43 protein-coding genes and 1 rRNA gene are annotated in these 54,840 nt (G+C 73.6%); 38 read left to right on the top strand and 6 right to left on the bottom strand.

Translation table 11 applies throughout. The annotated features are described in order from the left end of the window. Positions 1–146: 146 nt before the first annotated feature. Complete coding sequence (locus ACIRPH_RS21580) at positions 147–1,379, bottom strand: DUF349 domain-containing protein (RefSeq protein ID WP_402917007.1); 1,233 nt, start codon at positions 1,377–1,379, stop codon at positions 147–149. Positions 1,380–1,830: 451 nt separating this feature from the next. Between ACIRPH_RS21580 and ACIRPH_RS21575 the strand changes: the two genes are divergently transcribed. Both ACIRPH_RS21575 and aspS read left to right on the top strand, forming a co-directional pair. Further along, positions 1,831–2,508, top strand: a complete 678-nt coding sequence (locus ACIRPH_RS21575) for an MBL fold metallo-hydrolase (protein WP_402917005.1) — start codon at positions 1,831–1,833, stop codon at positions 2,506–2,508. Between the two features lie 269 nt (positions 2,509–2,777). Then, positions 2,778–4,538, top strand: a complete 1,761-nt coding sequence (aspS, locus tag ACIRPH_RS21570) for an aspartate--tRNA ligase (protein WP_402917003.1) — start codon at positions 2,778–2,780, stop codon at positions 4,536–4,538. Between the two features lie 104 nt (positions 4,539–4,642). Here the strand turns inward: aspS and ACIRPH_RS21565 are convergent, their stop codons facing one another. After that, a complete protein-coding gene (locus ACIRPH_RS21565; protein ID WP_267948924.1) occupies positions 4,643–4,786 on the bottom strand; it encodes a hypothetical protein in 144 nt (47 codons plus the stop codon). 582 nt (positions 4,787–5,368) lie between these two features. Here ACIRPH_RS21565 and ACIRPH_RS21560 point away from each other — a divergent pair. Continuing rightward, entirely contained in the window at positions 5,369–7,423 is a 2,055-nt protein-coding gene (locus ACIRPH_RS21560; protein ID WP_402917001.1) for a SpoIIE family protein phosphatase, read from the top strand. Positions 7,424–7,500: 77 nt separating this feature from the next. Continuing rightward, positions 7,501–8,904 (top strand): replication-associated recombination protein A, encoded by a 1,404-nt coding sequence (locus tag ACIRPH_RS21555; RefSeq protein ID WP_402916999.1) that lies wholly within the window; start codon positions 7,501–7,503, stop codon positions 8,902–8,904. A gap of 240 nt (positions 8,905–9,144) precedes the next feature. Here ACIRPH_RS21555 and ACIRPH_RS21550 read toward each other — a convergent pair whose 3' ends face one another. Continuing rightward, positions 9,145–10,707: a serine/threonine-protein kinase gene (locus ACIRPH_RS21550; protein ID WP_402916997.1), complete on the bottom strand. Its 1,563-nt coding sequence runs from the start codon at positions 10,705–10,707 to the stop codon at positions 9,145–9,147. Positions 10,708–11,094: 387 nt separating this feature from the next. On the opposite strand from ACIRPH_RS21550, the gene ACIRPH_RS21545 reads away from it, so the two are divergent. The 32 genes from ACIRPH_RS21545 (at position 11,095) to ACIRPH_RS21390 (ending at position 50,352) form a co-directional block, all read left to right on the top strand. Then, complete coding sequence (locus tag ACIRPH_RS21545) at positions 11,095–11,487, top strand: DUF948 domain-containing protein (RefSeq protein ID WP_402916995.1); 393 nt, start codon at positions 11,095–11,097, stop codon at positions 11,485–11,487. Beyond that, on the top strand, positions 11,484–11,774 hold the full coding sequence (locus ACIRPH_RS21540; protein WP_402916993.1) for a hypothetical protein: 291 nt from the start codon (positions 11,484–11,486) through the stop codon (positions 11,772–11,774). Before ACIRPH_RS21545 ends, ACIRPH_RS21540 begins: the two co-directional genes overlap by 4 nt. 325 nt (positions 11,775–12,099) lie before the next feature. Then, positions 12,100–14,769, top strand: a complete 2,670-nt coding sequence (alaS, locus tag ACIRPH_RS21535) for an alanine--tRNA ligase (protein WP_402916992.1) — start codon at positions 12,100–12,102, stop codon at positions 14,767–14,769. 1,133 nt (positions 14,770–15,902) lie between these two features. Beyond that, the gene (gene ruvX / locus ACIRPH_RS21530; protein WP_267948931.1) at positions 15,903–16,388 is read left to right on the top strand and encodes a Holliday junction resolvase RuvX; all 486 of its coding nucleotides are present in this window, start codon (positions 15,903–15,905) and stop codon (positions 16,386–16,388) included. After that, positions 16,388–19,099 (top strand): endolytic transglycosylase MltG, encoded by a 2,712-nt coding sequence (gene mltG / locus ACIRPH_RS21525; protein ID WP_402916989.1) that lies wholly within the window; start codon positions 16,388–16,390, stop codon positions 19,097–19,099. Before ruvX ends, mltG begins: the two co-directional genes overlap by 1 nt. Further along, a complete protein-coding gene (locus tag ACIRPH_RS21520; protein ID WP_402916987.1) occupies positions 19,099–19,920 on the top strand; it encodes a shikimate dehydrogenase in 822 nt (273 codons plus the stop codon). Before mltG ends, ACIRPH_RS21520 begins: the two co-directional genes overlap by 1 nt. Positions 19,921–20,325: 405 nt before the next feature. Further along, a complete protein-coding gene (infC, locus tag ACIRPH_RS21515) occupies positions 20,326–20,910 on the top strand; it encodes a translation initiation factor IF-3 (protein ID WP_330094244.1) in 585 nt (194 codons plus the stop codon). Positions 20,911–21,093: 183 nt separating this feature from the next. Further along, the gene (rpmI, locus tag ACIRPH_RS21510) at positions 21,094–21,288 is read left to right on the top strand and encodes a 50S ribosomal protein L35 (RefSeq protein WP_267948934.1); all 195 of its coding nucleotides are present in this window, start codon (positions 21,094–21,096) and stop codon (positions 21,286–21,288) included. Between the two features lie 168 nt (positions 21,289–21,456). Next, positions 21,457–21,828 carry a 50S ribosomal protein L20 gene (rplT, locus tag ACIRPH_RS21505; RefSeq protein ID WP_378779806.1) on the top strand — a complete coding sequence of 124 codons (372 nt, stop codon included), beginning with the start codon at positions 21,457–21,459 and terminating at the stop codon, positions 21,826–21,828. A gap of 28 nt (positions 21,829–21,856) precedes the next feature. Further along, complete coding sequence (locus tag ACIRPH_RS21500; protein WP_402916984.1) at positions 21,857–22,699, top strand: TrmH family RNA methyltransferase; 843 nt, start codon at positions 21,857–21,859, stop codon at positions 22,697–22,699. 532 nt (positions 22,700–23,231) lie between these two features. Then, complete coding sequence (locus tag ACIRPH_RS21495; RefSeq protein WP_402916982.1) at positions 23,232–24,470, top strand: ATP-binding protein; 1,239 nt, start codon at positions 23,232–23,234, stop codon at positions 24,468–24,470. A gap of 178 nt (positions 24,471–24,648) precedes the next feature. Then, positions 24,649–25,767, top strand: a complete 1,119-nt coding sequence (gene pheS / locus ACIRPH_RS21490) for a phenylalanine--tRNA ligase subunit alpha (protein WP_402916980.1) — start codon at positions 24,649–24,651, stop codon at positions 25,765–25,767. Beyond that, complete coding sequence (gene pheT / locus ACIRPH_RS21485; RefSeq protein ID WP_402916978.1) at positions 25,767–28,256, top strand: phenylalanine--tRNA ligase subunit beta; 2,490 nt, start codon at positions 25,767–25,769, stop codon at positions 28,254–28,256. Before pheS ends, pheT begins: the two co-directional genes overlap by 1 nt. A gap of 480 nt (positions 28,257–28,736) precedes the next feature. Beyond that, on the top strand, positions 28,737–29,963 hold the full coding sequence (locus ACIRPH_RS21480) for an aspartate aminotransferase family protein (RefSeq protein ID WP_402917761.1): 1,227 nt from the start codon (positions 28,737–28,739) through the stop codon (positions 29,961–29,963). A 240-nt stretch (positions 29,964–30,203) separates the two neighbouring features. After that, a complete protein-coding gene (locus tag ACIRPH_RS21475; RefSeq protein WP_402916976.1) occupies positions 30,204–30,698 on the top strand; it encodes a MarR family winged helix-turn-helix transcriptional regulator in 495 nt (164 codons plus the stop codon). 195 nt (positions 30,699–30,893) lie between these two features. Next, a complete protein-coding gene (locus tag ACIRPH_RS21470; RefSeq protein WP_402916974.1) occupies positions 30,894–32,309 on the top strand; it encodes an NAD(P)/FAD-dependent oxidoreductase in 1,416 nt (471 codons plus the stop codon). A gap of 139 nt (positions 32,310–32,448) precedes the next feature. Continuing rightward, complete coding sequence (gene argC / locus ACIRPH_RS21465; RefSeq protein WP_402917758.1) at positions 32,449–33,477, top strand: N-acetyl-gamma-glutamyl-phosphate reductase; 1,029 nt, start codon at positions 32,449–32,451, stop codon at positions 33,475–33,477. Positions 33,478–33,495: 18 nt separating this feature from the next. Then, positions 33,496–34,272 (top strand): bifunctional ornithine acetyltransferase/N-acetylglutamate synthase, encoded by a 777-nt coding sequence (locus ACIRPH_RS21460; RefSeq protein WP_402916972.1) that lies wholly within the window; start codon positions 33,496–33,498, stop codon positions 34,270–34,272. Further along, a complete protein-coding gene (argB, locus tag ACIRPH_RS21455; RefSeq protein WP_402916970.1) occupies positions 34,269–35,273 on the top strand; it encodes an acetylglutamate kinase in 1,005 nt (334 codons plus the stop codon). Before ACIRPH_RS21460 ends, argB begins: the two co-directional genes overlap by 4 nt. Next, positions 35,270–36,478: an acetylornithine transaminase gene (locus ACIRPH_RS21450; RefSeq protein ID WP_402916968.1), complete on the top strand. Its 1,209-nt coding sequence runs from the start codon at positions 35,270–35,272 to the stop codon at positions 36,476–36,478. The genes argB and ACIRPH_RS21450 overlap by 4 nt, the downstream gene beginning before the upstream one ends. Further along, positions 36,475–37,422: an ornithine carbamoyltransferase gene (gene argF, locus ACIRPH_RS21445; protein ID WP_402916966.1), complete on the top strand. Its 948-nt coding sequence runs from the start codon at positions 36,475–36,477 to the stop codon at positions 37,420–37,422. The genes ACIRPH_RS21450 and argF overlap by 4 nt, the downstream gene beginning before the upstream one ends. Further along, positions 37,419–37,952: an arginine repressor gene (locus ACIRPH_RS21440; RefSeq protein ID WP_402916965.1), complete on the top strand. Its 534-nt coding sequence runs from the start codon at positions 37,419–37,421 to the stop codon at positions 37,950–37,952. Before argF ends, ACIRPH_RS21440 begins: the two co-directional genes overlap by 4 nt. Positions 37,953–38,052: 100 nt before the next feature. Beyond that, entirely contained in the window at positions 38,053–39,471 is a 1,419-nt protein-coding gene (gene argH, locus ACIRPH_RS21435; protein ID WP_402916963.1) for an argininosuccinate lyase, read from the top strand. Between the two features lie 412 nt (positions 39,472–39,883). Next, positions 39,884–42,412, top strand: a complete 2,529-nt coding sequence (locus tag ACIRPH_RS21430) for a nitrate- and nitrite sensing domain-containing protein (RefSeq protein WP_402916961.1) — start codon at positions 39,884–39,886, stop codon at positions 42,410–42,412. A gap of 1 nt (position 42,413) precedes the next feature. After that, positions 42,414–42,848, top strand: a complete 435-nt coding sequence (locus tag ACIRPH_RS21425) for a roadblock/LC7 domain-containing protein (protein ID WP_267948948.1) — start codon at positions 42,414–42,416, stop codon at positions 42,846–42,848. Next, positions 42,845–43,339, top strand: a complete 495-nt coding sequence (locus tag ACIRPH_RS21420) for a DUF742 domain-containing protein (protein ID WP_402916958.1) — start codon at positions 42,845–42,847, stop codon at positions 43,337–43,339. Before ACIRPH_RS21425 ends, ACIRPH_RS21420 begins: the two co-directional genes overlap by 4 nt. Further along, entirely contained in the window at positions 43,320–43,916 is a 597-nt protein-coding gene (locus tag ACIRPH_RS21415; protein WP_402916956.1) for a GTP-binding protein, read from the top strand. Before ACIRPH_RS21420 ends, ACIRPH_RS21415 begins: the two co-directional genes overlap by 20 nt. Before the next feature lie 156 nt (positions 43,917–44,072). After that, positions 44,073–44,990 carry a sirohydrochlorin chelatase gene (locus ACIRPH_RS21410; protein ID WP_402916955.1) on the top strand — a complete coding sequence of 306 codons (918 nt, stop codon included), beginning with the start codon at positions 44,073–44,075 and terminating at the stop codon, positions 44,988–44,990. Positions 44,991–45,262: 272 nt separating this feature from the next. After that, entirely contained in the window at positions 45,263–47,905 is a 2,643-nt protein-coding gene (locus tag ACIRPH_RS21405; protein ID WP_402916953.1) for a nitrate- and nitrite sensing domain-containing protein, read from the top strand. Continuing rightward, positions 47,895–48,350: a DUF742 domain-containing protein gene (locus ACIRPH_RS21400; RefSeq protein ID WP_402916951.1), complete on the top strand. Its 456-nt coding sequence runs from the start codon at positions 47,895–47,897 to the stop codon at positions 48,348–48,350. The genes ACIRPH_RS21405 and ACIRPH_RS21400 overlap by 11 nt, the downstream gene beginning before the upstream one ends. A gap of 123 nt (positions 48,351–48,473) precedes the next feature. Further along, positions 48,474–49,697 (top strand): L-2-hydroxyglutarate oxidase, encoded by a 1,224-nt coding sequence (gene lhgO / locus ACIRPH_RS21395; RefSeq protein WP_402916949.1) that lies wholly within the window; start codon positions 48,474–48,476, stop codon positions 49,695–49,697. A gap of 244 nt (positions 49,698–49,941) precedes the next feature. Continuing rightward, positions 49,942–50,352 carry a hypothetical protein gene (locus ACIRPH_RS21390; RefSeq protein ID WP_402917755.1) on the top strand — a complete coding sequence of 137 codons (411 nt, stop codon included), beginning with the start codon at positions 49,942–49,944 and terminating at the stop codon, positions 50,350–50,352. Between the two features lie 49 nt (positions 50,353–50,401). Here ACIRPH_RS21390 and ACIRPH_RS21385 read toward each other — a convergent pair whose 3' ends face one another. The 3 genes from ACIRPH_RS21385 to ACIRPH_RS21375 form a co-directional block, all read right to left on the bottom strand. Next, positions 50,402–51,091 (bottom strand): DUF1524 domain-containing protein, encoded by a 690-nt coding sequence (locus ACIRPH_RS21385; protein WP_402916947.1) that lies wholly within the window; start codon positions 51,089–51,091, stop codon positions 50,402–50,404. A gap of 338 nt (positions 51,092–51,429) precedes the next feature. Beyond that, on the bottom strand, positions 51,430–52,038 hold the full coding sequence (locus ACIRPH_RS21380) for a TetR/AcrR family transcriptional regulator (protein ID WP_402916945.1): 609 nt from the start codon (positions 52,036–52,038) through the stop codon (positions 51,430–51,432). Then, positions 52,031–52,315: a hypothetical protein gene (locus tag ACIRPH_RS21375; RefSeq protein WP_402916943.1), complete on the bottom strand. Its 285-nt coding sequence runs from the start codon at positions 52,313–52,315 to the stop codon at positions 52,031–52,033. Before ACIRPH_RS21375 ends, ACIRPH_RS21380 begins: the two co-directional genes overlap by 8 nt. 229 nt (positions 52,316–52,544) lie before the next feature. Between ACIRPH_RS21375 and tyrS the strand changes: the two genes are divergently transcribed. Next, positions 52,545–53,843, top strand: a complete 1,299-nt coding sequence (tyrS, locus tag ACIRPH_RS21370) for a tyrosine--tRNA ligase (protein ID WP_402916941.1) — start codon at positions 52,545–52,547, stop codon at positions 53,841–53,843. A gap of 928 nt (positions 53,844–54,771) precedes the next feature. Further along, a 16S ribosomal RNA gene (locus ACIRPH_RS21365) occupies positions 54,772–54,840 on the top strand; the annotation flags it as partial.

Below are 54,840 nucleotides of genomic sequence, written 5' to 3'. Positions count from 1 at the left end.
TCCTTATCCGCGCGGGCCCCCCCCCGCGGCCCCCCCCGGCCCGGGGGGCCCCCCCCCGGGGGGGCCGGGGGGGGCCGGGGCCCCCCCCCCGCCCCGCCCCCCCCCGGGGGGGGCGCGCCCCTCCCCCACGCTCGTGACCCGGTCCCTCAGCTCAGCTCGTCGAGGGCCTTCTCCGCCTCGGCCAGCCACGAACGGCGCGCCTCCAGGGCGTCCTCGTGCTCCTTGACGCGGCGGGCGTCGCCCCGCTCCCTGGCCTTCTCCAGCTTGGCCTCCAGGTCGGTGATCGCCGCCGCCAGCTGGGACACCGTGTCCCTGGCCCGGGCGATCGCCTCCGGGTTGCTCCGCTCCCACTCGGCGTCCTCGGCCCGGCGCACACCGTCCTCGATCCGGCGGAAGGCGCCCTCGAGCTGGTCGCGCACGTCGCGGGGCAGCTCACCGGCCTCCTCCCACGCCTCCTGGAAGTCGCGCAGGCGGGCACGGGCCCGGCGCGGGTCGGAGATCCCCGGGATCTCCGCCTCGGCCTCGGCCAGGATCCGCTCCTTGGCTTCGGCGTTGACCCGCAGCTCCGCGTCGCGCTCGGCGAAGGTCGCGTTGCGCGCGTCGAAGAAGCGGTCCTGGGCGGCCTTGAAGCGCGTCCACAGCTTGTCCTCGCTCGCTCTGTCCGCGCGCCCGGTCCTCTTCCACTGCTGCATGAGGTCGCGGTAGGCGCGGGCCGTGGGCCCCCAATCGTCGGAGCCCGACAGCGCCTCGGCCTCGGCGACGATGCGCTCCTTCTCCACGCGCACGGAGTCGCGCTCCTGGTCCAGGTTCGCGAAGTACGTCTTGCGGCGCTTGGAGAAGGAGTTGCGCGCGGCGGACATCCGCTTCCACAGCGCCTGCTCGGTGGGGCGGTCGGCCCGGGGGGCCTTCTTCCACTCCTCGATGAGCTGCAGCATCCGCTCGCCGCCGGACTTCCAGTGCGTCGTCTCGGCCGCGACCCGCTCGGCCTCGGCGACGATGCGCTCCTTGGTCTCCCGGGCCTGCCCGCGGGCCTGCTCCTGCGCCTGCTTCTGCTCGACCTTGCGCTCCTCGGCGCGGCCGGAGAGGGCGTCCAGCCGCCTGCCCAGCGACTCCAGGTCGCCGACGGCGTTCGCATCGGTGACGGCGGCGCGCAGCTTGTCGATGTTCGACATCGCGGCGGCGGCGGACAGGTCCGTGCTGCGGAGCCGCTTCTCCAGCAGCTCCACCTCGGTGACCAGGGCGTCGTACTTGCGTCGGAAGAACGCCAGAGCCTCCTCCGGCGCCCCCGCCTGCCACGATCCGACGACCCGCTCACCTTCGCTCGTGCGGACGTAGACCGTGCCGTCGTCGTCTACGCGGCCCCAAGGGTCCGTGGTCACCGTGTCCTCCTGCTGTCATGAGCCCCGCCGTGGGGCGGGCTCGGGTCGTCGCGCCGCTCGCGCGCCGCGTCGTGATGGGAACCACCGTGCTCAGCACGATATCCATACGATTCGACGGGCGGCGACGCGCCGTGATTCACATCGGCGCAGATCATGCGTGTCCGCGCGTCCCCGTGTGTCCCTCCGGGCCGCGCCCCCGCCCCGAAGAGGCGCAGGTCGGGGCCTCGGCGCACACGACGACGGTGACCAATATGGCATTACCACGCGGTTTGGCAAAGAGGCGAGCCGCGCGCGGTGATCGAATGGTGATCAAACGCTTTCGCCGAGGTGCCCGACGGGTCGCCCCTCCTCCCGTGCCTCGGTAGGCTCTGCACCTGAGGGTTCGCGCGTCCGAACCGCGGGCCCGTCCCTCCGATCCGCGCACCCGACCGAGGACAGGACGACATCCGCCGTGCTCATCGCCGCACTTCCCACCGGGCCCCTCGCCGCGAACTGCTACGTGCTGGCACCGGCCCCCGGCGGCGACTGCATCGTCGTCGATCCCGGGCAGGAGGCGGCCGAACAGGTCGAGAAGGTGCTGTCGGAGCACGGCCTGACGCCCGTCGCGATCCTGCTCACGCACGGGCACTTCGACCACGTGTGGTCGGCCGCGGAACTCGGCGGGCGCCACGGCGTGCCGGTCCACGTGCACGCCCGGGACCGCCACCTGCTCACCGACCCCGCCGCCGGGGTCGACCCCGGCTTCGCCGCCCGGCTGTCCTCCCTGCTGGGGGAGGGGCCCCACACCGAGCCCTCGGACCTGGTCGAGGTGGCCGGGGGCGACACCCTGTCCCTCGCCGGGCTGGAGGTCGGGGTGGAGCACACCCCCGGCCACACCCCCGGCTCGGTCGTCTACACGGTCACCACGGAGGACGGGGTCCCCGTCATGTTCGCGGGCGACCTCGTCTTCGCCGGGTCCATCGGGCGCACCGACTTCCCCGGCGGCGACCACGAGGCCATGCTGCGCAGCCTCGCCGACGCGGTCCTGGCCCGGCCCGACGGCACCCAGGTCCTGCCCGGCCACGGCCCCGCCACCACGGTCGAGCGGGAGCGCGCCACCAATCCGTACCTGCGCGACATCGCCGGCTGAGCCCGCTCCGGACGACCCACCCCGCAGGGACGACGTGATGACCACCGAACACCGCCGAGGGCTCGACGCCCCGAGCGCCGCCCCCCGGCCCCGCGACGGACGAGATATCCGCACCGGCCCCGCCCGAGGCGGGTCCCGGTGGTTTCCACACCGCCCTTCCCGGTCCCTCCGGGCCCGGGTGCGCGCTGGCGGTGTGCACAGGACTGGCCCGTACCAAAGCGCAGGTCGGGCACACTTGACACGAACCAAGACGCTGAAGGAGAAGTCCGTTGATACGCACGCATGAGGCAGGTGCGTTGCGCGCCGAGCACGCCGGCGCGACCGTTGTCCTCGCCGGCTGGGTGGCACGCCGCCGCGACCACGGCGGAGTGGTCTTCCTCGACCTGCGCGAAGCCTCCGGAGTGGCCCAGGTCGTCGTCCGCGAGGACGACCTGGCCCACGACCTCCGCGCGGAGTACTGCATCAAGGTCACCGGCACGGTCCGGGTCCGGCCCGAGGGCAACGAGAACCCCGAGATCCCCACCGGCGCGATCGAGGTCGCCGCCGACGAGATCGAGGTGCTCAGCGAGTCCGCCCCGCTGCCCTTCCAGCTGGACAGCGCCGCGGACGTGGCGGAGGAGACCCGCCTGCGCTACCGCTACCTGGACATCCGGCGCCAGGAGATGGCGGAGAACCTGCGCCTGCGCTCCAAGGCCACCTACGTCGCCCACGACGTCATGCGCGACCTCGGCTTCGTGTACGTCGAGACGCCCTACATGACCCGCTCCACCCCCGAGGGCGCCCGCGACTTCCTGGTCCCCGTCCGCCTCCAGCCGGGCCACTGGTACGCCCTGCCGCAGTCCCCGCAGCTGTTCAAGCAGCTGCTCATGGTCGGCGGCATGGAGCGCTACTACCAGCTCACCCGCTGCTTCCGCGACGAGGACCTGCGCGCCGACCGGCAGCCGGAGTTCACCCAGATCGACCTGGAGATGAGCTTCGTCGACGAGGAGGACATCTTCGCCGTCGGCGAGAAGCTGTTCACCCGCCTCCTGCGCGAGGTGCGCGGCGTCGAGCTGCCCGAGCGGTTCCCCCGGATGCGCTTCGCCGAGGCCATGGACCGGTTCGGCTCCGACAAGCCGGACCTGCGCTTCGGCCAGGAGCTGGTCGAGGTCACCGAGTACTTCGCGGACACCCCGTTCCGGGTCTTCAAGGCCCCCTACGTGGGCGCCGTGGTCATGCCGGGCGGCGGGTCCCAGACCCGCAAGGAGCTGGACGCCTGGCAGGAGTGGGCCCGCTCGCGCGGCGCCAAGGGCCTGGCCTACGTGCTCGTCCAGGAGGACGGCTCCCTGGGGGGCCCGGTCGCCAAGAACCTGTCCGAGGCCGAGCGCGAGGGCCTGGCCGCCGAGGTCGGCGCGGCGCCCGGCGACGCCGTCTTCTTCGCGGCCGGCAAGCGCTCCGAGAGCCAGGAGCTGCTCGGCGCCGCGCGCCTGGAGATCGGCAAGCGGTGCGACCTGATCGACACCTCCCTCTGGGAGATCCTGTGGATCACCGACATGCCGCTGTTCGAGGAGGCCGACGAGGAGGGCTCCTGGAAGCCTGTTCACCACCCCTTCACGGCTCCGGCCGTCGAGGACGAGGACGACTTCCAGGAGCACCCGGGCACCACCAACTCCCGGGCCTTCGACCTGGTGCTCAACGGCTACGAGCTCGTCTCGGGGTCCATCCGTATCCACCGCGCCGAGATGCAGCAGCGCGTCTTCGACACGATCGGCCTGAGCAAGGCCGAGGCGGAGTCCAAGTTCGGGTTCCTGCTCGAGGCGTTCAAGTTCGGCCCGCCCCCGCACGGCGGCCTGGCCGTGGGCTGGGACCGGATCATCATGCTCCTGGCCGGCCAGCCGACCATCCGCGAGGTCATCGCGTTCCCGAAGACCGCTTCGGGCGGCGACCCGCTGACCGGGGCGCCCACCCCGATCACCGGGGCCCAGCGGGCCGAGGCCGGGGTTGACGCGGACCCGGAGGCCGAGGCGCAGGCCAGGGCCGGCCGGAAGTAGGTCCGGAGGGGTCCTGAGGACCCTGTGCCGGGGGCGGTGCGCGGTGGACGCGCACCGCCCCCGACGCGGTTCCGGGAGTGTGCCGGCCCCCGGGGACGGAGCGGCTACGGCTTCCTGCCCCCGCAGCTCCAGCAGGAGTGGTCGCCGTCGGAGTTGCTGCTGCCGCACAGTCGGCAGTCCCAGTCCCAGACGGTGCCGCTGATCCTGAACGTCGCCACGGCACGCTTGAGCACCAGGTACATGGGCATGTCCTCAGGGGGTCGGAGAATTTCACACTTCATGTTCGGTGCCCGGATTAGGCCTACTTTGAACCTTCCTAAACGGTCACACGGAGATATTCGTCGACTATCGGGCGTAGCCGTTCGGCCCGAAGACGGCCGAACCCGGCCCCGCCGCCCGGGCCCGGATGCGCCGGGGGCCGCCATCCCCTACCGTTGGGTGCGAATCACCTTTCCCGTACCGCGATCCACACGTGTCCTGGAGTGAACACGATGTGCCAGTGGGGATGTCCCCTTTCGCGTACGGAGTGGTGGCGGAGTGCATTCTGCGCCATTGAGTCACACGAGCGTAACGATTCACGCCCCGTGTCCGGACGAATGCGGTCACGGGCGTGGAACCCCGCGCCCTCCCCCCTCCGCTGGTGGACCATGGTGGTCCGTGCCCGACCGGGTCCCGTCGGTGCCCCGCGGTGCGGGCCGTGCCGCCCGCCCCGCTCCACCACCGGAACAGACCCCGGCACGGCCACTAGAATGAGCCGATCGGAACGTTCCCGGGGTGACCGCGCCTGAACGCGGGTGTGACGTCCGAAACGACATGAGGATGAGTCATACGTGAACGGAAAACGCGCTTCAGGCGACGGCTCCGAGAGCGCGCTCGCGGGGGCGTTCTCCCACGCCCCGGAGCCCATGGTGCTGGCCACGGCCGACGGCGCGATCCTGCACGCCAACCACGCCTTCACCGAGCTGTTCGGGCGTGGTGAGTCCGACCTCGCAGGACTGGTGTGGCACGACCTCCTCGACGGCGACGACGTCCGGCGCGGCGCCCTCGCCCACGCCGAGGCGGCCGCCGGGAACCGGGGCCGCCGCTCCCGCCTGCACCTGGGCGTCACGGACAAGGGATCGCGCCTGGTCGAGGTCGAGCTGCGGCCCCTCCCCGGGCCGGCCGAGGACGGTTCCGCGGGGGAGGGCCGCCGCGTCGTCGTCCTGATGCACGTGCTCTCCACCGAGGAGGCCGACCTGCGGGTCGTCGGCGAACTCCGCACCGACAACTCCGACTCCGTGCTGTGGAGCCTGGAACTGGGCACCGGCCGCCTGCGCGAACTCTTCGGCCCGACCCCGCTCGGCGCCCTCCTGGCCGGGAACGACCGGGAGCTCGAACGCATCCTCGAACGGGTCCACCCCGACGACATCGCCCGCGTCCGCGACGCCATGTCCGCCTCCTTCACCGGACGCGACTACGAGCAGCGCTTCCGCGTCTTCGACCGGCTCGGGGACGAGCGCTCCCTGCACGTGCGCGCCCGCTACGTCCCCGGCGACCCCGACCGGCTCGTCGGCATCGTCGACGACGTCACCGAGCACGTCCAGCTGGTCCGCCGCCTCGCCGACCGCCGCCGCACCGAGGCCGAGCACGGACGCCTCGTCACCGAGCTGTCCTCCAAGCTCGTCTCGGCCACCACGGTCGACAAGGTCATGGACCTGCTCAGCGAGGAGTTCCTGCCGATCTTCGGCGGGATCCAGGCCATCGCCCTGTACGTCGAGGGCGGTGTGCTGCGCGGGTCGCCCGGCGCGCGCACCCGGGGCGGCAACATCGACCAGATAGACGGCCGCCGCGCCGACGACACCGACTTCCCCATGGGCGCGGTCATCCAGGACCGCCAGCCCCGCTTCTTCGAGAGCCGCGCGGAGATCATCAGCCGTTTCCCCGCGGCGGTCGAGCTCATGCGCCAGGTGCGCGGCCAGGCCTGGGCGACCGTGCCCATCTTCGGGGACGGCAAGGTCGCCCTCGGCGTCTGGCAGATGGTCTGGGACCGCCCCCACCACGCCAGCCGCGACGAGCGCGCGCTCATGCTCACCTTCGCCGGGCTCGCCGGCCAGGCACTCCAGCGCATCAAGGCCCAGCAGGCCGAACTGGAGCTGGCCGACGCCGTCCAGCGCCGTATGCTGCCCCGCCAGGTGGCGAGCTTCCCCGACATGGACATCGCCACCAAGTACCTGCCCTCCCGGGCGGACTGGCGCATCTGCGGCGACTTCTACGACGTCATCGAACTCCCCGACAACAAGGTCGGGCTGCTCGTCGGCGACGTGCAGGGACACGGGGTCGAGGCCGCCGCGGCCATGGGCCAGATCCGCGTGGCCTTCCGCGCCTACGCCACCAACCAGTCCGACCCCGGCGTCGTCCTCGGGGAGACCAACCGGCTCCTCACCGAGACCGGCGAGATCGTCTTCGCCACCTGCGGCTACCTGGTGGTCGACCGCGAGAGCGGCGTCATGCAGGCGGCCTGGGCCGGGCAGCCGCCCGTCGTCCTGGCCTCCGGGAGCGGCTACGAGCTGTGGGAGCCCGAGACCGGCCCGCCCCTGGGGGTGCTCGCCGACACCGAGTACGCCGTCACCACCCGCATGCTCCCGCCCGGGAGCACGCTGCTGCTGTGCTCGGACGGCCTGGTGGAGAGCTCGGAACTCCCCATGGGCGACGGCCTCGCCCAGGTCGGCGAAGCCCTCGCCGCCCACTACGAGAACCCGGGGGAGGCCGCGCACGTCATCGCCGAGATGGCCCCGGCCGGTCGCGGCGACGACATCGCCCTGCTCATCACCCGGATGACCCCCGTCCCCGCGGAACCCGCGCCGGACGCTCCCGCGCCGACCACCTCCGCGACGCCCGCGCCCTGAGCGCCGGGGAGCGGCCACCGGGTGCACGGCTCCGCCCGCCGGACCGAACGGTCCCCGGCCAGCCCTACCCTGGGCAGGTGTCCGAAACACTGTTCGACGATGCCGGGGCAGAAGCCGCCAAGGGGCAGGAACCGCTCGCCGTGCGCATGCGGCCCCGCACCCTCGACGAGGTCGTGGGCCAGCGCCACCTCCTGGGCGAGGGCAGTCCGCTGCGCCGCCTGGTCGAGGACGACGCGCCCATGTCCGTCTTCCTGTGGGGCCCGCCGGGAACCGGCAAGACCACCCTGGCCACGGTCGTCAGCAGGGTCACCAAGCGGCGGTTCGTGGAATTGTCGGCGGTCAACGCCGGGGTGAAGGACGTCCGCGCGGTGGTGGACGAGGCCAAGCGCCGGATGGGCATGCACGGCACGCGCACCCTCCTGTTCGTCGACGAGGTCCACCGGTTCAACAAGACGCAGCAGGACGCGCTCCTCCCCGCCGTGGAGAACCGGTGGGTGAGCTTCATCGGGGCGACCACCGAGAACCCGTTCTTCTCCGTGGTCAGCCCGCTGCTGTCCCGCTCCCTCCTGCTCTCCCTGGAATCGCTGGACGACGACGACATCCGCGCCCTGGTGGACCGGGCGCTGACGGACGGGCGCGGCCTGGGCGGCCGGTACGCCATGTCCGACGAGGCCACCGACCACCTCGTCCGCCTGGCCGGCGGTGACGGGCGCCGCTCCCTGACCTATTTGGAGGCGGCCGCCCTGGTGGCCGGGCCCGCCCCGGCCGGCGCGCCCCCGGCCGGGGCGGGGGCTCCCTCCCCGGAGGACGGCCCCGACGCGGAGGGGTCCGGCGCCGGACCGGTGACCATCACCGCCGAGGACGTCGAGCGGGCCGTCGACCGGCACGCCGTGCGCTACGACCGCTCCGGCGACCAGCACTACGACGTCATCAGCGCGTTCATCAAGAGCATGCGCGGCTCGGACCCCGACGCCGCCCTGCACTACCTCGCCCGGATGATCGAGGCGGGGGAGGACCCGCGGTTCCTCGCGCGCAGGATCGTCGTGCACGCCAGCGAGGACGTCGGCATGGCCGATCCCACCGCGCTCCAGACGGCCGTGGCGGCGGCCCAGGCGGTGGAGCTCATCGGGATGCCCGAGGCGCGCATCAACCTCGCCCAGGCCGTCATCCACATCAGCCTGGCGCCCAAGTCCAACGCCGTCGTCAGCGCGATCGACGCGGCCATGGCCGACGTGCGGGCGGGCCGCGCCGGGCCGGTGCCCCCGCACCTGCGGGACGGGCACTACAAGGGCGCGGCCGAACTCGGCCACGGCAAGGGCTACCGCTACGCCCACGACTTCCCCGGCGGGGTGGCCCCCCAGCAGCACGCCCCCGAGGGGCTCACGGAGCGCGAGTACTACAGGCCCACCCGGCACGGGGCGGAGCGCAGGTTCTCCGAGGTGCTCGAACGCATCAAGGGGGTGCTCAAGAGCGGGGGGTAGAGGGGGCGGACCCGGCCCCGCGTCCGGCCCCGGGCGGCAGGCCGGGCACGGGGGCCGCGACGGTCGGCGCCCGGCCGTCGGCGGGGACGAGCGCCGGCACCGCCCCCGCCCCGCCGGAGGGCCGGCGCCCGCGCCCCGGGCGGCAGGAGGCGCCCGCGGGGCGGTCGCACCGCGACGGCCCCACCGGTTCCCCGGCGCGCCGCGGCCCGCCCGCGCCCCCGGCCTCCCGGGCCGGCACGCCTAGTCGGTGTACAGCTCCGTGATCTGCACGATCTCCCGGGGACCCGCGTCCGACCCCCCGTCGGCGAAGGTCACCTCCACGATCACGACCGGGCCCCACGACAGGTAGTCGACGAAGTCGCTCCCGGTCAGCTCCCAGGTGCCGCGCCCCTCCTCGTCGAGGAACACGTGGTCGGGGGCGGCGCAGAACTTCGCGCACAGCACCTCGGCGTCGGGCGCGATCGTCGCCCGCCCGGGGTCGCCGGCCTCGTCCCACTGCTCCGCCCACGCCGAGTGGCTGGGCACGCCCTGGCCGCGGACCGGCTCGTCGTCCCGGTCCACCGGGGTGTAGACCCACGGCCCCTCCGCCAGGTCCTCCTGCTCGGCCGGGTCGAACCGCACCACCAGGGTCCGCGGCTCCTCCTCGGCCGCCGGGCTCTCCGCCGCCGGATCCTCCTCCGAGGCGTCCGCGACCAGGGCCTCCCCGTCCGAGGGGCCCAACAGGCGGGACACCCCCCACACGCCGGCGCCGACCAGCGCGAGCGCGATCACCGCGCTCCCGGCGACCAGCAGTGCCTTCGTGGGGCGCCGGTTGGACATCCGCCCCTCCAGGCGGATCACCTCCGGCACCCGCGCGGGCGGTTCCACGGCGTGCCACTCGCGCTCCAGGATGCGCGCCAGCTCGTCACGGCCGGCCGGGGCGCCGCCCGAGGGGGACGCCTCGCCGCCGTGCTCGGACTGCCACACCGCGATGACCGCTCCGATGACCTCGCGCAGGACGGGGCGCCCGTCGGGGTCGGGGGACAGGGCCCTGCCCACCACGGGCCGGAGGCCCCGGGCGAGCCCGCTCAGGTCGAAGTCCCCGTTCGCGGCGCGCCCGGCGATCTCCTCGGGCTCCCCGGGGCCGAAGGGCAGCCGCCCCGTCCCGGCGAACGCCACGACCGCACCCCAGGCGAACACGTCGGACGCGGGCGTGGCCTCCCCGCCCCGGAACCGCTCGGGGCTCAGCCAGGTCGCGCCCAGCCCGCGCATCCGGTCGGCGGAGGCGGCGACGGCGCACTCCATGATGTGCGGACCGTGCGACTCCAGCAGGACCTCGCTGGGGCGCAGCGACCCGTGCGCCACCCCCCGCGCGTGCAGGACGGACAGGCCCTCGGCCAGACCGGTGGCCAGCGCGATGAGCTTGCCCGTGCCGAGCCCGCCGCGCTTGGTGACGTAGTGCGACAGCCGCTCGCCCGCCAGGTAGGGCATGGCCAGCCACGGCGGGTTGGCGTCGGTGTCGAAGGCCGAGGGCACGACGACGCGCTTGGAATTCACGTTGGACAGGGCGCGCAGGCGGCGCTCCAGGGCCGGATAGGCGTCCGGCGAGTCCAGCTCGGGGGATCTGAGCACCTTCACGGCGACCAGCCGGTCGCCTGCGGTGGACGACGACACGTCGACGGCCGCGTAGACGGTCCCGGTGGCCCCCTGTCCCAGTCGCCCGAGGACGAGGTAGGGGCCGATCCGCGAGGGGTCGTCCGGATAGAGGGGGGCCAGGTCCGGCGGTACCAGTACGGAGATCTCTCGGGGAGAACGAGGGCTCATGGGTGTCCTGTCGACGCTTCAGGGGCAGGGCGGGAAGCCGAGTGTCCGGACATCGTAGTGAAGTTCCCGCCCCCGGGTGATTCTCCGGCAGAGCCGCCCCCCGCGTCGATCCCGCGTCCCGCACCGGCCACCGCGGGAGGGCGGCGGAGCGGCAAGTGACCCCTGACACCCCGTACGACACGGGGGCGCGCCCGCGCACCCGCCTCCGTGACGCGATAGGGTCGGCCGAAACCGGCCCGGCCCGTCCGCGGAGGCCCGGTTCACCACTCGGGAGGCCCGACCCGGCGCAGTCACCGGCTCCCCCGCACACCGGCCCCCAGCCCCGACGCGCGAGCGAGGGGGCCGCCGCACACTTGAAGTACACCTCTATCTGCTCACGGAGCCCGCATGCTTACCGGAGGAGAGGTCGCCGCGCTCGTCGCCGCGGTGGTCTGGGCGGTGCTGGCCACGTTCATGTGCGTGGCGCTCGTCAAACTGATCAAGCTCATCAACGAGGCGACCAAGGTCGTCTCGGACCTGGGGGAGCGCACCCCGCCGCTCCTGGACGACGTCGCGTCCACCGTGGAGCGCACCAACACCTCGCTCGAACGGGTCGAGGAGATCACCGCCAACGTACAGGCGTCCTCGGAGGACGTCTCCACCATGACGGCGCTGACCCGCTCGGTGGTCACCGGCCCCCTGGTGCGGGTCGCCTCGCTCTCCTACGGGGTGCGCCGCGTGCTCGGCCGGCGCCGGGCGCTGGCCGTGGTCCGGGGCCGCAGGAGGAAGGCGAACCGGTGATCGGCAAGCTGTTCTACCTCGCCGCGGGCGCCGCCATCGGCGGCTACGCGGTCCACCGCCTCAACCGCGCCAGGCGCTCGCTCACCCCCGGCGGGATCGCCGAGCGGGTGGAGGGCCACGTCACCGAGTACCGGGGCGCCCTCCGCGAGTTCAACGACGACCTCGCGGACGCCGTCCGCGAACAGGAGGAGGAACTCCTCCGCCGCTACGCCCCCGCCCCCGGGCGGGACCTGCCCGCGTCCCGCCGCCGCTCGGCGCGGGAGCTCCCCGGGGAACCCGGGGACTAGGGCCGGGGCCGCGGTCCACCCCGCGCCCCCGGAGCGGCCCGGACCCGCGCGACCGCCGTCCGCGGCGCCCGGCCCGACCGCCGCGCGCTCCGCCCCGCACGCGGGGAAGCACGGGGCCCGGCGGTGGTCAGCGGCGATAGCCTTGGAACAACCAGGCCGCCGCCGTTGTCGTCACCAGGACGGGTCCCCGGCGGCCACCCGTAAACCACGCGCGCCGGCCGGCGGTTCCCCCCTAGCATGGGCCACCACCGACCACGCGTCAGACGGTCCCGCGCAGGGACGACCCGTCGCCCACGGCGGCGGAGCCGAGCACAGGAGGGCATCAATGGAGACGGCAGAGATCGCGCGCCGCTTCCTCAGTTTCTTCGAGAAGAACGGACACACCGTGGTGCCCTCGGCAAGCCTCATCGCCGAAGACCCCACGCTGCTGCTGGTCCCCGCAGGCATGGTCCCGTTCAAGCCCTTCTTCCTGGGTCAGCGCACGCCCCCCTACGCCACGGCCACCAGCGTCCAGAAGTGCATCCGCACCAAGGACATCGAGGAGGTCGGCAAGACCTCCCGGCACGCGACCTTCTTCCAGATGCTCGGGAACTTCTCCTTCGGGGCCTACTTCAAGGAGCAGGCGATCCCGCTGGCGTGGGAGCTCGTCACCACCCCGGTGGAGGACGGCGGCTTCGGCATCGACCCGGAGAAGCTGTGGGTGACCGTCTACCTCGACGACGACGAGGCCGAGGAGATCTGGCGCGAGAAGGTCGGGGTGCGCCCCGAGCGCATCCAGCGCATGGGGATGGAGGAGAACTACTGGTCGATGGGCGTCCCCGGACCCTGCGGCCCGTGCTCCGAGATCTTCTACGACCGGGGGCCCGAGTTCGGCTCCGAGGGCGGCCCCGAGGCGGACGAGAACCGCTACATCGAGATCTGGAACCTCGTCTTCATGCAGTACGAGCGGGGTGAGGGCGGCGACAAGAGCGGCTTCCCGATCCTCGGCGAACTGCCCAAGAAGAACATCGACACCGGCCTGGGCCTCGAGCGCCTCGCGGCGGTCCTCCAGGGCGTCGACAACATCTACGAGACCGACATCATCGGCCGCGTCCTGCACCGGGCGGCGGAGCTGACCGGCACCCGCTACGGCGACGACCACGACCAGGACGTCATGCTCCGCGTGGTCGCCGACCACGTGCGCAGCGCCGTCATGCTCGTCGCCGACGGCGTCAAGCCCGGCAACGAGAAGGCCGGGTACGTCCTGCGCCGCATCCTGCGCCGCTCCATCCGCAACCTGCGCCTGCTGTCGGGCGACGACGCCTTCCTCCTGCACGAGCTGACCGAGGTCAGCATCGACGCGATGAAGGACATCTACCCCGACCTCCTCGACAAGGCCGACGTCGTCCACGGTGTGATCGACAACGAGGAGAGGAACTTCGCCGACACCCTGCGCGCGGGCACCGCGCTGTTCGGCCGCGCGGCCGAACGCACCCGCCAGGCGGGCGGCACCACCTTCTCGGGGTCGGACGCCTTCCAGCTCCACGACACCTACGGCTTCCCGATCGACCTCACGCTGGAGATGGCCGGCGAGCAGGGCCTGACGGTGGACGAGGCCTCCTTCCGCGAGCTGATGCAGAAGCAGAAGGACACCGCCAAGGCGGACGCGAAGGCGAAGAAGCTCGGCAACGCCGACATCTCCCTGTACGCGCAGCTCCTGGAGGGGGCCGGGTCCACCGACTTCCTCGGCTACTCCGACGCCGAGAGCGAGTCGCACGTCAAGGGCATCGTCGTCGGCGGCGTCTCGGCGCCCGCGGCCCGCGCGGGGGACAAGGTCGAGATCGTCCTGGACCGCACCCCGTTCTACGCCGAGAGCGGCGGCCAGCTCGCCGACACGGGCACGCTGACGGTGGACGGCCGCGGCGTCGTGGACGTCGAGGACGTGCAGAAGCCGATCCCGGGCCTGTTCGTGCACCGCGGCACCGTCCGCTCCGGCGAGGTCGTCCTGGACGACGTGGTGCACGCGACCATCGACACGGGCCGCCGCCACGCGATCGAGCGCTCCCACTCGGCGACCCACCTCATCCACTCCGCGCTGCGCAACGCCCTCGGCCCGTCGGCGGGCCAGGCCGGTTCGGAGAACCGGCCCGGCCAGCTGCGGTTCGACTTCACCTCCGACACCGCCCTGGGCGGCGACCGTCTGGCCGAGGTCGAGGAGGAGGTCAACACGGTCCTGGCCGGCGACATCGCGGTGCGGACCGAGGAGAAGAGCCTGGAGGAGGCGCTGAAGATGGGCGCGCTCGCCATGTTCGGCGAGAAGTACGGCGACCGCGTGCGGGTCGTGGAGATGAGCGACTACTCCGTCGAGCTGTGCGGCGGCACCCACGTCCCCTCCACGGCCCGGCTCGGCATCGTGAAGCTCCTCGGCGAGTCCTCGATCGGCTCCGGTGTGCGCCGCGTCGAGGCGGCGGTGGGCGTGGACGCGTTCAAGCGCCTGTCCAAGGAGTCGGCGCTGGTCGGCCAGCTGTCCGAGCAGCTCAAGACGCCGCGGGAGCAGCTGCCCGAGCGCATCGACTCGATGGTCTCCCGCCTGCGCGTCGCCGAGAAGGAGATCGAGAAGCTCCGGGCCGCCCAGGTGCTCCAGGCGGCCGGGTCGATCGCCGAGGGCGCCCGCCGCCACGGGGCGGCGCTGGTCGTCGCGGCCTCCGCCCCCGAGGGCGCGAGCGGTGACGACCTGCGCACGCTGGTCCTGGACGTGCGCGGCCGCCTGGGCGAGGAGGAGCCGGTGGTCGTGGCCATGACCGCCGTGCCCAAGGACCGACCGGTCGTGGTGATCGCGACCAACAAGGCCGCGCAGAAGGCGGGTATCAAGGCGGGCGACCTGGTGGGCGTCGCGGCACGCGCGCTCGGCGGCGGTGGCGGCGGCAAGCCGGACATCGCGCAGGGCGGCGGCAGCGACCCGTCCAAGGTCGACGAGGCGCTGCGCGCCGTGGAGGCGCGCGTCGCCGGCGCCTAGGAGGCACCGCGGGCCGAGCGGCCGGAGGGCATGACCGTGCCGCCCCGCGCGGAGGTCCCCCTGTTTCCAGGGGACCACGCGCAGGGCGGCCGGGAAACCCCCCGGCCGCGCCTGTGGACGGCACCGGCTCCCCGCAGCCCCCGCCCCGCCGCCGGTACCGCGCGGGCGCCACCACCGTCACCCGGCCGTCCCTGGCACGGCCCCGCGCCGCCCGCGGTCCTTCGCCCGCGGCGCCCACCGCCGGCCCGGGTTCGCCGCCGTACTCCGCACCGTCCCGGCCCCGCCGCCCGTCGTCGGCCCCCGGCCCCGGTCCGCCGCCGTACCGCGCACCGCCCCACCCCGCCGCCCGTGACGGGGGCGCGGACGTGATACGACGGTGAAATCACGCATAGTCACACAGTCCTCTGTAATGTAACTCTTCGTGACTATGAGGGTGGTCCCGCGAAAACAGGTTCCGATCGGCCCGGCCGTGGCGCTGCTCACGGCCCCGGGCCCGGCCGCCCCGGCCGGGGCGGGGGCCCGACCCCCCGCCACCACCGCCGGGGACCGTGCCGCCGGCGCCGCCGACCGGACGCGGGCCCAGCCCCGGACCGGGGGCCGGGCCGGCTCGGGAACCCCGGTCCGCCCCAGCTCACCGGCCGCGCCCGGCAGGTCGGAGGCCGTTCCGCCGACCGGCGGGGGACCCGTCGTGGCGGCCCCGGACCCGGCCCGTCCGGCCCCGCCGGCCGCCGGCGCCGCCACCGCCGGAAGCGGCACGTACGAGGGGCCCACCCGTGGGTGAGCGCGCAGGAGGGGGAGGGCCCCGGGGCCCCGCAGCGCCCCGCGGCGGCACGAGTGTGATTTACACTCGAAGCGAACGCGCCCGACCCGAACCCCGTCGTGACCCCCTCGCACGGGACCGCCGGTACGGGCAGCGGCCCCGGACGCCCACGAGCGCCGCCGAGGCTGCGCACTGTCATCGAATCGGGCATACTGTGGCGCGTCACAGCCGATCACACGGCTGTCTGTGCGGAGCTTCCCGCAATCCAGCTGACGAACAGGACCACCGTGTTGAGGATTCCCCAGCAGCGGTGCCGTGCCGCCGACGGCACGGCCCGCCCGCGCATCAACCCCGGTCCGGGGAAGAGGTCCTCTTGAGGCACGGTGTGCGACTGGCCATCGACCCGGGCAACGCCCGCATCGGAGTGGCCGCCAGCGACCCCAGTGGTACTCTCGCGAGCCCGGTGGAGACCATCCCGCGCGGCCGGGGCGACAAGCAGCGCATCGCCCTGCTGGTCCTCGAGCGCGAGGCTCGGGAGGTCGTCGTGGGCTACCCGGCCTCGCTCTCGGGCGAGGAGGGCCCCGCGGCCCGTTCCGCCAGGGAGTTCGCCAACGCACTCGCCGTACACCTGTACCCCGTCCCCGTCCGCCTGGTCGACGAGCGCCTCACCACGGTGACGGCGCAGAGCCAGTTGCTCTCCGGGGCCTCCTTCGCGAAGAAGGGGGCCAGGGGCGGTCGGGCCCGCAGGTCGGTCATCGACCAGGCGGCGGCCACCGTCCTGCTCCAGAGCGCCTTGGACCAGGAACGGTCAACAGGCCAGCCCCCGGGCGAGATCGTCCGCTCCAGCCAGGGAGAATGATGAACGACAGGGATGACTACCCCGACAATCCCTATCGTGGACGTAACGAACGCGAGCGCGGTTACGACTACGACCCGCTCAGCGACCCGCTGCCCGCCCAGCCGCCCTCGCGCGGACGGCGGGCGCGTCCTGAGCCCCCGGCCAGGGGCGACGCCCCCACCCCCCCCGACGCCGCCGACCCCGGTGCGGGCACCGGCGGGTTCCGCCGCACCGGGCCCGGCACGGACGAGTTCCGCACGCCCCGGTACGCGCCCCGGGCCGACGGCGAGTACGACCCGCTGAGCCCCGACGCCCCGCCCCCCGGGCGCCGGCGCCGGGCCGAGCCGCCGACCGAGCCCCCGCCGGGACAGCCCCGCCGCACGGGAGCCGCCGACGCGCTGCGAGGAGGGCGGGCCGCGCGCTCCGGAGCCAACCGGTCGCGGGACGCCGACGAGCCGGGGACCGGGGACCGCGCACAGCCGCAGGACCCCTCCCGCGCGCGCCGCGGTCCGGCCGCCGACCCCACCCAGGACGCGCTCGCGGCGCTCGCCAACCTGGGCGCGCCCTCGACGCCCGCCCGCCCCGCCGACGAGCCCGCGCCGCCCCGGGACCGCGCCGCGGACGAGCTCCCGCCCCGGCGCGGGCGCCGGAGCCAGGCCGGGCCCGAACCCGAGCCCCGGCGCCGTCGGGGCGCTCCCGTGGAGGAGGGTCCCGCCGACACCGGCGCCGTGCCGGTGGAGGAGGAGACGTCCGGTCGCAGGGGCCGTCGCAAGCGCGGTCGCCGCGACGACGAGCCGACCGGCGGTTTCCTGGACGACGCCCCCGAGGACGGCGGTGCCTTCGCCCCGGAGGGGCGATCGCGTACCGAGGGCCTCGCGGACACCGGCGCGCTCCCGGCCTCCGAGCCGCCCGCGGGCCGCCGGGGAGGCCGGCGCCGTCGGGGCGCTCCCGTGGAGGAGGGTCCCGCCGACACCGGCGCCGTGCCGGTGGAGGAGGAGAGGTCCGGTCGCAGGGGCCGTCGCAAGCGCGGTCGCCGCGACGACGAGCCGACCGGCGGTTTCCTGGACGACGCCCCCGAGGACAGCGGCGCCTTCGACTCGGGGAGCTTCCCCGGTCTGACCGGTTCCGCCGACACGGGCGCGTTCGCCGCGGTGCCCGGACCGACCCGCCGCCGTGCCCGCCGCGCGCGGGCCGAGCGCGACGAGGAGGAGCCACGCGGCGCCGCCCGCGACCCCGAGCCGGAGGAGGAGACGCCCTCCGGCGCCTTCGACGAGGTGGAGGAGGCGCCCCGGAGCCGCCGCGGCGGGCACCGCCGCAGGCGGGGCGCCCCGGTGGAGGAGGCGCCCCCCGAGGCGGACGCCGCCCACGACGGGGAAGAGGACGCCGACCCGGGTGCGGACGCCTCCGGGGAGGAGCCCGAGCCCGAACCGGCCGGCCGCCGGAGCCGCCGCAGGCGCGGCGGGGACGACGGGGACGGGGAGCCCGAGGGGCGCCGGAGCCGCCGCAGGCGCGGCGGCCGCCGCGCCGAGGAGCCCGAGGAGGAGCCCGAGGAGTACGAGGAGCCCGCGCTCGCCGACATCGCCGAGGCCTACGGCGGCGGCCGCAGCAGCCGCAAGAAGGCCAAGGAGCTCAAGCGGGCCCGCGCCAACGCGAACCGCAGGGGCAAGGGCCGCCGCGGCATGAGCAAGGGCCTGATGATCGTCCTGGTCCTCGTCCTGATCCTGGTGGTCGGGGGCGGCGGCTACGCCGTCATGCGCACCTACGTCTTCCCGGAGGACTTCTCCGGCGAGGGCAGCGGCGAGGTCGTGTTCGTGATCGAGGACGGGCAGAGCGGTTCCGCCATCGCGGGCAACCTCGCCGACCAGGGCGTCGTCGCCAGCTCCCGGGCGTTCGTCAACGCCCTGGACGCCGTCCCCGAGGACGAGATCGGCGACGGCCTGGTCCCCGGCACGTACGCCCTGGCCGAGGGGATGAGCGGCGAGGCGGCCGTGGCCGCGCTGCTCGACCCCGCGAGCCGCCTGGGCGGACAGGTCACCATCCGGGAGGGCCTGCGCAACGAGCAGGTGCTCCAGGAACTCGCCGACCGGACCGGCGTCCCCCTGGAGGAGCTCCAGGCGGCGCACGAGCAGACCGACGAGCTCGGCCTCCCCGACTACGCGACGGAGGGGTCCGCCGGCTACCTCTTCCCGGCGACCTACCGGTTCGACCCGGGGACCGAGGCCATGTCCATGCTGAAGACCATGGTCACCCACCACCGCAACGTCACCGAGGAGATGGGGCTGGAGGAGCGGGCCGAGGAGGCCGGCTACGACCCCAACGAGATCATGGCCATGGCGTCCATCATCCAGGCCGAGAGCGGCAAGGCCGAGGACATGCCGATGATCTCCCGGGTGATCTACAACCGCCTGGACATCGGCATGAACCTCGGCATGGACAGCACCTGCTTCTACGCCATCGGCGAGTACGGCATCGCGCTGAACAACGACCAGCTCGCCCAGTGCGAGGCGGACACCAGCGGGTTCGACACCTACCACAAGAGCGGTCTGCCCCCCGGCCCGTTCGTCGCCCCGGGGGAGGACGCCCTCGAGGCCGCCCTCGAACCGGCGGAGGGCGACTGGCTGTACTTCGTCGCCACCGACCCGGAGAACGGGGTCACCGAGTTCGCCTCCACGGAGGCGGAGTTCAACGAGCTCAAGGCCAGGTTCGAGGAGACCTGGGGAGGCGGCGAGTAGTGCGCGCCGCAGTCCTCGGATCCCCGGTCGCGCACTCCCTCTCCCCGGTCCTGCACGCCGCCGCCTACGCGGAGATGGGACTGGAGGGGTGGTCCTACGGCCTGTACGAGTGCGGGGAGGAGGGGCTCGCCCCCTTCCTCTCCGGGCTCGGCGGCGAGTGGGCGGGGCTGTCGCTGACCATGCCCCTCAAACGCCGCGCGCTGGACCTGGCCGACACGGTCACCGACCTCGCACGCCAGGTCGGCGGCGCCAACACCCTGGTCCGCCGGGGTGCGGGCTGGGAGGCGCACAACACCGACGTCGCCGGGATCGCCGCCGCCCTCACCGAGGCCGGCGTCGCGCCGCGGGACGCGGTCGTCCTGGGCGCGGGGGCGACGGCGGCGTCCGCCGTCGCCGCGCTCCGCCTGCTGGGGGTGGACTCGGCGGTGACCGTCCTGGCCCGCGACACCGCCCGGACGGGCGAGGTGACCGCGGCGGCCCGGCGGCTCGGCCACCCGGTGGAGGTCGCCCCGCTGTCCGCGATCGACGAGTACCTGGACGCCGACCTGGTGGTCTCCTCCCTGCCCTCCGGGGCCGCGGACCGGTACGCCGAACGCCTCGCCCGCTCCCGGGCCGACCTGTTCGACGTCGTGTACGCCCCCTGGCCCACCGGCGCCGCCGAGGCGGTCGCCTCGCGCGGCGGGCGGACCGTGGGCGGCTTCCCGATGCTCTTGCACCAGGCCGTCGCCCAGGTCCGGCTGATGACCGGGGCCGCGGACGTCCCGGTGGAGGCCATGCGCGCCGCGGGCGAGGCCGAACTGGCCCGCAGGGAGGCGTCCTGAGGGTGCGCGGCCGGGAGATCGCGCGCGCGGGACGACAGGCTTCCGTCTGCTGCTATATTGGGAACGTAATCGACTTGGTCCGGTGTGTCTCACACCGGAGCCGCAAGCGGAGATGATCCTCCCACCTGCCGGGTACGGCTCGCGCAGGTTCCGGTTCTGGCGATGGAGAGCTTGCGCTCTTCTCGTCGGACGCCCGTGTCCGGGGCGTTCGGCGAGCGCGGTGCCCCTCGCCAGGAATATCCGATCGGATCACCCCGCTTGCACACGCTGGCGGGGTTTTCGCTTTACGGGGACCCCGACGCTATCGGGTGGCCCGACGGACTCGGGCGGCCCGGTCGAACAGATCGTCCGCCGCCTGGCGGACGGTCGGTCCCAGGTAATCCGAGAAAGCTAGGGAGGGGTCTCATCAGCGCCGAGCCCCGTATCAATGACCGCATCCGGGTGCCCGAGGTCCGTCTCGTCGGACCCAACGGTGAGCAGGTCGGAATCGTCTCCGTGCAGGACGCCCTGCGTCTGGCCCAGGAGTCCGACCTCGACCTGGTCGAGGTCGCGCCGACCGCGCGCCCGCCGGTCGCCAAGCTGATGGACTACGGCAAGTTCAAGTACGAGTCCGCGGTCAAGGCCCGCGAATCGCGCAAGAACCAGTCGAACACGATCATCAAGGAGATCAAGCTCCGCCCGAAGATCGATCCGCACGACTACGAGACCAAGAAGGGTCACGTCGTCCGGTTCCTCAAGAGCGGGGACAAGGTCAAGGTGACGATCATGTTCCGCGGCCGCGAGCAGTCCCGCCCCGAGCTGGGCCGCCGGCTGCTGGCAAGGCTGGCCGAGGACGTCCAGGACCTTGGCACCGTGGAATCGCAGCCCAAGCAGGACGGCCGCAACATGGTCATGGTGATCGGCCCGCACAAGCGGCGGTCCGAGCACAAGGCCGAGGCCCGTGCGGCGGCGGGGGACAAGACCCGCCGCGAGCAGGGCGAAGCCGTCTAGCGGCGGACGTAGTCCCCCACCGCCCGGACGCCGGGAAGGCACCGGGTGGTGGGGTGGGCTGTGCGGACACGGCCAGGATGCGTCGGGGTACCGGCGCGCAGGGGTCCCCGCTGTAGCAGCGGAAGAACCGTGCCCTCCGCCTCGCGCGGGTGGCACGCCGACGGAGTAGGAGACACGGCGAACATGCCGAAGAACAAGACCCACAGTGGGGCCAAGGACCGCTTCAAGGTCACCGGCTCCGGCAAGATCATGCGCCGCCGTGCCAACAAGAACCACATCCTTGAGCACAAGACCTCCAAGCGCAAGCGCAAGCTGGGCAACGAGGCCGTGCTTTCTCCCGCGGACACCAAGAGCATCAAGAAGCTTCTCGGCAAGTAGGACCGAGGACCTTCCCCTTCCTCCCGGAAGCGCCCACGTGCGGGGTCCAGCCAGCACGGTGACGGCCCCCGGGAGGGGACAACCCGAAGCGAACACGGCCGCCGGGCTTCTCAGAGCCGGGCCGGTCGGCGCGCCGCGCGCGCCGGAAGACACAACGAGGGAGTCACAGTGGCACGCGTGAAGCGGGCTCTCAACGCCAAGAAGAAGCGCAAGGTCGTTCTCGACCGGGCGAGCGGCTACCGCGGGCAGCGTTCGCGCCTGTACCGCAAGGCCAAGGAGCAGATGCTCCACTCGATGACCTACTCCTACCGGGACCGCAAGGACCGGAAGGGGCAGTTCCGTCGCCTGTGGATCCAGCGCATCAACGCTGCCTCCCGCGCCAACGGCCTCACCTACAACCGCTTCATGCAGGGCCTGAAGCTGGCCGGCATCGAGGTCGACCGTCGCATGCTGGCCGAGCTGGCCGTCAACGACGAGGCCGCGTTCGCGACCCTGGTGGAGTCGGCCAAGAAGGCCCTCCCCGCCGAGGCCGCCGCGTAACCGGTCCAGGACTGAGCAGCGAGTAGCGATGGCGAGCCACGAGTTCACGAGTATCCGGTCACCCAGGATCAAGGGGGTTCGGCGGCTCGCCAAACGCACCTTCCGCCAACGTGAGCGGCGCTTCCTCGCGGAGGGGCCGCAGGCCGTGCGGGAGGCGCTCGCCCCGGCGGGCGGCGGGCGGTCCCCCCGGGGCGGGACCGCCCCCGGTGTGGTGGAGGTCTACGCCACGGCGGAGGCCATGCAGCGCCACATCGACCTGGTGGACGCCGCCCGGGAGGCGGGCGTCCCCACCCACAGGGTCAGCCTGGACGTGATGTCGGAGCTGGCCCAGACGGTGACCCCCCAGGGGATCATCGCGATCTGCGAGTTCGTCGACGTCCCCCTGAGCGAGGTCGGCGACGTCCGACTCGCGGTCGTCCTCTCCCACGTCAGGGACCCCGGGAACGCGGGCACGGTGCTGCGCACCGCCGACGCGGCCGGGGCGGACGTCGTCATCTTCACCGACGCCTCCGTCGACCCCTACAACGGCAAGTGCGTGAGGGCCTCCGCCGGGAGCCTGTTCCACCTTCCCGTGGTCGTGGGCGTGCCGGTGGCGAGCGCCGTGGACTTCCTCCACGGCAGGGGCGCCAAGGTGTGGGCCGCCGACGGCGGCGGGACGAGGGACCTCCACGGCGTCGCCGACGGCGGTGACCTGGACGGTCCGGTCGGATGGGTGTTCGGCAACGAGGCCTGGGGCCTGCCGGAGGAGATCGTCGCCCTGACGGACGGAGCGGTGAGCGTTCCGATCTACGGCGGGGCCGAAAGCCTGAATCTGGCCACGGCCGCCGCCGTGTGCCTCTACACCACCGCACGGCAGCAGAGACGTTCCTGACCCCGGTCCGGGGCCGTCGGATCATGCCAGCTCACACACCGATTCATCACTCCGGGTAATCGACCTCGGGGGTGTCGAAGACGGGTGTTCCACCCCATCCGCTCCCTGTGAGCGAGCGGTCACGGTCTGCCCCTTCCACCCGAAATGCACGTGCACGGGGCCCGAGTGCAGATAGGGTCTGACCAGGATCACGGAGGTTCGTGCGCGTCGTGCGCGAACCCGGGCCGCCCTGTCCGCGCCGTGGGCGGGGCGCCGTGCGGCACGCCGTCACCGGGCAGGCTTGACGACACCGCGTGAGCAGACCTCGCACGGGGAGGGCGACGACGCCCGTCCCCGGGCGGCGGGACTCGCGGAGGGTGCTTGTACGCTCGTCCCCGTCGTACGCCCCGACCCGGGCCGCAAGGCGTACCAGGTGGAAGTGCAGGGTAGACAACCTGCGGTGGTGCCCGCGGGGTTTCGCGGACGCGGCCGGTCAGCGGTCCTCGGCCCAGGAGCCTGCGGTCGTGGACCTTCAAGGGGAGCGGGGAGAGGCGTGGGCAGCGGCCGGAAGGCGGATCACCCGGCGGAGGACTCGGGCGGCGGAGCCGCCCACCCGTCGGACGACCCCGGGCAGGGAGCCGACCCCGCCTCCGCCGAGGCGGCCGCGGTACGCGGATCCTCCCCCCGGGCCGGCTCCGCACCGCGGAACGAGCCCCCCTCCGTCGCCCTCATGGACGTCGCCGGGGCCTCCGCGGGCCTGGCCGGAGCCCCCCTGCACGCCGACGACCTGCCCGACGGGGTCGTCGTCGCCGACGCCGCGGGCCGCGTCGTCCTCTTCAACACCCAGGCCGCGCAGCTCACCGGCGTCCCCGCCGACGCGGCGCTGGGCCGCGACTACCGCGCCGTCCTGCCCCTAGTCGGCCACGACGGCCAGGACTGGTGGGAGGCCAGCGACCCCTACGGCGGCGCCCGCGACCGCGTCCGCCAGCCCGAACGGGCCCTCTTCCTGCCGGACGAGCGCGAGATACTGGTCGCCGCGCGCTACGTCCGTGCCCGGCCGGGCGGAGAGCTCGTCCGCCTGGTCCTGACCCTCCGCGACGCCTCCACCCGGGCCGAGCGCAGCCGCGCCGACCTGGTGTCGGAGGTCGCCCACGAACTGCGCTCCCCCCTGACCAGCGTCAAGGGCTTCACCTCCACCCTGCTCGCCAAGTGGGAGAGGCTCACCGACAAACAGAAGCTGTTCATGCTGGAGACGGTCAACGCCGACGCCGACCGCGTCACCCGCCTCATCCACGACCTCCTCGACGTGTCACGCATCGAGTCGGGGCGCCTGGAGATCCGCCGCCAGGTCGTCGACCTCCCCGGCGCCGTGCGCCGGGTCGTCGCCGGATACGTCACGGCGGGCGAGTCGGAGGAGCGCTTCCGGGTCGAGGCCCGCGGAGAGCTCCCGCAGATGTGGATCGACTCCGACAAACTCCACCAGATACTGTCCAACCTCGTCGAAAACGGGGTGCGGCACGGCGCTGGTACTGTCAGTATCGTGATCGAGCCGTGCGAGGGAGGAACAGCGGTGTCGGTGCGCGACGAAGGCCAGGGCATAGCGCCCGAGACCATTCCGCGCGTCTTCCGCCAGTTCTGGCGCAGCAAGCGCCGGAGCGGGACCGGCCTCGGCCTGTTCATCGTCAAGGGCCTCGTCGAGGCCCACGGCGGCACGATCACCGTCGGACGCGCCCCCAGCGGCGGCGCGGAGTTCCGATTTACCATGCCCGCCGGGACGCCCGAGTTCGTCTGAGCCCTCAGACCTCCAGCGCCCCCGGTGGGCTCCACGGCGTGTCCCGGACCCGGCAACAGGTCCTTACCCGGGCATGCTCGACATCCGCCTGTGCTCTTCTGTCGGCTTCGTCCGCCCCGTCGCGGACCGTGACTGCCGCCCGACCCCTTGGCGGGGGACGGCGGCGAGGCAACCAACCATGTCTGCACCGAACAATTCCTTCGACCCGGTCGAGGTGACCCCCCTGCACCCCGACGAGGTCGCCCGCATGCGCGAGGAGGCGCTGGCCGCCATCGAGGCCGCCGGCGACCTCGCCGAACTCAAGGAGGTCCGGCTCGCACACGCCTCGGACCGCTCCCCGCTGGCCCTGGCCAACAGGGAGATCGGCGCCCTGCCGCCGGCCGCGAAGGCCGACGCGGGCAAGCGCGTGGGCGGTGCCCGCCGCGACGTCGGCCAGGCGCTCAAGGCCCGCCAGGCCGTCCTGGAGACCGAGCGCGACGAGCGGGTCCTCATCGAGGAGCGCGTCGACGTCACCCTGCCGTGGGACCGCGCACCGCGCGGCGCCCGCCACCCGCTGACCACCATCGCCGAGCGCATGGCCGACATCTTCGTCGGCCTGGGGTTCGAGGTCGCCGAGGGCCCCGAGGTGGAGGCCGAGTGGTTCAACTTCGACGCGCTCAACTTCCAGCCCGACCACCCCGCCCGCACGATGCAGGACACCTTCTTCGTCGAGGGGCCCGACGGCGGCGAGTCCGGCCTGGTCATGCGTACCCACACCTCGCCGGTGCAGGTCCGCGCGCTGCTGTCGCGCGAGCTGCCGGTGTACGTGGTCGCCCCCGGGAAGACCTTCCGCACCGACGAGCTGGACGCCACCCACACCCCGGTCTTCCACCAGCTGGAGGGCCTGGTCGTCGACCGCGGCATCACGCTCGCGCACCTGCGCGGCGCCATCGACGCCTTCGTCGAGACCATGTTCGGGGCCGGGCTGCGGACCCGCTTCCGCGCCTCCTACTTCCCGTTCACCGAGCCCTCCGCCGAGGTGGACATGGAGTGCTTCGTCTGCCGCGGCGCGTCCGTGGGCGACCCGGACGCACCCTGCCGCACCTGCTCCAGCGAGGGCTGGATCGAGATCGGTGGCTGCGGAGTGGTGAACCCGCGCGTGCTCACCGCCGCGGGGGTGGACCCGGAGGTCTACAGCGGCTGGGCCTTCGGCCTCGGAATCGAACGGACACTGATGTTCGCGCACGGCGTGCGCGACATGCACGACATGGTCGAGGGCGACATCCGCTTCACCTCGGCGTTCGGGAGTGAGAACTGATGCGCGTCCCCCTTTCCTGGCTGCGTGAGTACGTCGACCTCCCGGCCGACGTCACCGCGCGCGCCCTCGCTGACCGGCTGACCCTGGCCGGCCTCGAGGTCGAGACCGTCGACGAGCTCGGCTCCGACGTCAAGGGCCCCGTCGTCTACGGGCGGGTGCTGGAGATCGAGGAGCTCACCGGCTTCAAGAAGCCCATCCGCCACTGCCGCGTGGACGTCGGCGACGCCAACGGCACCGGCGAGCCCCAGGAGATCATCTGCGGCGCCCGCAACTTCGCGGAGGGCGACCTCGTCGTCACGAGTCTGCCCGGGGCCGAGCTGGCCGGCGGGTTCCGGATCGGAGCGCGCAAGACCTACGGCAGGATGTCCGCGGGCATGATCTGCTCGGCCTCCGAGCTCGGCCTGTGGGACGACCACAGCGGCATCATCGTGCTCCCCGAGGGCTCCGGCGCCCCGGGCGAGGACGCCATCGGCCCCCTGGGCCTGCGCGAGGACGTTCTCGACATCGCCGTCACGCCCGACCGGGGCTACGCGCTGTCCCTGCGCGGCGTCGCCCGCGACACCGCCGCCCTCTACGGTGTGGACTTCCGCGACCCCGCCGACGTGGCCGTCGCCGCACCCACCGGTGAGGGCCGGGCGGCCGAGGTCGACCCGGCGCTGTGCGACAGCTACGTCCTGCGCGGCGCCACGGGGTTCGACCCCGAGGCGCCCACCCCGCTGTGGATGAAGCGCCGCCTGCACCAGAGCGGCGTACGGCCGATCTCCCTGGCGGTCGACGTCACCAACTACGTGATGCTCGAACTCGGGCAGCCCCTGCACGCCTGGGACCGGTCCGCCCTCCGCGGCCCGCTGCGGGTCCGGGCCGCCGGGGCGGGGGAGAAGCTGGAGACCCTGGACCACGTCCAGCGCTCCCTCGACCCCGACGACATCGTCATCGCCGACGACAGCGGACCGGTCAACATCGCCGGTGTCATGGGCGGCCTGACCACGGAGATCTCCTCCACCAGCACGGAGGTGCTGGTCGAGGCGGGCCACTTCGACGCCATGCACATCGCCCGGGCCTCGCGGCGCCACCAGCTGTCCTCGGAGTCCTCCCGCCGCTTCGAGCGCGGCGTCGACTCCGCCGTGCAGCTGGTCGCGGCCACGCGCGCGGCCGAACTCCTCGCCGAGCTGGGCGGCGCGGCCGTCGAGACGGCCTACACCCACATCGACCGGACCACCGGGCGCGAGCCCGTCACCGTGCGGGCCTCGCACGCGGGCTCCGTCGCCGGTGTGGACTACCCCGAGGGCACCGCCCGGACGTGGCTGCGGCGCATCGGCTGCCGTGTCGAGGAGGAGGGCGACGTCCTCCGGGTCACCCCGCCCACCTGGCGGCCCGACCTCACCGACCCCAACGACCTCGCCGAGGAGGTCATCCGCTTCGAGGGCTACGAGAACATCCCCTCGATCCCGCCGCGCGCCAGGAGCGGGCGCGGACTCACCGCCGGGCAGCGCCTGCGCCGTGCGGTCGGCCGCACCCTCGCCGACGCCGGGTACCACGAGGTGCTCAACTACCCGTTCGTGGGCCAGCGCGACCTCGACGGCCTCCAGCTCCCCGACGACGACGGGCGCCGCGTCGCCCTGCGCCTGGCCAACCCCCTCAACGAGGAGGAGCCGCTGCTGCGCACCACGCTGCTGCCGGGCCTGTTCAAGGCGCTGGCCCGCAACGTGGGACGGGGCTTCACCGACGTGGCGCTGTTCGAGACCGGCCTGGTCTACCGGCCCCGCCAGGGGGCCGGCCGGGCCCCGCTGCTGCCGGTGGACCGCGGCCCGGGGGCGGAGGAACTCGCCGAGATCGACGCCGCCGTGCCCGAGCAGCCGCGCCGCGTGGGGGCGGTGCTGGCCGGCGACTTCGAGCGCGCCGGATGGTGGGGACCCGGTCGCGCGGCGACGTGGGCCGACGCGGTCCAGGCCGCCCGGGACGTCGCACGGACCGCCGGGGTCGAGCTGGAGGTCGAGGCCGACCAGCACGCCCCCTGGCACCCGGGCCGCTGCGCCGCGCTCTACGTGCGGGTCGGCGGCGAGCGCCTGCTCGTCGGACACGCGGGTGAGCTCCACCCGCGCACGGTGAAGGCGTTCGGGCTGCCCGAGCGGTCCGCTGCCGTCGAGGTGGACCTGGACCGGATCGAGCGCGCCCGCCCGCCGGTCGTCGCCCCCGAGGTGTCCACCTACCCCGTCGCCACCCAGGACGTGGCGCTGGCCGTGGACGCGTCGGTCCCGGTCGGCCTCGTCAGCGCGGCCCTGGCCGAGGGCGCGGGCGAGCTGCTGGAGAGCGTGCGGCTGTTCGACGTCTACACGGGGGAGCAGGTCGGGGAGGGGCGCAAGTCCGTCGCCTTCACCCTGAGGTTCCGTGCGGGGGACCGGACGCTGACGGCGGAGGAGGCGGGCGCGGCCCGCGACGCCGCCGTGGCCCTGGCGGCCGAGCGCACCGGCGCCGTCCTGCGCGGCTGAGGTCCGCGGCGCCCGGGTCGGCGGACCCGGGCGCCGGCAGGCGGGGCCGGCCACTTCCCCGAAGGGGAGTGACCGGCCCCGCTCCTCTGTGTTAAGACAGTGCTGCGGGACGTCGTCACCTGGGCTCGCGCATGGCGAAACGCCTCGCGGGGGAGCCCGGATCCCGGACTATTTTCAGCCCTGTTTTTCCAGCCCAGTAAGGGTTTTGGTGCCAATCCCCCCGGGTAGCCGGAATGAAGTTTGGGTTTCGGGGCATGAATCTTCGTTTTGTCTCTTGCTGTGAGGTGGGTCGCAAGCTTAGCCTGCAAGCACCTGCCGCACACGGGCGCCCGGTGCAGGTCGGATCAACCTGAGTTTTCCGCTGCGCGCTTGCGCATGACACGGCTCGGAGGTCGCCATATGACCGAAACGGTTGTCTCGTCCGCGCTCACTCCCAAGGAGCACAGGGAGCCCAGCCGTCTCTGGCACACTTTCTGCGACATGAACACCGTGGCCAGGGGCCCCGAGTTCATGGTGGCCCGCGCCGAGGGCGTGTGGCTGTGGGACGCGTCCGGGGACCGGTACCTCGACGGCACGGCCAGCCTCTGGTACTGCAACGTCGGGCACGGACGCACCGAGATCGCGGACGCCGTCCACCGCCAGATCAGCACCCTGGACGCCTACACCGTCTACGGGGACTTCTCCAACGGCCCCGCCGTGGAGCTCAGCGAACGACTGGCCGCCCACGCGCCGGTCGCCGACCCCCGGGTGATCCTCACCTCCGGGGGCGGGGAGGCCATCGAGACCGCCGCCAAGCTCGCCCGCCGCTACTGGGCGGTGACGGGACAGCCCGGACGCACGCATCTCATCAGCCGGACCGGCGGCTACCACGGGCTGCACGGCTTCGGGACGAGCATCGCCGGCACGGACCGCTTCCGCCACGGCTACGGCAGGGTGGTCGAGGACACCTCGGTGGTGCCGCACGACTCGGCGGCGGCGCTGGAGGCCGAGATCCTGCGGGTGGGACCGGAGCGGGTCGCGGCCTACTTCGCGGAGCCGGTGATCGGCTCGGGCGGCGTCCACCCGCCCGGGGAGGGCTACTTCACCGAGGTCGCCCGGATCTGCCGCAAGTACGGCGTGCTGTTCATCGTCGACAGCGTCATCTGCGGCTTCGCCCGGCTGGGCAACTGGTTCGGTATCGAGCGGTTCGGGGTGAGCCCGGACATGGTGGTGTTCGCCAAGGGCGTCTCCAGCGGCTACCTGCCCCTGGGCGGCATCGTGGTCGGCGGACACGTGGCCGACCCGTTCTACAACGGCGAGGGCAACGCGTTCATGCACGGGACCACCTACGCCGGGCACCCGACGGCGTGTGCCGCGGCCATGGCCAACCTGGACATCCTGGAGCGCGAGGACCTCTTCACGGTGTCGCTGGAGGTGGAGCGGCACCTGGACGTCGCCCTCCAGGGGCTCGCCTCCCACCCGCTGGTGGCCGGGGTGCGCTCCGGGGTCGGCGTGATGGGCGCGGTCGAACTCACGGAGGAGGCGCTGAGCGGCCGGGGGATCACCACGGCCGAGGTGTTCGCCGAGGCGCGGGCCCGGGGCGTCATCGTGCGGGCGATTCCCACGTCGCTCCTGGTCTCGCCGCCCCTGGTCATCACCTGGGAGCAGATCGACCACCTGGTCTCCACGCTCTCCGCCGCGCTGGACGCGGTGGCCGCCCGCCACTGAGGACCGGGTCCCGCCCCATCCGGGGGGTGAGGCGGGACCCGGTCGAGGACGAGGGGACGCGCCCGAGGGGCGTTCCCGACCACCACGCCTGGTCCGTCGCGCCGACGCACCGGGCGTGACGTGTGTCCGCGAAAAAACCCTGTGCCATTTCCCAGGCTTCGAGTAATATTTACTGGGAAGATATTTCTTGAGGGTGAGATGCGCACCGGCGTCCGCCCCGGGACGGACAGGGAGTGGGCCATGACGACACAGCCGATCGACGCCGCGGCGGGCGCGGGCGACGACACGCCGGGCGACGACGACCTCATCACCGCCTGGGGCCTGGTCCACGAGGCGATGAACGTCGTCCAGCCCAAGCTCCTGGGCGGGATAACCCCGGACGGCAAGGACATGGCGGGGCCGTGGTTCGAGGTCCTCATCCGGCTCCAGCGCACCCCCGGGCACCGTCTGCCGATGAGCCGCCTGGCCCGCGAGGTCAGCCTGAGCACGGGCGGGTTCACCAAGCTCGCGGACCGGCTGGAGCGCGAGGGCTACCTGATGCGGGAGAACTGCTCCTCCGACCGCCGGGTCGTCTACGCCGCGCTCACCGAGCAGGGGCTGGACTTCATCGGCAGGGCGCGGACCAGGCACGTCGAGAGGCTGCGCGAGCACGTGCTCGCACCCCTGGGGGCCGAGGGGGTCCGGCGGCTCGCGACCATTGCGCGTACTCTCCGTGACAGCTCGTGCGGAGAATGAGTGCCGCGTGTCGGAACGCTGCGTAGCCGAATCCTTGCTCTCGGGGCGGGTGCGTCCGTGGGGCGGCGGGGAAACATCCCATGGATCCACGTTCCCGTGTAGGTTGGCGGGAGTTCGTGGGTCCCGCGCGGGGATGGGCCGTGGGCACGCAAGGTTCCGGGGGGAATGATGAGACCGTTCACCACTGCGGCGCAGATGAGGCCGATTCCCCGGTCCTCACGATTCGCGAACGGGGGCGTTTCCTTCTGGTTCCGGGACATCGGGCTCCCCGAGCGCAGACCGTCCCTCCCCGGGTCGGCCGACTACGACGTCTGCGTGGTCGGAGCCGGTTACACGGGCCTGTGGACCGCCTACTACCTCAAGAAGGCGCAGCCGGATCTGCGAGTGGCCGTCGTCGAACGTGAGTTCGCAGGGTTCGGCGCCTCGGGTCGTAACGGAGGGTGGCTCTCGGCGGAGTTCTCCGGTTCCCGCGAACGCTACGCGCAGTCACACGGCAAGTCCCCGATGATCGCTCTCCAGCGGGTCATGATGGAGACCGTGAACGAGGTGGTCTCCGTCACGGAGGCCGAGGGGATCGACGCCGACCTCGTGCGCGGCGGCATGCGCCTGGTCGCCACGAACGCGGCGCAGCAGGAGCGCCTGACCGCCGAGATCGAGTACCTGCAGGAGTGGGGCTACTGGCCCGACGACATCCACCTCCTCGCGCACGACCACGAGCCGCGGCTGTCCGTGGCCGGGGCCGTCGCCTCGGCCCACTCCCCGCACGCCGCGCGCGTGCACCCCGCCAAGCTGGTCACGGGCCTGGCCCGCGTGGTGGCCGGCCTGGGCGTCGACGTCTTCGAGGACACGGCCGTCGAGGAGATCCGGCCCCGTCTGGGCGCGGCCCGCCCCGCGGTCGTCACCGACCACGGCACGGTCACCGCCGACCACGTCGTCCGCGCGACCGAGGGTTTCACCTCCGCCCTGCGCGGTCAGCGCCGCGAGTGGATCCCCATGCGCTCCTCGATGATCGTCACGGAGCCGGTGCCAGCCGAGCTGTGGGAGAAGATCGGCTGGGAGGGGCGCGAGGTCCTGGGGGACGCGGCCCACGCCTACGTCTACGCCCAGCGCACGGCGGACGACCGCATCGCCATCGGCGGACGCGGAGTGCCGCACCGCCCCGGGGCCGGCCAGGACGGATCCACCCCGCCGCAGGAGATCGCCGACCTGTGGCGCGCCCTCACCCGGATGTTCCCCGACGTGGCCGACGTGCCCGTCGAGCACGCCTGGTCCGGGCTGCTCGGGGTCCCGCGCGACTGGTGCCCGAGCGTGCACATGGACGCCGGCTCCGGCCTGGGCTGGGCCGGCGGATACGCGGGCAGCGGGGTGGCCGCGGCCAACCTCGCCGGCCGCACGCTGCGGGACCTGGTCCTGGGCCGCCGGACGGAGCTGACCCGCCTGCCGTGGGTCGGCCACCAGGTGCGGGGCTGGGAGCCCGAGCCCCTGCGCTGGGCGGGCACGAGGGTCGTCCACGGCCTCTACCGCACCGCGGACCGCCGCGAGTCCAGGACCGAGGACAAGGGGCACACCTCCCGCCTCGCGGGCATCGCCTCCCGTATCGCCCGCCGCTGAGTCCGCCCGGCGGCCCCGGGCCGCGCTCCGCGCCTCCCCCCGCCCCCGCCCCTCCTCCCGGGGGGCGCCCCGAACTGGGTTGCATAAATTTGCAGTGGGATGCATGATAGTCCAGTCAGACGAGACGAGGGGGAGCGGCATGGGATACAGCGCGGCGATCGCCGGGGCCAGCGGCTACGCGGGGGGCGAGCTGCTCCGACTGCTCCTCGGCCACCCCGAGATCGAGATCGGCGCGGTCACCGCCGCCAAGAACGCCGGTACCCCCCTCATCCGGCACCAGCCGCACCTGCTGCCCCTGGCCGACCGCGTCCTGGCCCCCACCGACATCGACGCGCTGAGCGGACACGACATCGTGTACCTCGCGCTGCCGCACGGCCAGTCCGCCGACATCGCGCAGCAGCTCGGCGACGACGTCCTCGTCGTCGACTGCGGAGCCGACTTCCGCCTCGAGGACCCCGAGGCGTGGGAACGCTTCTACGGAACCCCCCACGCCGGCACCTGGCCCTACGGCCTCCCGGAACTCCCCGGGCAGCGCGACCGGCTCGCCGGGGCCCGCCGCGTCGCCGTCCCCGGCTGCCACGTCACCGTCGCCACCCTGGGCCTGTTCCCCGGCCTGGCCGAGCAGCTCGTCGAGCCGGACCTGACCGTCGTCGCCGTCACCGGCACCTCCGGTGCGGGCAAGGCCCCCAAGCCCAACCTGGTGGGCAGCGAGGTCATGGGCGCGCTCAGCCCCTACGGGGTCGGCGGCGCCCACCGGCACAACCCCGAGATCGTCCAGAACCTCACCGCCGTCACCGGCGAGCCGGTCCGGCTCTCCTTCACCCCGGTCCTCGCGCCGCTGCCCCGCGGGATCCTCGCCACCTGCACCGCGCCCCTGCGGCCCGGCACCACCGCGGACCAGGTCCGAGCCGCCTACGAGACCGCCTACGCGGACGAGCCCTTCGTCCACCTGCTCCCCGAGGGGACCTGGCCCAGCACCGCCATGACGCTGGCCGCCAACACCACCCTCGTCCAGGTCACCGTCGACCCCGGGGCGGGCCGCATGGTGGCGGTCGCCGCCCTGGACAACCTCACCAAGGGCACCGCGGGCGGCGCCGTCCAGAGCACCAACATCGCCCTCGGGCTGTCCGAGACCGCAGGCCTGCCGCTCGCCGCGGTCGCCCCCTAGGACGAGGACCACACCACCGTGAGCGTCACCGCACCCCTCGGGTTCCGCGCCGCCGGAGTCGCCTCCGGAGTGAGGGCGGACGGAGCCCGGGACGTCGCCGTCGTCATCAACGACGGCCCCTCCCGCGCCGCGGGAGCCGTCCTCACCGGCTCGGACGACCCGGCGGCCCCGGTCCTGTGGACCCGCCAGGTCGTCTCCGGCGGACGCGTGCGCGCCGCCGCCCTCAACTCGGGCGGCGCCAACGCGGGCACGGGCCCCCTCGGGTTCCAGGACGCCCACGCCCAGGCCGAGCACACCGCGCACCTGCTCGGCGACTCCGCCGCCGAGATCGTCCTGTGCTCGGCCGGGCCCGTCGGCGTCCGACTCCCGCTGGACGCCGTGCGCGCGGGCCTCACCGCCGCCGTCGCCGAGGCCGGCCGGAGCGGCGGGCTGCACGCCGCCGACGCCGTGCGCACCACGGACACCGTCGTCAAGATCGCCTTCAGGCGTGCCGACGGCCACACCGTCGGCGCCATGGCCAAGGGCCCCGACGCCTCACTCTCCACCGGGCTGTACGTCCTGACGACCGACGCCGACATCACCGGCGAGCAGTGCGGACGCCTGCTCGCCGACGCCGCGGGCAAGGCCCTCGGCCCGCTGACCGCCACCAACGACACGGTGCTGCTCATGGCCAGCGGAGCCAGCGGCACCACCCCCGACGAGGACACCCTCGCCGCACTGCTCACCGAGGTGCTCGCAGAGCTGGCCGCCCAGGTCGGCGCCGACACCCCCGACACCGACGAGAACCCGACATGATCGCGCGCTCAGCACATCCGACAGCGGACCAGGCCCAGGCCATCGACAAGGCGTCACACCTCATCGAGGCCCTGCCCTGGCTCTCCCGCTTCCACGGCCGCACGGTCGTGGTCAAGTACGGCGGCAACGCCATGATCAGCGAGGAGCTGCGGGTCCGCTTCGCCGAATCCATCGTCTTCCTGTACTACGCGGGCCTGCGCCCCGTCGTGGTCCACGGCGGCGGCCCCCAGATCAGCGCACAGCTGGCCCGGGCCGGGGTCGAGTCCACCTTCACCGCCGGACTGCGCGTCACCACCGACGAGGCCATGGACATCGTCCGCATGGTCCTCACCGGGCAGGTCAACCGCGAGATCGTGGGGCTCGTCAACCAGCACGGACCCTTCGCCGTGGGCATGTCGGGCGAGGACGCCAACCTCCTCGTCGCCGAGCGCAAGACCGTCGAGGTGGACGGGGAGGCGGTCGACATCGGCCGCGTCGGCGAGATCACCGAGGTCCACCCCGGGGCCGTCGCGGCACTCATCGCCGACGGGCGCATCCCCGTGGTCTCCAGCGTCGCCCGCGCGGACGACGGCGGCGTCTACAACGTCAACGCGGACACCGCCGCCTCCGCCCTCGCGGTCGCGCTCGGCGCCAGCAAGCTCATCATGCTCACCGACGTCGAGGGCCTGTACGCCGACTTCCCGGCCAACACCGAGCTGATCAGCAGACTCGCCGTCGATGAGCTCAGGGACCTGCTGCCCTCCCTCTCCTCGGGGATGCTCCCCAAGATGGAGGCCTGCCTGCACGCCGTCGAGGGCGGCGTCCCCCAGGCCCACATCATCGACGGCCGCGTACCCCACTCCCTTCTCCTGGAGGTCTTCACCGACCAGGGCGTCGGCACCATGGTCGCCGACGAGAGGCTGGAGGCCGGGCTCACCGGAAACGGGCACGTCCCGCGTCCGGGACACGCCGCCCACACCTCGGACACCACCGCCGTCACGAACGCAGGAGGCGCACAGTGACCAGCAGTTCCACCCTGCGCGAGCGCTTCGCCGCCTCGCTCATGCCCAACTACGGCGTCCCGCCCGTGGTCCTCACCCTCGGCCGGGGCTGCGAGGTCTACGACGCCGACGGGCGCCAGTACCTCGACCTCATCGCGGGGATCGCCGTGTCCAGCCTCGGACACGGCCACCCCGCCATGGTCAAGGCGGTCGCGCACCAGGCCGCGACCCTCGCCCACACCAGCAACCTGTTCGTCCACGAGCGGGAGGTCGAACTCGCCGAGCGCCTCCTGGGGCTGCTCGGAGGGGACGCCAAGGTCTTCTTCGCCAACTCCGGCACCGAGGCCAACGAGGCCGCCCTCAAGCTGGTCAAGCGCGCGGCCGGCCCCGGCCGCCACTACTTCGTCGCCGCGTCCCACGGATTCCACGGACGCACCTCCGGTGCCCTCGCCCTCACCGGCAAGGACGCCATCCGGGAGCCCTTCGGGCCGTTCGGCATGGACGTGCGCTTCGTCCCCCACGGGGACCTGGACGCGCTCCGCGACGCCGTCGACGAGTCCTGCGTCGCCGTGTTCACCGAACCCACCCAGGGAGAGGCCGGGGTCGTCCCCGCGCCCGAGGGCTACCTCGCCGGCGTCCGGGAGATCTGCGACGCCACGGGCGCCGCCTTCGTCCTGGACGAGATCCAGAGCGGCATCGGCCGCACCGGCTCGTGGTTCGCCCACCAGGCCGAGGACGTGCGGCCCGACGTGCTCACCCTCGCCAAGGGCCTGGGCGGCGGACTGCCCATCGGCGCCTGCGTCGGCTTCGGGGACTACGCCGACGCCTTCCGCAAGGGCGACCACGGCTCCACCTTCGGCGGGAACCCCGTCGCCTGCGCCGCCGCCCTCGCCGTCATCGACACCATCGAGAACGAGGGGCTGCTGGCCCACACCGCCGTCATGGGCGACCTGCTCGCCGAACAGCTCGACGGCATCGACCACCCCCTGCTCGCCGGACAGCGCGGCAGCGGTCTGTGGCGGGCACTGGAGCTGTCCGGCCCGCACGCCGCGCACGTCCAGGAGCAGGCCGCCGTCCGCGGGTTCCTCGTGAACGCGGTGGCCCCCGACGCGGTGCGGATCGCCCCGCCCCTGGTCATCACCCCCGAACAGATCGGCGTGTTCATCGAGGCACTGCCGACCGTCCTGGACGCGGCCGAGGCCGCGGCGACGAAGGAGCAGCAGTGACCCGCCACTTCCTGCGCGACGACGACCTGACCCCGGACGAGCAGGCCCGGGTCCTCGACCTCGCCGACGACATGAAGAAGGACCGCTTCGGCCACCGGCCGCTCGCCGGCCCGCGCACCGTCGCCCTGATCTTCGACAAGCCGTCCACACGGACCCGCCTGTCCTTCAGCGTCGGCGTCGCCGACCTCGGCGGCAGCCCGCTCGTCCTGGACTCCGGCAGCACCCAGATGGGTCGCGGCGAACCCCTGGAGGACACCGCCCGGGTCCTGGAGCGCCAGGTCGCCGCCGTCGTCTGGCGCACCTTCGCCCAGAAGGACCTGGAGACCCTGACGGCCCACATCTCCGTCCCGGTGGTCAACTCGCTCACCGACGAGTTCCACCCCTGCCAGATCCTCGCCGACCTCCAGACGGTCCGCGAGCACAAGGGGAGCCTGGCCGGGCTCACCCTCGCCTACCTCGGCGACGGCGCCAACAACATGGCCCACTCCTACCTGCTGGGCGGTGCGACCGCCGGACTCCACGTCCGCGTCGGCGCCCCCGACGGCTACCGGCCCGACCCCGACGTGCTCGCCCGCGCCGCCCGGATCGCGGAGGGGACCGGGGGGTCGGTCTCGGTCACGACCGACCCCCGGGAGGCCGCGGACGGCGCCGACGTCCTGGCCACCGACACCTGGGTCTCCATGGGACAGGAGGGTGAGGCGGGCGACCGCGAGGCGCCCTTCCGCCCCTACATCGTCGACACCGCGCTGCTGTCCGCCGCCGCCCCCGAGGCGATCGTCCTGCACTGCCTGCCCGCCTACCGGGGCAAGGAGATCTCGGCCGAGGTCATCGACGGCCCCCGCAGCGTCGTGTGGGACGAGGCCGAGAACCGCCGCCACGCCCAGAAGGCGCTCCTCGCCTTCCTGCTCGAATCCAGTGACGCGCCCGGCCCCGAACAGCGATGACCGGGGAGAGCGGCGCCAGCGCGCCGATGACCAAGGCGGCCAGGCACGCGCGGATCACCGACGTCCTCACCCGGGAGGACGTCCGGTCACAGGGGGAGCTGGCCCGGCGCCTCGCCGAGGCCGGGGTCCAGGTCACCCAGGCCACGCTGTCCAGGGACCTGGACGAGCTGGGCGCGGTCAAGCTCCGCACCGCCGCGGGCCACCTGGCGTACGTGCTCCCCGGCGAGGGGGGCGAACGCCTCCAGCGCACCCGCCCGGACAGCCTCGACCTCGAACAGGTCTCCGGCGCGCGGCTCACCCGTCTGGCCGAGGACCTGCTGGTCTCGGCGGAGGCCTCCGCCAACATGGTGATCGTCCGCACCCCGCCCGGCGCGGCGCAGTACCTGGCGTCGGCCATCGACCACACCGACTTCCACGCCATCCTGGGCACCATCGCGGGGGACGACACCATCATGGTGATCTCCCGCGACCCCCAGGGGGGCGAGGAGCTGGCCGCCGCCCTGCTGCGGCTGGCGGACCGCAGACCGTAGCCGCGACCGAGCGGACGGGACCGCGCGTCCCGGCAGGAGTCACCCCGGCGGTGCGGAGCCCCGGCCCCGCACCCCGCCCACACACGTCAAGGAGACCACCATGGCCGACCAGCCCGAGGCGCTGCGCCTGTGGGGAGGCCGCTTCGAGGGCGGCCCCGACCAGGCCCTGGCACGGCTGTCGCTGAGCACCCACTTCGACTGGCGCCTGGCCCGCCACGACATCGCGGGCTCGCGTGCCCACGCCCGGGCCCTGCACCGCGCGGGCCTGCTCGGCGGGGACGAGCTGGACCGCATGATCGCCGGCCTGGACAGGCTGGAGGCCGACGTGGCCTCCGGGGAGTTCACGCCCGTCCTGGAGGACGAGGACGTGCACACCGCACTGGAGCGCGGCTTCATCGAGCGGGTCGGCGCCGAGCTCGGGGGCCGCCTGCGCGCCGGACGCTCCCGCAACGACCAGATCGCCACCCTCGTGCGCATGTACCTGCGCGAGGAGGCCCGCGAGATCGCCGACCAGCTGCTGGACCTGGTCCAGGCCCTGGCCGACCAGGCCGGCGCCCACCCCGGCGCGGCCATGCCCGGCCGCACCCACCTCCAGCACGCCCAGCCGGTCCTGCTCGCCCACCACCTGATGGCCCACGCCTGGCCGCTGCTGCGCGACATCGAGCGGCTGCGCGACTGGGACCGCCGCGCCGCGGTGTCCCCCTACGGCTCCGGCGCGCTCGCGGGCTCGTCCCTGGGCCTAGACCCGCGCGCCGTCGCCGAGGAGCTGGGGTTCCCCGACTCGGTGGAGAACTCGATCGACGGCACCGCCGCCCGCGACGTCGTCGCCGAGTTCGCCTTCGTCACCGCGATGATCGGCGTCGACCTGTCCCGGCTCTCGGAGGAGGTCATCCTGTGGGCGACGAAGGAGTTCTCCTTCGTCACGCTGGACGACGCCTTCTCCACCGGCTCGTCGATCATGCCGCAGAAGAAGAACCCCGACGTCGCCGAGCTCGCGCGCGGCAAGGCGGGCCGGCTCGTCGGCGACCTCACAGGCCTGCTGACCACCCTCAAGGGCCTGCCGCTCGCCTACAACCGGGACCTGCAGGAGGACAAGGAGCCGGTGTTCGACGCGGTCGACACCCTCCACCTGCTGCTTCCCGCGATGACGGGCATGGTCGCCACCCTGACCTTCCACACCGGCCGGATGGCCGAGCTGGCGCCGCAGGGCTTCTCCCTGGCCACCGACATCGCGGAGTGGCTGGTGCGCGAGCGGGTGCCGTTCCGCGAGGCGCACGAGATCGCGGGCGCCTGCGTGCGGGTGTGCGAGGAGCGCGGCATCGACCTGCCCGACCTGTCGGACGAGGACTTCGCCGCGATCTCCGCGCACCTGACGCCGGCGGTGCGCGAGGTCCTCACCGTCAGCGGGTCGCTGGCCTCCCGCTCCGGGCGGGGCGGCACCGCCCCGGTCCGGGTCGCCGAGCAGCTGGAGAAGCTGCGCGCCGGCGTCGAGGAGCACCGCAAGGCCTTCCGGCCCTAGCCTCCGGGCCCGGCGGGCGCGCACCCCACGGGGTGCGCGCCCGCGCGCGTTCGCGGCCGACTTCTGCGACGCCTACGGCTTCGACGTCACGGGGTGCGCGCCCGCGCGCGTTCGCGGTCCTCGGGCCCCGGGCAGCGGCCTCCTCCCCACGGGGTGCGCGCCCGCGCGCGTTCGCGCGATCCCTTTCCACGGACGCCCCGGCGGCGCCTCCCACCACGGGACATCCATTTCGGCATTCCCCCCGCGCCCGCCGCCCGGGTGCTGTAGCGTCCTGAGTCTGCGGGCACCATGCGTGGTCCCCCCTGCGCGCAACGTGACCGACCCCCGGATGTCGCGGCCTTAGGCACGCCTCGGGGGACGCGGCGCAGCCACACCCGACCGGTGCCCGCGACCAGTCCGTGGGAGGAACGCAATGGGGCAGTCGGGAGGCGCCGGCCGCGGTATCAGGGCGCAGATCAACAAGATCGTGCTGATCCCCAGCATCACCTTCCTGGTGCTGTTCGTGGTGCTCAGCACGGCCACGCTCGCCCAGGCCGTCTCCCTGAGAGCCGCCGTCGGCGAGGGACGCGCCGGGATCCAGCTGGCCGCGGCCCTGGGCCGCCTCCAGGAGGAGCGCCGCCTGACCGCGGAGTACATCGCGGCGCCCGGGATCGACACGCGGGCGGCCCTCGTCGAGGAGGCCGAGCTGACCGACGAGGCGCTCGAAGGGGTCCGGGACCTGCGCGACACCCTCGGCGACCTGGACGACCCGGCGACCGAGTCGCTCACCGCGGACTTCTTCGACTCGCTGACGCGCGTCCAGGACCTGCGTGCCGACACCCTCGCCGCCCCCGGGCGCGCCGACAGCACCGTCGGCGTCTACACCGGGGCGATCGAGCAGGGCATCCGCCTCTACGCCGGGACGGCGCGAGCCCTCGACAACGGACCGGCCTCCTCGGAGGCGTCGGCCGCCACCGACCTGATGTGGGCCCAGGAGAGCTTCAGCCACGCCGACGCCCTCGTCAGCGCCGTCATCGCTCGCGGGGACCTCGACCGCGACCAGCAGACCCGGGTCGCCGAGCTCACCGCCGACGCCCGCCACCGCGTCGAGACCGTCCACCCGGGCGCCGCGCCCGACGACCGCGACCCGCCGGCCCTGGCGGCGCTGGCCGGGAGCGGCGCGTGGCAGGACGCCCTCGGCATCGCCGACACCCTCGCCCTCCACGAGGCGCCCGTCAGCGTCGACCCGCTCACCGCGGAGGTGGTCCGCGATCCGGAGCCTCCCGAGGGCCTCGACGACTGGCGCCAGGTCGCGGACCAGGTCAACGCGGACCTGGCCGGCATCACCGCCGCCCGGACCGCCTCCGTCGTCACGGCCACCGAGGACGCCAGCACCTGGATGCTCACGCTCGCCCTCGGCGGAGGCATCACCTCCCTGTTCGCGGGCACCGTCGCCTACGGGGTCGCCGCCCGCTCGGCGAGCCGCCTCACCTACCGGCTCGCCAAGCTCCGGGCCGACACCCTCGGGTCCGCCCGCAGCGACCTGCCCCGCATCGTGCGCCGGCTGGAGGCGGGCGACCAGGTGGACATCGACACCGAGTTGAAGCAGCTGGACCACGGGGACGACGAGGTCGGCCAGGTCGCCGACGCCTTCAACATCGCCCAGCGCACCGCCGTCGGCGCGGCCGTCAAGCAGGCCGACATCCGCGCGGGGGTCAACCGGGTCTTCCTCGGCATCGCCCACCGCCACCAGTCGCTGCTCCAACGCCAGATCCAGCTGCTGGACCGGGTCGAGCGCGAGGAGGAGGACCCCGACCTGCTGGAGAGCCTCTTCCAGCTCGACCACCTGGCGACCCGGGGCCGCCGCCACGCCGAGAACCTCATCATCCTGGGCGGGGCCCAGCCCGGACGGCGCTGGCGCCACCCCGTCCCGCTCATCGACATCCTGCGGGGCGCCATATCCGAGACCGACGAGTACGCCAGGGTCAGGCTGACGTCCGTGCCGGACCTGGCGCTCGCGGGCGCGGCCGTCGCCGACGTCATCCACATGCTCGCCGAGCTCGTGGAGAACGCCACCGCCTACTCGCCGCCGCACACCGAGGTCACCATCGCCACCGAGTCGGTGCCCAAGGGCGTGGCCATCGAGATCGAGGACCGGGGACTCGGCATGCCCGAGGACGTCCTGAACACGTCCAACAGGACACTCGGCGAAGCACCCGAGTTCGACGTGATGGCCCCGGGCGCGGACTCGCGCCTGGGCCTGTTCGTCGTCGCGCGCCTGGCCGTCAAGCACGACATCAAGGCCCAGCTGCGCCCCTCGCCCTACGGGGGGACCAGGGCCGTGGTGCTCATCCCGGGGACACTGGTCGCCGCCTCCTCCGCCGCTCCGGAGCGGCCCCCGGTCGCCGCGCGCCAGGCGGCCCGGGAACGCCGTCGCCAGGAGGAGTCGGAGGCGGACTCCGACCTGCTCGACACCGGCTACGCGCCCCGCCGGGCCAGGCCCGTCCTGCGGCCGGTCCCCCCGCACCCGGACGGGGCCGGCGACACCGACGGGCAGGGGGTGCGGAACTCGCCGCCCCTGCGCCGGGTCCCGGAGCCCGTGGCCGACCCGGACCCGTTCGGCCCGGCAGCGGTGCAGCCCGCGACCGCCGCCGATCCGGCCCCGGGAGCGGCGCACGGCGGCCTCGTGGGCGCCGGGCCCGAGCGGGAGGGACTCCCCAGACGCAGGCGCCAGGCCAGTCTCGCGCCCCAGCTCAGACAGGAGACCGAACCGGAGCGGGGGGCCCCGGATGTCCCGGGCCCCGCTCAGAGGAGCCCCGAACAGGCTCGCCGGATGATGGACGCCTTCAGCGCCGGGACCCGGCGAGGACGGGAGGCGGACGTCGATGCCGACGGCCGCGAACACGACAGTGACGGTCAGGTCGGCGGCAGAGCCGACGATCACACGGGAGAGAGCGACTGAGATGGTGGGCAAGAGCAACGCCGCGGACAACCTGGACTGGCTCCTGGACGACCTGGTCGACCGCGTCGTCGGCGCCGAGCACGCGATCGTGCTGTCCGCCGACGGGCTGCTGCTCGGACGCTCGCGGGGGTTGGCCTCTGACGACGCCGAGCACCTGTCGGCGCTGGCATCCGCCTTCCAGAGCCTGGCACGGGGCACGGGGCGGCACTTCGGCGGCGGCGACGTCCGTCAGACCGTGGTCGAGATGGAGCACTCCTACCTCTTCGTCACCGCAGCGGGGGCGGGCGCGTGCCTGGCGGTACTGGCCAGGGAGGACGCCGACGTGGGCCTGGTGGCCTACGAGATGAACCTGCGGATCAAGAGGGTGGGCCAGTTCCTCACCGCCGCGCCCCGCAGGCCGGGGCGGCTCAGCTTCATGGGAGGCACCGGTTCGTGAACACCTCCGAGGAACAGCGCGGGACGGGGTGGACCGGTCCCGCCCCCGGCAGGCCGACGACCGGTCCGTTCCCCCGGCGCCCCGCACCGTCGTGGAACCGGGGGAGGGGCCACCCGACGTCGGAGGGGCCCTCGGCGGGCGTCGGAGACGCCCCCGCCGCGTCCCTGGTGCGCCCCTACACCATGACCAGGGGCCGCACCCGGCCGCCCACGGGGCCGCGACTGGACATGATCACCATCGTGGTGGCCGCCCGGGACCGGGAGGAGCGGGCCCTGGAACCGGAGTACCAGGCGATCATGCGGCTGTGCCGCAGACCCATATCGCTGGCGGAGATCTCCGCCAGGCTCGACATTCCCCTGACGGTGGTGAGGGTGCTCCTGGGGGACCTCGTCGCCGCCGGCGACGTGCGCACCCGCGCGTCCGCGCCGGTCACACGGCTTCCCGAGAAGAAAGTACTTCAGGCGGTACTCGATGGCATCCGCAGACTCTGAGAACCGGCCGCCGGAGGCGATCCCGCAGGCCGTCAAGATCATCGTCGCCGGGGGTTTCGGCGCGGGGAAGACCACCCTGGTCTCCTCCGTCAGCGAGATCACCCCGCTCAGCACGGAGGAGGTGATGACCGAGGCCAGCTACGGGGTGGACGACCTCGGCGGTGTGGAGGAGAAGACCACCACCACGGTCGCGCTGGACTTCGGCCGGATCACGATCAACCCCGACATCGTCCTGTACCTGTTCGGCGCCCCCGGCCAGGACCGGTTCTGGTTCATGTGGGACGAACTGGCGGAGGGGGCCCTGGGGGCGATCGTCCTGGCCGACACCCGCCGCCTGCACACCTGCTTCCACGCGGTGGACTTCTTCGAGCGCAGGGGCGTGCCCTTCGTGGTGGCGGTGAACCGCTTCGACACGTCCGCCGACTACTGCCAGGAGGAGGTCCGCGAGGCGCTGGACATCTCCGGGGAGGTGCCGATCGTCATGGCCGACGCGCGTGACCGGGAATCCTGCAAGGAGGTGCTGGTGGAGCTGGTCACCCACGTGATCCAGGGCCGGAGCCCCGCCATGAGCGGCTGATCCGGGCGAGGCGTCCCCCCGGCCCCCACCTGGGGGGCGCCTCGGTATACGTTCAGGAGACACGCCCGTGAATATGGTGTTGAACGCTACAATGTCGCGTCCGACGACCACTCTTCCGACTGGGCACCCCAATCCGCCTCTCATCTGAATCCTGGTATGCGAAACTCTGACCGACTTCCCCCACGCGAACTGCCCAAGCGGCGTTCCGGCCGCCACCGCAACCCGCTGTCCTTCGACAACTGGTTCGGCACCCCCGCGCTGATCATGGCGGTCCCGGGCACGGCCGAACAGGCCAGGGGCGCCGACGGCGAGTCGATCGGTGCCCGGATGGCAGACCTCGTGCGCGCCTACCGCCCCGAGGTGACCATCCGCTACGGGCACGTCGAGGGCGACGAACAGACCCTGGCCGAGGCGCTCGCCGACCTCGGCCCCTCGGACGAAAGGCCCCTGGGCGGCGTCGTCGTCCCCCTGGTGACCGCGCCGCACCGGAGGGTCTCGGCCGCGATCGAGGACGCGGCCGTCCGGACCGGCGCCGACGTGCGCGTCACGGAGGGGCTCGGACCGCACCCGATGCTCGCCGAGGTCCTGCACCTGCGCCTGGCCGAGGCCGGATACGTCCGGGCCGACCGTATGAGGCTGATCAGCGTGGTCGCCCGCAACACCACCATGGCGGACGGCGTCGTGGTGGGCGCCGTCGGAGGCGAGGGCGCCGTCGGGGCCGCGGGGGTGACCGCGGTCCTGCTCGCCGCCCGGCTGGGCCTGACCGTGCTGCCCGCGGACCTGGAGAACGAGGCCTCGGTGGAGCAGATCGTCGGCCAGCTGCGCCAGGGGGGCTGCCGGCGCCCGGTGATCGCCCCCAGCGCGCTCGGCCCCGAGCTGTCCGTCGGGGAGATGGAGGCGATCGCGGCGCGGTTCGGCGCCCGGCTCGGCGCTCCGCTCGGCGCGGACAGCCTCCTCGGCAAGATCGCGGCCCTGCGCTACGCCGAGGTCCTCAACTCGCTGGGCGTGGAGCAGCCGCCGACGGCGGAGGAGCTGCCCGCCCCCGTGGGCTCCCGGCACCGCCCGGAGTCCTGAGGGGCGCGACACGCCGTGCCCCGCGGGCGCCGGAGAGTGTCGCGAAGGGGCCGCCCGTGGCGACGGGCGGCCCCTTCTCCGTTCCCACCTGCGGCTTCGTCGAGCCCGGGCGGCCGTGCTAGCACAGCCGACGGGATGTCGCGCGGGAGAAAAGGCAACTGCTAGTGATCATTTGACAGCATACGGCAACGATTTTTCGATAGCCTCGGCAGGGCCGAAAGCCGCCGAGGCGCCCTCCCGGGCCCCGGCATCCGCACAGGCCGGAGGGGGCCATGCGCAGAAACCGCGACAACGCTTCCACGATCCGAGGGCAGCTCACCCGCATCGTGCTCATCCCGAGCCTGTGCTTCCTGGCGCTCTGGCTCGTCGTGGCCGCAGTGGGCACGGTCCAGGCTGTCCAGCTCATGGGGGCGGTCCACCAGGCCCGCGAGGGGACCGCGGTCTTCTCGCGCGCCGCCGAGGAGCTGCGCCTCGAACGCAGGCTCTCCCTCGTCTACCAGGGGCGTTTCGAGAACAGCGGGCCCGACGAGGAGGCCTCCGCCGCACTCGACGAGCAGAGGGAGGCCACCGACGCCGCGCTGTCCTCCGCCGTCGAACTGGCCGAGCGCCTGCGCGGCACCCGCGACGACGAGGTCCGGCGCAGCGCGTCCGCGGTCACGGAGAGCCCCGAGGCCCTCGCCGGGATCCGCACGCGCATCGACGAGCACGCCGCCGTACGGGAGGAGACCCTCCTCCGCTTCGGCGAGCTCCTCGACGTCACCACCGACGCGACCACCGCCCTGGTGCACACCACCGACGGCGGCGCGAACCTCACCGACGCGGTCCTGACCACCGAGCTCCTCGGCGCGAGGGCGGAGAGCGCCACCGCCGACGCCCTGCTCGCCGGGAACATCGCCCGGGGGGAGATGGGCTACGAGGAGACGGCGCACTTCACCTACCTGACCGCCTCCTACCGGGACACCCTGGAGTCGGCCGCGCCCGTCATGCACCCGAGCGTGCGGGAGCACTACGAGGACATGACCGCCTCGGAGTCCTGGACCCGCACCGAGGACCTCAGCCGCCAGGTGGTCACACGGCCCCCGCTCAGGGAGGCCGTCCCGGACCCCGACGCACCGGCGGAGGAGACCGCGGCCCCCGAACCCAACACCTCCGTCGACGTCGGCGCGGAGGAGTGGGACGAGGCGTCCCCCCGGACCGTGGCGGCGCTGGACGGACTGGCCCTCGCCCAGGCGGAGCGCACCGTCGACCTGGCGTGGAGCGCAGCCCTGCTCCGCGTGTCGCTGGGCATCGCGGCGGCCGGGACGGTCCTCGCCGGCGGAGTGGTCGCCATCGCCGTGGTGAGCCGCTCCTCGCGGCGCCTGACCGTGCGCCTGCTCCGCCTGCGCGGACAGATCCTGGAGCGCGACGAGGACCTGCCCGACATCGTCGACAGGGCCCAGCGCGGCCAGAAGGTCGACGTCCACGAGGAGCTGCCGCCGCTCGACGAGTGCGGCGACGACGAGATCGGGCAGGTCGCGGAGGCCTTCGACAGCGCCCAGCTCACGGCGGTGGAGGCCGCGGTGCGCCAGGCGGAGATCAGGCGGGGCGCCAACCGCGCCTTCCTCGGCATCGCCTTCCGCAACCAGAACCTGGTCCAGCGGCAGCTGCGCCTCCTCGACGAGATCGAGTACCACGAGCAGGACCCCGAGGCGCTGCGCCGCCTGTTCCGCCTGGACCACATGGCCACCCGGGCCCGGCGCTACGCCGACAACCTCATCATCCTCGGAGGAGGGCAGTCGGCGCGGCGCTGGCGGCAGCCGCACCCGCTCGTCGACGTGCTGCGAGCCGCCATCGCCGAGACCGAGGACTTCGAGCGCGTCCGCCTGACGTCCGCACCCCGTGTGCTCATGCACGGCCAGGTGGTCGCCGACGTGGTCCACCTGCTCGCCGAGCTGGTGGAGAACGCCACCCAGTTCTCCCCGGCGGGCACCCCCGTCGACGTCAGCTGCACCCCGACCGCCGAGGGGCTGGTGGTCGAGGTCGAGGACCGCGGCCTGGGCATGTCCGACCACGGCTACGCCGCGGCCGAGCGGACGCTCAGCCGTCCTCCCGAGTTCGACGTGATGGCGCTTCCGGACGACCCCCGCCTGGGGCTCTTCGTCGTCGCCCGACTCGCCGAGCGGCACGGCGTGCGGGTGTGGCTCAGGCCGTCCCCCTACGGGGGCACCCGGGCCACGGCGCTCCTCCCCAAGTCGCTGCTGGAGCCGGTCGAGAACCCGGTGACGGTCACGGGCTCGCAGCAGGCGGTCCGGGACACCGGCGCGCACCCCTCGGTCGGCTTCGCCCGGACGGGGCCGAGCGGACCGCAGAGCCCCGTGCCCGCACCCTGGCAGACCGGCGCCCAGAGCGTCGTCCCCGCTCCCGGCCAGAGCGGCCCGCAGAGCGTCGTCCCCTCCCCCCCGGACGACATGCGGGACGCCGACCCCTCCTACGGGTACCGCGGGCCGGGGGGAGCGCAGGGCGCCCCCCGCGCCGACGGGCCGTGGGACCCGGTCGCACCCGGAGGGGGGTGGGCCCCCCGGACGGCCCCGCCGGCGTCCCCTCCGGGAGGCCCCGCCCGCGCCCCCGGGCACACCGCACCCGGAGGCGACGGGGGCGGCCCCTCCGCCGCCCCCGACCGGGGAGGCCTCCGGGAACCCGTTCCGCCGACGCGGACCACGGGCCCCCAGCACGGCCTGCGGCCGAACGGTCCCGGAGCCCCGACGGGGCCGCAGGGCGCCCTTCCGCAGAGGCGCCCCGGACCGGTGCAGGCGGGCGGTCCCCGGCAGTCCGCGCTGCCGAAGCGGTCGGCCCCCCGCCGTGAGGACGGCCCCCACGGCGCAGGAGTCACCCGAACGTCCGTGCCGACACCGCCGGGGGGACACGGTGAGCACTGAGGGAACCCGCGTCCGCCGTCCCGCCGACCGGCCCCCCGCGCCGGGGCCGGACCCGCAACGGTCGCCGGGGTGCGCCGACCGCGTGGCCGAACCCGGCGGGGAGCGCTTCCTGCGCCCGTTCGCGGTGGCGGCCGGAGACCCCGGGGGCGGGGACCTCGCGGGGCCGGGCGCTCACAGCACGGACCTGCTCACACTGGTCATGGCGGCCCGCACCCCCGGTCGGCGCGAGTGGCTGCGGCCCGAGCGCGAGGCCATCCTCGAACACGCCCTGCGCGCCCGCACCGTGGTCGAGCTCGCCGCCGAGGTGGGACTGCCGGTCGGCCAGGTGAGGTGCATGGTCTCCGCCATGGTCGCCGAGGGCGCGCTCCAGCGGTGCGGCCCCTCCCGGCCGCTCGGCAGCGGGGAGATCCTGCACGCCGTCCTCGTCGGCCTGCGCTCGCTCTGACCGCGGGCCCCGGAGGGGCCTCCGCCCGCGAGGCGTCCGGAAGCCGACCGGCCCCCGGCGGGGACGCGTCCACCGGCGGTCCCCGCCCGCGCGGGCCCCGGCCGGGGTTGCTAGCGTGCCGCCATGCGCAGCACCGAACACATCGGCGTCATCGGAGCGGGGATCGTCGGACTCGCCCTGGCGCGGCGGCTCGCCCTCCACCGCCCCGGCACCCGGGTCACCGTCCTGGAGAAGGAGGACCGGGTGGCCGCGCACCAGACCGGACACAACAGCGGGGTGGTCCACGCCGGGCTCTACTACCGCCCCGGCTCCCTCAAGGCCACACTCTGCCGCCGCGGGGTCGGGCTGCTCAAGGACTACTGCGCCGAGCACGGCCTGCCCTACGAGGAGGTCGGCAAGGTCCTCGTCGCCCTGGACGCCGGGGACGAGGAGCGCCTGGACGACATCGAGCGCCGTGCCCGGGAGAACGGGGTCCCGGGCGTCACGCGGCTCGGCCCCGGGGGGCTGCGCGAGATCGAGCCCCACGCGGCGGGGACCGGCGCGCTGCACTCGCCGCACACGGCCGTCACCGACTTCGTGGCCGTCGCCGAACAGCTCGCCGACGACGTCCGCCGCTCCGGCGGCAGGGTCCTGCTGAACACACCCGTCATCGACCTGCGCCAGGACCACGACGGGGTCCGCGCCCTCACGGGCGACCCCCGAGGGGAGCGGTCCGTCCACCGGTTCGACCGGCTCGTGGTCTGCGGCGGACTGCACAGCGCCCGTCTCGCACGCATGGCCGGCGCGGCGGACGACCCGCGGATCGTGCCCTTCCGCGGCCAGTACCACGAACTCGTCCCCGAACGCCGCCACCTGGTCAACGGGCTGCTCTACCCGGTCCCCGACCCGCGGTACCCCTTCCTCGGCGTGCACCTCACCCGCCACGTCCACGGCGAGGTCATGGCGGGCCCCAACGCCATCCTCGCCACCGCGCTGGAGGGCTACAGCGCCGGGGACCTGAGCACCGGCGACCTCGCGGGCACCCTGTCGTGGCCGGGGTTCTGGCGGCTGGCGCGCCGCCACTGGGCGGTCGGGGCCAGGGAGACCCTCGTGTCGGCCTCGCGCGCCGCCTTCGCCTCCCAGGCCAGGAAGCTCCTCCCCGAGCTGGCGGCGGCCGACCTGCGCCCGGCGCCGGCGGGGGTGCGCGCCCAGGCGCTGGGCCGGGACGGCGCCCTGCTCGACGACTTCCGGGTGGACACGCACGGCCGGGTCGTGTGCGTGCGCAACGCCCCCTCGCCGGCGGCGACCTCCTCACTGGCGATCGCCGAGTTCCTCACGGACACGTTCGTGCACCCGCCCCGCGGGTAGGACACGACCGGCCCGGAGCCGCTCCCGCGCGTGCCGGACCCGGGTTGTCCACAGGCCGGAGAACACTCTGGCAGCGGCTTCCGCAGCGCCCCACCATGAGAGGCAGCGGTGGTCCGGGACGGTCCCACGACCGTCGCCGGAGGTGAACATGTCCGTTGCCCGGTGGATCGCGGTGGCACTCGCCACCTCGCTCGCGCTCGCACTCACGGCGGCCCCGGCCGCCACCAGCCCACGAGGGGGAGAGTTGGACGGTTTCAGCATCGGGCACCTGCCCGCACAGGTCGACGACCGGACCTCGGTCTCGGACTTCGACTACGAGTGGGGCGACGTGTCCTTCTCCACCCGGGTCTGGGAGAGGACGCTGGAGGGGGGAGGGGTCAGGGTCCTCCTCCAGGTCCTGGTCATGCGCGGCTCCGCGCTCTCCGACCTGTCCGCCGTCCGCGACTTCCTCACCGAGTACCACGAGCGCTCGCCCGACTGGGCGCTCGAGGAGTTCGACAACAACGGCCACGCCGCCCTGCGCGGCGAGACCGAGGTGTTCTGGACGCCCGCGAAGGGCGTGGCGGTGGAGGTCCGCGACTCCTTCGGCCTCGTCGGCCAGGAGGAGCTCCTCGCCACGGCCAGGGGTGTCGCGCCGAGCACGGACTCCGGCTGACCGGACGGGGCCCCGGTCGACCGGGGCCCCGCGCCCTCCTCCGGGCGGATCAGCAGCCGGAGAGGACGTCGCGCAGGGCGGACTCCTCGTCCGGGTCCACCGTCAGGTCCCACACGTGCTTGACCTCGATCCAGGACACCGCGTAGTCGCAGTGCGAGGACTCCAGCGGGGGCATCCACTCGGCGGGGTCCGCGTCCCCCTTGGACCGGTTGGTCGAGGCGCTCACCGCCCACAGCTGGGTGGAGTCCATGTCGTTGGCGAACCGGCCGCGCTCCTCGGTGGTCCACGCGTGGGCGCCGGAGCGCCAGCCCTCCTTCAGGGCGACCATGTGGTCGATGTCGATGTCCTGCGGGTCGGTGAAGGTCTCGCCGTCGTAGGCGCTGTACCAGGATCCGGACACCGGCCGGCAGTCCTCGTCGGTCTCCACGGCGTCGCCGTCGCGGATCAGGACCGCCTGGCGGGTCGTGCAGTTCTCCTGGACACCGGTGTCCCAGTGGGGGAACAGCGCGCGGTCGTACCCGGGCGGATCGTCCTCCTCCTCGATCCGCAGCTCCTCCAGCTGGGAGCGGGCCTGCTCCACGGACGGCTCCGAGGCCGTCGCCTCGCCGCCCTGCGGCTCGGCGGCGCCCTCCGGCGCCAGGTCGATCACGCCCAGCTGGTACAGGACGAACGCGGCGACGGCGAGCACGCCGACCACGGCGGACAGCGCACCGCCGATCTTCGACGACTTCTTGGGCATCAGGGGACTCCACAGCGGGTCGGGCGCCACACGGGGGCGAAACGGTCGTGTCCACCAGCTTGGCCCATGCCCCCACCCTGCGGGAACTCCGCCCGGGGTCAGGAATCCCTCACCCGGGACGGTTCCGGAGCCGGGGACCCGGGAGGCGGTGAGGTGGTACACGGACGGGCCCGCCGGGAGGAGACCGAGGCCGACGCTGTGGAGCAGGGCCCGCGTGCGGTCCGGCCGGGCCCGGCGCGCCCTCCCGGCGGCAGCCGAGGGGGTCCCCACCGGCCCGGACCGGGGAGCGGCGGGTCTTCGGTCCGCCGTCCGGGAACGGCACGCCCGGCCGGCGCCGCCTACACCCTCCCCGTGTCCTCGGATGCCGCACCCGTGCCGAGCGAGGCGGCCGGCCACTCCTGGAAGGCGCGCACGAACCCCTCCACCAGCAGCGCGTAGGACCGGTCCACGTCCTCGGGCAGACCGAAACCGCCGCGCGTCTCCAGGTCCACGAACCCGTGCAGCGCACTGCGCAGCGCCCGGATCGCGTGCACGGCCTGGTCCTCGGCGATGCCGAACCCGCTCAGGACGGCGGCCAGGACCCGCACGGGGTCGGTGGCCGGCCTGCTCCCGGCCCCGGCCAGCACCGGCAGCTGCTGGAGGGCGATGTAGCGCCCGGGATGGGCGTGCGCGTAGCGGCGGTAGGCGTCGGCCGTCGCCCGCAGGGCCTCCGGACCGGACCGGCCCACGGTGGCGCGCTGCACCTCCTCGCCGATTCCGTTCGCGCCGAGCAGCGCCACTTCCCGCCTCAGCCCCCGCAACCCGTCGACGTGCTTGTACAGGCTGGGCGTGGCCACCCCGAGCCGCTTGGCGACCGCGGCCAGGGACAGGGAGTCGAACCCCTCCTCGTCGCTGAGCCGCGCCGCCTCCTCGGCCACCACCGCCGGGGTCAGCCCGGCCCTAGGCACCGGCGACGACCTCCTCGGCCGACGCCTCCACGGCGGGCAGGGGGGAGCCGGCCGCCGACGCCCGGTCGGCGCGGTCGTCGTAGGCGGTGCCGCGCGGGTCCGCGGCGGCGACCCGGTCCCCGGCCGGACCCGCGCCGACGCCTCGGAGGGGGTGGCGGCGGTCGGGCACGCGGACCACGAGGGGGCTGCGGCCCCCGGTTCCGTGGAGGTCGCGGGCGATCGGGCCGCGGGGGCGCCGGAGGTGGCGCGCGGTCTTCTCACGATGGCTTGCAAGCATAGCCAAAACGCTAATGTTATTAGCCAAAGGTGTCAACGGGTCGGACGCGGACGCGCGGGGGCCCGGGGCGGACCCGCTTCCCGTGCGGGCCCGGACCGCGCGACCGGGGGCGTCGGCACAGCCGATAGCGTGGGGGAGGGGGAAAACCACGTGATGCCCAGCGGCATTCCGCCTAGACTCCGAGGCAGATCGGGCCCCGGGGCCCGCCTACACAACAGAGAGCAACACAGTGACCGACATCATCGACGAACTCCAGTGGCGCGGCCTGCTCGCGCAGACGACCGACCTTGACGCACTCCGCAAGGCCCTCGCCGATGGTCCGATCACCCTGTATTGCGGCTTCGACCCGACGGCGGGCAGCCTGCACGTCGGCCACCTCACCCAGATCCTCACCCTCGCGCGCTTCCAGCAGGCCGGACACCGTCCCATCGCGCTCGTCGGCGGGGGCACCGGGCTCATCGGGGACCCGAAGCCCAGCGCGGAACGCCGGCTCAACTCGGTGGACACCGTCCGGGGCTGGGTGGACAACCTCGCCGGGCAGCTTTCCGCGTTCCTGCGCTTCACCCCCGAGGGCGAGCAGGCGGGTCCCACCGACGCGGTGCTCGCCAACAACGGGGACTGGCTCGGCGAGATCAACGCCATCGAGCTGCTGCGCGACGTGGGCAAGCACTTCAGCGTCAACCAGATGCTGGCCCGGGAGACGGTCAGGAGCCGTCTCGACGGAGAGGGCATGAGCTACACCGAGTTCAGCTACGTGCTGCTCCAGTCCTACGACTACGTCCAGCTCTACCGGCGCTACGGATGCACCCTCCAGACGGGCGGCTCCGACCAGTGGGGCAACATCACCGCGGGCCTGGACCTGGTCCGCCGGATGGACGGCAACGAGCCGCACGGCCAGGCGCACGGGATGACCACGAACCTGCTCACCAAGGCCGACGGCTCCAAGTTCGGCAAGACCGAGTCCGGCACCATCTGGCTCGACCCCGAACTGACCTCGCCGTACGCCTTCTACCAGTTCTGGTTCAACGCGGACGACCGGGACGTGGTCCGCTACCTGAAGACCTTCAGCTTCCTCTCGGAGGACGAGATCGCCGAGCTGGAGCGCCAGACGGAGGAGCGGCCCCAGGCCCGCGCCGCCCAGCGCACCCTGGCCGAGGGCCTCACGGCGCTGGTCCACGGCGAGGAGGAGTGCCGCAAGGTCCGGGAAGCGAGCCTCGCGCTGTTCGGCCGGGCCGACCTGTCCGAGCTGGACGGCCGGACGCTCGACGCGGCGCTGGCCGAGGTGCCCAGGGCCGAGGTCGCGGGACCGGTCGACGGCCTGCTCGTCGCGGACCTGTTCGCGCAGAGCGGTCTGACGCCGAGCAAGTCCGCGGCCCGGCGCGCCATCCAGGAGGGCGGCGCCTACGTGAACAACGTGAAGGTCACCGACGTCGAGGCCACGCTCGGGACCGCCGACGTCCTCCAGGGGCGCTACGTGGTGCTGCGCAAGGGCAAGCGCAACATCGGCGGTGTCGTCCTCCAGGGCTGACCACGCGTCGTGGCCGTGGGGGGGGGGCCCCCCCCCGGCCCCCCCCCCCCCCGGGGCGGGGGGGGGGGCCCCCCCCCCCACCCCCCCCCCCGGGGGGGGGGGGGCCCCCCCCCCCCCGCGGGGCGGGGGGCCCCGCCCCCCCCCCCCCCCCCCCCCCCCCCCCCACGGCTGTGTCCGGGGCGGGCCGCCCTCGAAACTCTGCGGCCGCATGGGGGTTTCGGCCGGGAATCTCCCGGGCACGATCGTCGTTGTCTGGCACAACAGGCGACGTGACACACGGTTCCGGAACGGGAACCGGGCACGTCAGGGGCCTTCAGAAGCCGCCCGGGACGGGGCGACAGGGTCCCGGGGCGACGGTTCCACCTCGGCTCCGGGCTCTGACTTGACGTCCGCTGCGGCCCTCCCTATAGTTGAACGAGTCGCTGCGGCACGGCGAGCTTCCATCGGGAAGACTCGGCACCGGTCCGCGAGGAGCGGCGCCATCTCTTCTCTGGAACACGCGGTTCGAGCACTGCTCCGGCCATGTAAACTCAGGGAGTCGCTTCAAAAGCCCAGTCCATTCGGACAAAAGCAAACGAAGCACAACGGGCTTTACCCCGATCAGCACCACCACAAACCGCCGATTTGGCGGGGCGCGGAACACCTGATAAAGTAAAGACACAACAAAGCGGAAACGCAGACGCCTTCCACGGAAGAGCAGACGGCCGAACAGGCCGGCGCTTGTACGGGAAGGGCGGTTGTTTCTTGAGAACTCAACAGCGCGTGTTTGATTTTCTTTAAGCCATGTTTGTTTTGGCCCCGTCACCCGAACAGTGGTTCGGTGTGAAGGGTTCCTTTGATTAATCGGGGCAACCCGGTTGGTCAGGATTACTTCTAGGTTTATCCGCCCCAGGCCGACCTCACGGTCGCCGGGACGGATGGTATGACCTTTATGGAGAGTTTGATCCTGGCTCAGGACGAACGCTGGCGGCGTGCTTAACACATGCAAGTCGAGCGG

Source organism: Nocardiopsis sp. NPDC101807 (genome assembly GCF_044766605.1).
In the GTDB taxonomy this organism is placed as follows: Bacteria; Actinomycetota; Actinomycetes; order Streptosporangiales; family Streptosporangiaceae; genus Nocardiopsis; species Nocardiopsis tropica.
This window is presented reverse-complemented; position numbering and strand designations above follow the sequence as displayed.

Excerpts from the sequence above, each read along its gene's own strand:
- ACIRPH_RS21405 (WP_402916953.1), top strand. The coding sequence starts at position 45,263 with ATGCGCAGAAACCGCGACAACGCTTCCACGATCCGAGGGCAGCTCACC.
- ACIRPH_RS21430 (WP_402916961.1), top strand. The coding sequence starts at position 39,884 with ATGGGGCAGTCGGGAGGCGCCGGCCGCGGTATCAGGGCGCAGATCAAC.
- ACIRPH_RS21470 (WP_402916974.1), top strand. The coding sequence starts at position 30,894 with ATGAGGCCGATTCCCCGGTCCTCACGATTCGCGAACGGGGGCGTTTCC.
- ACIRPH_RS21440 (WP_402916965.1), top strand. The coding sequence starts at position 37,419 with ATGACCGGGGAGAGCGGCGCCAGCGCGCCGATGACCAAGGCGGCCAGG.
- argH (WP_402916963.1), top strand. The coding sequence starts at position 38,053 with ATGGCCGACCAGCCCGAGGCGCTGCGCCTGTGGGGAGGCCGCTTCGAG.
- ACIRPH_RS21475 (WP_402916976.1), top strand. The coding sequence starts at position 30,204 with ATGACGACACAGCCGATCGACGCCGCGGCGGGCGCGGGCGACGACACG.
- pheS (WP_402916980.1), top strand. The coding sequence starts at position 24,649 with ATGTCTGCACCGAACAATTCCTTCGACCCGGTCGAGGTGACCCCCCTG.
- pheT (WP_402916978.1), top strand. The coding sequence starts at position 25,767 with ATGCGCGTCCCCCTTTCCTGGCTGCGTGAGTACGTCGACCTCCCGGCC.
- lhgO (WP_402916949.1), top strand. The coding sequence starts at position 48,474 with ATGCGCAGCACCGAACACATCGGCGTCATCGGAGCGGGGATCGTCGGA.
- argC (WP_402917758.1), top strand. The coding sequence starts at position 32,449 with ATGGGATACAGCGCGGCGATCGCCGGGGCCAGCGGCTACGCGGGGGGC.
- alaS (WP_402916992.1), top strand. The coding sequence starts at position 12,100 with ATGGAGACGGCAGAGATCGCGCGCCGCTTCCTCAGTTTCTTCGAGAAG.
- ACIRPH_RS21500 (WP_402916984.1), top strand. The coding sequence starts at position 21,857 with ATGGCGAGCCACGAGTTCACGAGTATCCGGTCACCCAGGATCAAGGGG.
- rpmI (WP_267948934.1), top strand. The coding sequence starts at position 21,094 with ATGCCGAAGAACAAGACCCACAGTGGGGCCAAGGACCGCTTCAAGGTC.
- ACIRPH_RS21480 (WP_402917761.1), top strand. The coding sequence starts at position 28,737 with ATGAACACCGTGGCCAGGGGCCCCGAGTTCATGGTGGCCCGCGCCGAG.
- ACIRPH_RS21425 (WP_267948948.1), top strand. The coding sequence starts at position 42,414 with ATGGTGGGCAAGAGCAACGCCGCGGACAACCTGGACTGGCTCCTGGAC.
- ACIRPH_RS21415 (WP_402916956.1), top strand. The coding sequence starts at position 43,320 with ATGGCATCCGCAGACTCTGAGAACCGGCCGCCGGAGGCGATCCCGCAG.
- ACIRPH_RS21550 (WP_402916997.1), bottom strand. The coding sequence starts at position 10,707 with ATGAGCCCTCGTTCTCCCCGAGAGATCTCCGTACTGGTACCGCCGGAC.
- ACIRPH_RS21375 (WP_402916943.1), bottom strand. The coding sequence starts at position 52,315 with ATGCTTGCAAGCCATCGTGAGAAGACCGCGCGCCACCTCCGGCGCCCC.
- ACIRPH_RS21385 (WP_402916947.1), bottom strand. The coding sequence starts at position 51,091 with ATGCCCAAGAAGTCGTCGAAGATCGGCGGTGCGCTGTCCGCCGTGGTC.
- ACIRPH_RS21565 (WP_267948924.1), bottom strand. The coding sequence starts at position 4,786 with ATGCCCATGTACCTGGTGCTCAAGCGTGCCGTGGCGACGTTCAGGATC.
- argB (WP_402916970.1), top strand. The coding sequence starts at position 34,269 with ATGATCGCGCGCTCAGCACATCCGACAGCGGACCAGGCCCAGGCCATC.
- ACIRPH_RS21410 (WP_402916955.1), top strand. The coding sequence starts at position 44,073 with ATGCGAAACTCTGACCGACTTCCCCCACGCGAACTGCCCAAGCGGCGT.
- ACIRPH_RS21545 (WP_402916995.1), top strand. The coding sequence starts at position 11,095 with ATGCTTACCGGAGGAGAGGTCGCCGCGCTCGTCGCCGCGGTGGTCTGG.
- mltG (WP_402916989.1), top strand. The coding sequence starts at position 16,388 with ATGAACGACAGGGATGACTACCCCGACAATCCCTATCGTGGACGTAAC.